Annotated in this window: 48 protein-coding genes, 2 tRNA genes, 1 rRNA gene and 1 other RNA gene (1 of these 52 running past the window's edge); 33 read left to right on the top strand and 19 right to left on the bottom strand. The window is 35.7% G+C overall.

Features of this window, described 5'->3' with window-relative positions; genetic code table 11:
* On the bottom strand, nt 1-614 hold the 5' portion of the coding sequence (locus EsVE80_RS08395) for a helix-turn-helix transcriptional regulator (protein WP_173103311.1). 1 nt of this gene lie to the left of the window's left edge; the window shows 614 of its 615 coding nt (coding positions 1-614); its start codon is at nt 612-614; the stop codon is cut by the window's left edge — 2 of its three bases fall inside, at nt 1-2.
* A gap of 190 nt (nt 615-804) precedes the next feature.
* Between EsVE80_RS08395 and ppdK the strand changes: the two genes are divergently transcribed.
* From ppdK to EsVE80_RS08380, 3 genes are all read left to right on the top strand, one after another.
* Complete coding sequence (gene ppdK / locus EsVE80_RS08390; protein WP_173103310.1) at nt 805-3,414, top strand: pyruvate, phosphate dikinase; 2,610 nt, start codon at nt 805-807, stop codon at nt 3,412-3,414.
* Between the two features lie 256 nt (nt 3,415-3,670).
* A complete protein-coding gene (locus tag EsVE80_RS08385) occupies nt 3,671-5,062 on the top strand; it encodes an L-cystine transporter (protein ID WP_173103309.1) in 1,392 nt (463 codons plus the stop codon).
* 410 nt (nt 5,063-5,472) lie between these two features.
* The gene (locus EsVE80_RS08380) at nt 5,473-6,981 is read left to right on the top strand and encodes a helix-turn-helix domain-containing protein (protein WP_173103308.1); all 1,509 of its coding nucleotides are present in this window, start codon (nt 5,473-5,475) and stop codon (nt 6,979-6,981) included.
* A 51-nt stretch (nt 6,982-7,032) separates the two neighbouring features.
* Here the strand turns inward: EsVE80_RS08380 and EsVE80_RS08375 are convergent, their stop codons facing one another.
* A complete protein-coding gene (locus EsVE80_RS08375; RefSeq protein ID WP_173103307.1) occupies nt 7,033-8,100 on the bottom strand; it encodes an endonuclease/exonuclease/phosphatase family protein in 1,068 nt (355 codons plus the stop codon).
* Between the two features lie 141 nt (nt 8,101-8,241).
* Here EsVE80_RS08375 and EsVE80_RS08370 point away from each other — a divergent pair, with 141 nt between their 5' ends.
* Both EsVE80_RS08370 and EsVE80_RS08365 read left to right on the top strand, forming a co-directional pair.
* Complete coding sequence (locus EsVE80_RS08370) at nt 8,242-8,706, top strand: GAF domain-containing protein (protein ID WP_173103306.1); 465 nt, start codon at nt 8,242-8,244, stop codon at nt 8,704-8,706.
* Nucleotides 8,707-8,953: 247 nt separating this feature from the next.
* Nucleotides 8,954-9,181: a hypothetical protein gene (locus tag EsVE80_RS08365; protein WP_173103305.1), complete on the top strand. Its 228-nt coding sequence runs from the start codon at nt 8,954-8,956 to the stop codon at nt 9,179-9,181.
* A gap of 443 nt (nt 9,182-9,624) precedes the next feature.
* Here EsVE80_RS08365 and ssrA read toward each other — a convergent pair.
* Both ssrA and EsVE80_RS08355 read right to left on the bottom strand, forming a co-directional pair.
* Nucleotides 9,625-9,988: a transfer-messenger RNA gene (gene ssrA, locus EsVE80_RS08360) on the bottom strand.
* Nucleotides 9,989-10,063: 75 nt separating this feature from the next.
* Nucleotides 10,064-10,834: a Cof-type HAD-IIB family hydrolase gene (locus EsVE80_RS08355; protein ID WP_173103304.1), complete on the bottom strand. Its 771-nt coding sequence runs from the start codon at nt 10,832-10,834 to the stop codon at nt 10,064-10,066.
* 414 nt (nt 10,835-11,248) lie between these two features.
* Here EsVE80_RS08355 and EsVE80_RS08350 point away from each other — a divergent pair, with 414 nt between their 5' ends.
* The 3 genes from EsVE80_RS08350 to EsVE80_RS08340 are packed head-to-tail and all read left to right on the top strand — an operon-like array spanning nt 11,249 to nt 13,778.
* A complete protein-coding gene (locus EsVE80_RS08350) occupies nt 11,249-11,602 on the top strand; it encodes an SdpI family protein (protein ID WP_173103303.1) in 354 nt (117 codons plus the stop codon).
* Complete coding sequence (locus EsVE80_RS08345) at nt 11,599-12,315, top strand: response regulator transcription factor (RefSeq protein ID WP_173103302.1); 717 nt, start codon at nt 11,599-11,601, stop codon at nt 12,313-12,315. The genes EsVE80_RS08350 and EsVE80_RS08345 overlap by 4 nt, the downstream gene beginning before the upstream one ends.
* The gene (locus EsVE80_RS08340) at nt 12,315-13,778 is read left to right on the top strand and encodes a sensor histidine kinase (RefSeq protein WP_173103301.1); all 1,464 of its coding nucleotides are present in this window, start codon (nt 12,315-12,317) and stop codon (nt 13,776-13,778) included. The genes EsVE80_RS08345 and EsVE80_RS08340 overlap by 1 nt, the downstream gene beginning before the upstream one ends.
* A gap of 94 nt (nt 13,779-13,872) precedes the next feature.
* Here EsVE80_RS08340 and EsVE80_RS08335 read toward each other — a convergent pair whose 3' ends face one another.
* From EsVE80_RS08335 to EsVE80_RS08325, 3 genes are all read right to left on the bottom strand, one after another.
* The gene (locus tag EsVE80_RS08335; RefSeq protein WP_173103300.1) at nt 13,873-14,361 is read right to left on the bottom strand and encodes a hypothetical protein; all 489 of its coding nucleotides are present in this window, start codon (nt 14,359-14,361) and stop codon (nt 13,873-13,875) included.
* A gap of 92 nt (nt 14,362-14,453) precedes the next feature.
* Entirely contained in the window at nt 14,454-15,179 is a 726-nt protein-coding gene (locus EsVE80_RS08330) for a hypothetical protein (RefSeq protein ID WP_173103299.1), read from the bottom strand.
* Nucleotides 15,180-15,281: 102 nt separating this feature from the next.
* The gene (locus tag EsVE80_RS08325; protein ID WP_173103298.1) at nt 15,282-17,393 is read right to left on the bottom strand and encodes an LTA synthase family protein; all 2,112 of its coding nucleotides are present in this window, start codon (nt 17,391-17,393) and stop codon (nt 15,282-15,284) included.
* Nucleotides 17,394-17,602: 209 nt separating this feature from the next.
* Here EsVE80_RS08325 and EsVE80_RS08320 point away from each other — a divergent pair, with 209 nt between their 5' ends.
* Genes EsVE80_RS08320 through ybaK form a run of 3 tightly spaced genes read left to right on the top strand, consistent with a single transcriptional unit; the run spans nt 17,603 to nt 20,075 of the window.
* Nucleotides 17,603-18,790, top strand: coding sequence for a class I SAM-dependent rRNA methyltransferase (locus tag EsVE80_RS08320; RefSeq protein WP_173103297.1), 1,188 nt, complete (start codon nt 17,603-17,605; stop codon nt 18,788-18,790).
* Nucleotides 18,791-18,827: 37 nt separating this feature from the next.
* Nucleotides 18,828-19,583 (top strand): type I 3-dehydroquinate dehydratase, encoded by a 756-nt coding sequence (gene aroD, locus EsVE80_RS08315; protein WP_173103296.1) that lies wholly within the window; start codon nt 18,828-18,830, stop codon nt 19,581-19,583.
* A gap of 6 nt (nt 19,584-19,589) precedes the next feature.
* Nucleotides 19,590-20,075 (top strand): Cys-tRNA(Pro) deacylase, encoded by a 486-nt coding sequence (gene ybaK, locus EsVE80_RS08310; protein ID WP_173103295.1) that lies wholly within the window; start codon nt 19,590-19,592, stop codon nt 20,073-20,075.
* Between the two features lie 65 nt (nt 20,076-20,140).
* Here ybaK and EsVE80_RS08305 read toward each other — a convergent pair whose 3' ends face one another.
* Nucleotides 20,141-21,403, bottom strand: a complete 1,263-nt coding sequence (locus EsVE80_RS08305) for a BaiN/RdsA family NAD(P)/FAD-dependent oxidoreductase (protein WP_173103294.1) — start codon at nt 21,401-21,403, stop codon at nt 20,141-20,143.
* A gap of 124 nt (nt 21,404-21,527) precedes the next feature.
* Between EsVE80_RS08305 and gdhA the strand changes: the two genes are divergently transcribed.
* The 3 genes from gdhA to EsVE80_RS08290 all read left to right on the top strand — a co-directional run bounded on the left by gdhA (nt 21,528) and on the right by EsVE80_RS08290 (nt 25,065).
* Complete coding sequence (gene gdhA, locus EsVE80_RS08300; protein WP_173103293.1) at nt 21,528-22,877, top strand: NADP-specific glutamate dehydrogenase; 1,350 nt, start codon at nt 21,528-21,530, stop codon at nt 22,875-22,877.
* A 117-nt stretch (nt 22,878-22,994) separates the two neighbouring features.
* Nucleotides 22,995-24,341, top strand: a complete 1,347-nt coding sequence (locus EsVE80_RS08295; protein ID WP_173103292.1) for a glucose-6-phosphate isomerase — start codon at nt 22,995-22,997, stop codon at nt 24,339-24,341.
* Nucleotides 24,342-24,687: 346 nt separating this feature from the next.
* Complete coding sequence (locus EsVE80_RS08290; RefSeq protein ID WP_173103291.1) at nt 24,688-25,065, top strand: YxeA family protein; 378 nt, start codon at nt 24,688-24,690, stop codon at nt 25,063-25,065.
* A gap of 132 nt (nt 25,066-25,197) precedes the next feature.
* On the opposite strand, the gene EsVE80_RS08285 is transcribed toward EsVE80_RS08290, so the two are convergent.
* Both EsVE80_RS08285 and EsVE80_RS08280 read right to left on the bottom strand, forming a co-directional pair.
* On the bottom strand, nt 25,198-25,467 hold the full coding sequence (locus EsVE80_RS08285) for a hypothetical protein (protein ID WP_173103290.1): 270 nt from the start codon (nt 25,465-25,467) through the stop codon (nt 25,198-25,200).
* Nucleotides 25,468-25,602: 135 nt separating this feature from the next.
* Nucleotides 25,603-26,274, bottom strand: coding sequence for an MIP/aquaporin family protein (locus EsVE80_RS08280; RefSeq protein ID WP_173103289.1), 672 nt, complete (start codon nt 26,272-26,274; stop codon nt 25,603-25,605).
* A 476-nt stretch (nt 26,275-26,750) separates the two neighbouring features.
* Between EsVE80_RS08280 and EsVE80_RS08275 the strand changes: the two genes are divergently transcribed.
* Nucleotides 26,751-26,957, top strand: a complete 207-nt coding sequence (locus EsVE80_RS08275; protein ID WP_173103288.1) for a hypothetical protein — start codon at nt 26,751-26,753, stop codon at nt 26,955-26,957.
* Between the two features lie 152 nt (nt 26,958-27,109).
* Here EsVE80_RS08275 and EsVE80_RS08270 read toward each other — a convergent pair whose 3' ends face one another.
* The gene (locus EsVE80_RS08270) at nt 27,110-28,912 is read right to left on the bottom strand and encodes a glycerophosphoryl diester phosphodiesterase membrane domain-containing protein (protein ID WP_173103287.1); all 1,803 of its coding nucleotides are present in this window, start codon (nt 28,910-28,912) and stop codon (nt 27,110-27,112) included.
* Between the two features lie 128 nt (nt 28,913-29,040).
* Nucleotides 29,041-29,637 (bottom strand): TVP38/TMEM64 family protein, encoded by a 597-nt coding sequence (locus EsVE80_RS08265; protein WP_173103286.1) that lies wholly within the window; start codon nt 29,635-29,637, stop codon nt 29,041-29,043.
* Between the two features lie 305 nt (nt 29,638-29,942).
* Here EsVE80_RS08265 and EsVE80_RS08260 point away from each other — a divergent pair, with 305 nt between their 5' ends.
* Both EsVE80_RS08260 and EsVE80_RS08255 read left to right on the top strand, forming a co-directional pair.
* Nucleotides 29,943-31,301, top strand: a complete 1,359-nt coding sequence (locus EsVE80_RS08260) for an Nramp family divalent metal transporter (protein ID WP_173103285.1) — start codon at nt 29,943-29,945, stop codon at nt 31,299-31,301.
* Between the two features lie 14 nt (nt 31,302-31,315).
* On the top strand, nt 31,316-31,750 hold the full coding sequence (locus EsVE80_RS08255; RefSeq protein WP_232061159.1) for a universal stress protein: 435 nt from the start codon (nt 31,316-31,318) through the stop codon (nt 31,748-31,750).
* A gap of 10 nt (nt 31,751-31,760) precedes the next feature.
* Here the strand turns inward: EsVE80_RS08255 and EsVE80_RS08250 are convergent, their stop codons facing one another.
* Both EsVE80_RS08250 and EsVE80_RS08245 read right to left on the bottom strand, forming a co-directional pair.
* On the bottom strand, nt 31,761-32,219 hold the full coding sequence (locus tag EsVE80_RS08250) for a threonine/serine exporter family protein (RefSeq protein WP_173104165.1): 459 nt from the start codon (nt 32,217-32,219) through the stop codon (nt 31,761-31,763).
* Entirely contained in the window at nt 32,216-32,971 is a 756-nt protein-coding gene (locus tag EsVE80_RS08245) for a threonine/serine exporter family protein (RefSeq protein WP_173103284.1), read from the bottom strand. The genes EsVE80_RS08250 and EsVE80_RS08245 overlap by 4 nt, the downstream gene beginning before the upstream one ends.
* Before the next feature lie 403 nt (nt 32,972-33,374).
* On the opposite strand from EsVE80_RS08245, the gene EsVE80_RS08240 reads away from it, so the two are divergent.
* The 4 genes from EsVE80_RS08240 (at nt 33,375) to asnB (ending at nt 37,304) form a co-directional block, all read left to right on the top strand.
* Complete coding sequence (locus EsVE80_RS08240) at nt 33,375-33,953, top strand: TetR/AcrR family transcriptional regulator (RefSeq protein ID WP_173103283.1); 579 nt, start codon at nt 33,375-33,377, stop codon at nt 33,951-33,953.
* 175 nt (nt 33,954-34,128) lie between these two features.
* Nucleotides 34,129-34,216, top strand: a tRNA-Ser gene (locus EsVE80_RS08235).
* Between the two features lie 397 nt (nt 34,217-34,613).
* The gene (locus EsVE80_RS08230; RefSeq protein ID WP_232061157.1) at nt 34,614-35,111 is read left to right on the top strand and encodes a hypothetical protein; all 498 of its coding nucleotides are present in this window, start codon (nt 34,614-34,616) and stop codon (nt 35,109-35,111) included.
* A gap of 297 nt (nt 35,112-35,408) precedes the next feature.
* The gene (gene asnB / locus EsVE80_RS08225; RefSeq protein WP_173103282.1) at nt 35,409-37,304 is read left to right on the top strand and encodes an asparagine synthase (glutamine-hydrolyzing); all 1,896 of its coding nucleotides are present in this window, start codon (nt 35,409-35,411) and stop codon (nt 37,302-37,304) included.
* Between the two features lie 189 nt (nt 37,305-37,493).
* On the opposite strand, the gene EsVE80_RS08220 is transcribed toward asnB, so the two are convergent.
* From EsVE80_RS08220 to EsVE80_RS08205, 4 genes are all read right to left on the bottom strand, one after another.
* Nucleotides 37,494-38,258 carry an ABC transporter permease gene (locus EsVE80_RS08220; RefSeq protein WP_173103281.1) on the bottom strand — a complete coding sequence of 255 codons (765 nt, stop codon included), beginning with the start codon at nt 38,256-38,258 and terminating at the stop codon, nt 37,494-37,496.
* On the bottom strand, nt 38,255-39,157 hold the full coding sequence (locus tag EsVE80_RS08215) for an ABC transporter ATP-binding protein (RefSeq protein ID WP_173103280.1): 903 nt from the start codon (nt 39,155-39,157) through the stop codon (nt 38,255-38,257). Before EsVE80_RS08215 ends, EsVE80_RS08220 begins: the two co-directional genes overlap by 4 nt.
* Entirely contained in the window at nt 39,158-39,361 is a 204-nt protein-coding gene (locus EsVE80_RS08210; RefSeq protein WP_173103279.1) for a PLD nuclease N-terminal domain-containing protein, read from the bottom strand.
* 137 nt (nt 39,362-39,498) lie between these two features.
* Nucleotides 39,499-40,302, bottom strand: coding sequence for a Cof-type HAD-IIB family hydrolase (locus EsVE80_RS08205; RefSeq protein ID WP_173103278.1), 804 nt, complete (start codon nt 40,300-40,302; stop codon nt 39,499-39,501).
* A 284-nt stretch (nt 40,303-40,586) separates the two neighbouring features.
* Here EsVE80_RS08205 and EsVE80_RS08200 point away from each other — a divergent pair, with 284 nt between their 5' ends.
* Together EsVE80_RS08200 and EsVE80_RS08195 are read left to right on the top strand one after the other, a co-directional pair.
* Nucleotides 40,587-42,026, top strand: coding sequence for an NCS2 family permease (locus EsVE80_RS08200; protein WP_173103277.1), 1,440 nt, complete (start codon nt 40,587-40,589; stop codon nt 42,024-42,026).
* Between the two features lie 204 nt (nt 42,027-42,230).
* On the top strand, nt 42,231-43,427 hold the full coding sequence (locus EsVE80_RS08195; protein WP_173103276.1) for a multidrug efflux MFS transporter: 1,197 nt from the start codon (nt 42,231-42,233) through the stop codon (nt 43,425-43,427).
* 229 nt (nt 43,428-43,656) lie between these two features.
* On the opposite strand, the gene EsVE80_RS08190 is transcribed toward EsVE80_RS08195, so the two are convergent.
* Nucleotides 43,657-43,836: a YjzD family protein gene (locus EsVE80_RS08190; protein ID WP_173103275.1), complete on the bottom strand. Its 180-nt coding sequence runs from the start codon at nt 43,834-43,836 to the stop codon at nt 43,657-43,659.
* Between the two features lie 94 nt (nt 43,837-43,930).
* Between EsVE80_RS08190 and dnaE the strand changes: the two genes are divergently transcribed.
* The 10 genes from dnaE (at nt 43,931) to EsVE80_RS08140 (ending at nt 57,659) form a co-directional block, all read left to right on the top strand.
* Nucleotides 43,931-47,242 (top strand): DNA polymerase III subunit alpha, encoded by a 3,312-nt coding sequence (dnaE, locus tag EsVE80_RS08185; protein WP_173104163.1) that lies wholly within the window; start codon nt 43,931-43,933, stop codon nt 47,240-47,242.
* A gap of 158 nt (nt 47,243-47,400) precedes the next feature.
* A complete protein-coding gene (pfkA, locus tag EsVE80_RS08180) occupies nt 47,401-48,363 on the top strand; it encodes a 6-phosphofructokinase (protein WP_173103274.1) in 963 nt (320 codons plus the stop codon).
* 69 nt (nt 48,364-48,432) lie between these two features.
* The gene (gene pyk / locus EsVE80_RS08175; protein WP_173103273.1) at nt 48,433-50,217 is read left to right on the top strand and encodes a pyruvate kinase; all 1,785 of its coding nucleotides are present in this window, start codon (nt 48,433-48,435) and stop codon (nt 50,215-50,217) included.
* Nucleotides 50,218-50,357: 140 nt separating this feature from the next.
* Nucleotides 50,358-50,918, top strand: coding sequence for a YceD family protein (locus tag EsVE80_RS08170; RefSeq protein WP_173103272.1), 561 nt, complete (start codon nt 50,358-50,360; stop codon nt 50,916-50,918).
* A gap of 59 nt (nt 50,919-50,977) precedes the next feature.
* A complete protein-coding gene (gene rpmF, locus EsVE80_RS08165; protein ID WP_010753256.1) occupies nt 50,978-51,157 on the top strand; it encodes a 50S ribosomal protein L32 in 180 nt (59 codons plus the stop codon).
* A gap of 202 nt (nt 51,158-51,359) precedes the next feature.
* Nucleotides 51,360-52,781 carry an NADP-dependent phosphogluconate dehydrogenase gene (gene gndA / locus EsVE80_RS08160; RefSeq protein WP_173103271.1) on the top strand — a complete coding sequence of 474 codons (1,422 nt, stop codon included), beginning with the start codon at nt 51,360-51,362 and terminating at the stop codon, nt 52,779-52,781.
* Nucleotides 52,782-53,046: 265 nt separating this feature from the next.
* Complete coding sequence (locus EsVE80_RS08155) at nt 53,047-53,733, top strand: response regulator transcription factor (protein WP_173103270.1); 687 nt, start codon at nt 53,047-53,049, stop codon at nt 53,731-53,733.
* Nucleotides 53,730-55,217, top strand: coding sequence for a HAMP domain-containing sensor histidine kinase (locus EsVE80_RS08150; RefSeq protein ID WP_173103269.1), 1,488 nt, complete (start codon nt 53,730-53,732; stop codon nt 55,215-55,217). The genes EsVE80_RS08155 and EsVE80_RS08150 overlap by 4 nt, the downstream gene beginning before the upstream one ends.
* Nucleotides 55,218-55,942: 725 nt before the next feature.
* Nucleotides 55,943-57,501: ribosomal RNA gene (locus tag EsVE80_RS08145) — 16S ribosomal RNA — on the top strand.
* 85 nt (nt 57,502-57,586) lie between these two features.
* Nucleotides 57,587-57,659 (top strand) — tRNA-Ala (locus EsVE80_RS08140).
* Nucleotides 57,660-57,671: the final 12 nt, after the last annotated feature.

The raw sequence follows: 57,671 nt of genomic DNA, 5'->3' as shown, positions 1-57,671 counted from the left end.
TACTCCTTTACTTTTTCAATTAGATAATCGTGAATTCGAGTTTTAGTAATTTTGCCAACAGCAATGTTAGAATTATCTTTTTTTATAACTGGTAAAGAATCAACGTGAAGCGTACGTAACTTTTCTGCTGCAGTTAAAAGAAGGTCTTCTTCAAAACAAGTGCTGATTTGAGGAAATCGTGTCATCACCACAGTAACTGGTGTTATATCAATCATTTTATTTAATGAGGCACGTAATAAATCTTTACGAGACAATAAACCGACTAATTCATGACGATCATTCACAACGTATAAAGAGCCGACATCATACATAAAAAGTGTCGTAATTGCATCATAAATCGTACTTTCTTGTGGAATATTTAAAGGTGGAATCATAATTTCTTTGACAGGAATAGTAAGTAGTTCTTTTAAAGTTTCACTTTGATTGAGTGGGCCAGCATAAACATAGCCAACTTTTGGACGTGCTTGAAGAACATCGGTCATGGTCAAAATAGAAAAATCATTTCGTAACGTAGCACGAGAGAGACCCAGTATTTCGGCAATCTTTTCTCCACTAATAGGCTGATTTTTCTTTACAATTTCAATAATGGCCAATTGGCGTTTCGATAATTCCAATTTAATCCCTCCAATCCTTGTTTGACTTGCTATCTTTTGATTCTATCACTTTTAGCCTAAATAAAACACATTATATTTATATAGTATGTCCAAAATAAATAATAGTATATCATATTTTTTATTGACAAAATATATTTACAAAGGTATAGTCGGTTTACAATGAATAGTATATCACTTTGGAGGTAATAGTATGGCTAAATTAACGTATCGTTTTCATGAAGGAAAAAAAGAATGGAAAGATCTCTTGGGCGGTAAAGGAGCAAACTTATGTGAAATGAAAAATCTTAATTTACCAGTTCCTAATGGTTTTGTTATTAGTACAGAAGCATGTCGGAATTATCTGATACAAGAAACTAAATCGTTATCGGGATCACTAGTGGAGGAGATTATATTTCAAATAAAAGAATTGGAAATGTTATCATCTAAAACTTTTGGTATAGGCGTCAATCCGCTACTGTTATCGGTTCGCAGTGGTGCAAAATATTCAATGCCAGGAATGATGGATACAATATTAAACTTAGGTTTAAATGATAAGACCGTGCATGCATTAAGTAAAATTACTGGAAATAGGGACTTTGCTTTTCAATGCTATTGTCGCTTAATTCAAATGTTTGCCGACGTTGTGTATAATGTTGCAACGACAAATTTTGGAACAATTCCTACAGAAACAAAAACTGAGGCAGAATGGAAGGTTATCATCACGAATTATCAAAAAATTTTTGCCACTATGACAGGACGAAAATTTCCGCAAGATGCTTATGAACAGTTGCTAATTGCGGTTGAAGCAGTTTTTTCCAGTTGGAATAATCAACGGGCTAAGGTGTACCGTCGTATTCACGGTATCCCAGATAATCTGGGAACTGCTGTAACTATTCAACAGATGGTTTTTGGTAATTATTCTGCAGAATCTGGAACAGGTGTAATGTTTACTCGAAATCCAGCTACCGGAGAAAAAGGTGTCTACGGAGAATACTTACTACAAGCTCAAGGCGAAGATATTGTAGCTGGAATTCGAACACCAGAATCAATAAGTGGACTACAAGAAGCAATGCCACAGGTGTACGATGAATTAACTAAAATCGCAAATCAACTAGAAAAACACTATTGTGATATGCAAGATGTTGAATTTACTATTGAAGCAGGAAAGTTATATATGTTACAAACTCGTAACGGTAAGCGAACTCCTCAAGCGGCAGTTGCAATAGCTTATGATTTAATGACAGAGGGGTTGATTAGTGAAGAAACATTGATTGCGCGTATTGACGAAGAAATGATTGGACAATTGTTGCACCCCACATTTACCGATGAAGCAAAAATAGAAACGGTGATTGTCCGTGGCTTGCCAGCTAGTCCAGGAGCTGCTGTAGGTCAGATAGCCTTTACGGCGGAAGCTGCAAAAGAAATGTCTAGGAAAGGTAAAAAGGTGATTCTAGTCCGTAATGAAACTTCCCCAGAAGATATAGAAGGTATGAGTGTGAGTGAAGCTATCGTGACTGCTCGTGGTGGAATGACTTCTCATGCAGCAGTCGTAGCAAGAGGGATGGGCGTATGTTGTGTTGTAGGCTGTGAAAATTTACAAGTCGATGAAGAAAAAGAAATGGCAAGTTTTGTCGACGGAATTTTACAAACAGGAGATTTTATTTCAGTCGATGGCAGCAGTGGGCGCATTTATTTAGGAAAGTTAACTTTAAATGAGGCTGAAACTTCTGAAGTTTTAGAAAAAATTTTGAAAATTTGTGATGATCACGCTGCAATGTCTGTTTATGGGAATGCGGAAACGCCCCGTGACATAAAAGAGGCACTTTTAAAAGGAGCAAAAGGAATTGGATTAGCTCGAACAGAGCACATGTTTTTTCAAGCGGACCGTTTAAAAATGATGCGCCAATTAATTTTAGCAGAAGGCAGTCGAGTGGATGAAGCATTAGCTTATCTTAAAGAGAAACAAAAAAACGATTTTCGTCAAATATATCAGATATTAGGTGAATTACCTTGTACAATTCGTTTACTAGATCCACCGTTACATGAATTCTTACCACAAGATAGACAAGAATTACGTGGAATTGCGCAAGAATTAAACTTAAATAGCCACTCCGTAATCGCAAAAGCGAAAAGCTTGGCAGAAGTGAATCCAATGTTAGGTCTGCGGGGGGTTCGCCTAGGAATTATACGTCCAGAAATTTATCAAATGCAAGTTGCAGCGATCATTGAAGCTGCGCTTGAAGTATCTAAGGAAGAAGAAATTACGGTAATACCACATATTATGATTCCTTTAGTTGGGACGATAAAAGAGTTTAGTATGGCAAAGGACAGTTGTGTAGAAATTATTAACGATTTATTCGAAAAAACAAAAATGCGCTTGCCGTTTGAAATTGGGACGATGATTGAAATTCCTAGGGCTTGTTTAATTGCAAATCAACTTGCACAAGTTGCTGACTTTTTCAGTTTTGGGACAAATGACTTAACGCAATTAACTTATGGCTATTCAAGAGATGACGCTCACAAGTTTTTACCAACTTACACACATCACGAAATTCTACCAAATGACCCTTTCCAACATTTGGATCAAGAAGGTGTAGGAGAATTAATGCGTATGGCTTCAGAAATGGGGAAACAAGAAAAAAAATCCTTATCAGTTGGCGTCTGCGGAGAAGTGGGAGGAGATCCAGTTTCTATCTCCTTTATTCAGACTTTGCCTGTAGATTATGTCTCTTGTTCACCCTATCGAATCCCCAATGCCCGTCTTGCCTGCGCCAAAGCTGCAATTGCAAATTCAAAAATAAAAAAGAAGATTTCAATTTGAATTTTAAGTTCCATTAGTAATTTGAACCCGTCGCTTATAAAGCGCGGGTATTTTTTAGTTTATGTTAATAAAAATTTTTTATCCAGTGACAATAATTTCTGTGTAACTTTCTGTTAAAAATCAATACGCTTTCATAAGTCGAAATGAAAGACAGATAAAGAAAACTAACTTATAATAAGTAAATCGAAATTCTTTTTTAAAAGAAGGAAGAAAAATTTTAACGTAATGTTAAAGGAATTATTTTTGGGGGTATAAGATGACTACTTTATTAATTATTGTTGTATTAGTAGTTTTTGCCGCGCTGCTTTATGTCTTTTGGCGCCAACAGCAAAAACACTTGAAATTTTCTACACGAGTTTTTGTCGCACTATTTGTCGGTATCGTTTTTGGTGGGGTATTACAATTAATTTTTAGCACAAAAGATCCCGTTGTTTCAGGGGCTTTGGAATGGATTCAAATTGTTGGAAATGGCTACGTAAGCTTATTGCAAATGCTCGTCATGCCGCTTGTATTTGTTTCAATCGTATGTGCATTTACTCGCATGAAAGAAAGTAGTAAATTAGGAAAAATCAGCTTTACCGTTTTAGCTACTTTGCTAACCACAACAGCAGTGGCAGCCTTAATTGGTTATACAAGCATCGTGTTATTCAATTTGGATGGTGCTTCTTTCACTCAAGGTGCAGCTGAATCAGCCCGGATTGCCGAATTGGCACAACGACAAACACAAGTGGAAAACTTATCAATTCCACAACAAATTTTGTCTTTTATTCCGACGAACGTTTTTGCTGATTTAGCCGGTACACGTGCTACCAGTACAATTGGTGTTGTAATTTTCTCTGCTTTTGTCGGTGTTGCTTATCTTGGTGTGAAACGAAAGGCACCAAAGGAAGCAGAATTTTTTGAAAAATTAATGGATAGTCTTTATAAAATTGTCATGCGCATCGTAACTTTGGTGTTACGTTTAACACCATATGGCGTTTTTGCTTTAATGACCAATGTGTTAGCTTCAAGTGATTTTGCTGCTATTGTTAATTTGGGTAAATTTATTTTGGCTTCTTATACCGCATTAATTGTGGTTATGCTGGTTCATTTATTGGTATTAACTTTTGTAAAAGTGAGTCCTATTACTTATTTGAAAAAAGCAATGCCAGTGCTTAGTTTTGCCTTTACATCTCGCTCATCTGCTGGTTCAATGCCATTAAATATCAAGACCCAAACAAAAGCCTTTGGAGTTGATGACGCAACTGCTAATTTTGCTGCTAGTTTTGGTATCTCTATTGGTCAAAATGGTTGTGCGGGTGTTTATCCTGCAATGTTAGCAACAATTGTCGCTCCTACTGCCGGTATTGATATTTTTAGTTTGCAATTTGTTTTAATGCTAGTAGCTGTTGTAACAATCAGTTCCTTTGGTGTTGCAGGAGTTGGGGGTGGTGCTACGTTTGCCTCTTTAATTGTTTTAGGAGCATTGAATTTACCAATTGCTATTGTTGGATTAGTGATTTCCGTAGAACCATTAATTGATATGGCTCGTACGGCTGTTAATGTTAGTGATGCAATGGTAGCTGGAATTGTTACATCAACGCGTATTAAAGAAATTGATCGTAGCGTACTGGAAGATCCAGATGCTGTCATTGATACACAAGCATAAAAAAATGGTAAGGATTATTCCTTACCATTTTTTTTTACAAATTGTTTCACAAAAAATTTGGCTGTTTTTTCTTTGAATGAATAGAACGGAGAAATATTACACTTCTTAAGAAATTAGTTTACAAAGAAAATTTTCTAGACGCACTGATGTTTCACAGTTACATAATATTTTTCCACAACTACAAAACTATAGAAAACGGATTGATCAAAAGAGTCGTTTGGGTTGAATAATTTAGCCTCATACTCCCAATTTGACCAAACTTCATTTTATTGGCTTAATGATTTACTGCAGTGAGAAATCTCATAAAAGGGGATACTTTTACTATTAGTTGATGGAATGATTGTAAAATGATTGTATTTTGCTACTCTGAATGAAGAAGATAGAAATAAAATTTCGTTAGGAGTGATTTTATGAACTTACGATCATTATTAAGTAAAAGTATGTTGCGGCATTTACGCTTATTAGAATTACTATATGAAAATCATTATGGCTTACCCACAGAAACATTAATGAAAGAATTGAAGTGTTCACTACCAGTTTTATTAAATGATATACGCCTTATCAATGCTGAACAAGATATTGCACAAATCGATAAGTACAAAGGCTTATATCAGCTTAAAATACACAAATCTGCTCCTATTCGTCGTTTATATGCTGAATTTTTACATCGTTCTTCTGAGTTCCAAATTTTTGAAGCACTCCTTTATGAACATCATGATAACATTACGGAACTAGCAGGAGCATTATATTTAAGTGTTTCCAATACACAACGTTACTTGAAGAAAATTCAAGTGTTGCTAAAAGAAATTGGAATTGAATTAAAACATCGTCCTTTGCGCTTAGAAGGGAAAGAGCGGAGTATTCGTCAGCTTTACTATCGGTACTTTTCGGAGAAAAATTATCAAATAGAAATCAAACTTCCTGGACTTACAAAAAATCAGCAAGACAGTCTTGTTGATTATGTGAAAGCTTTTCTTGTGAAAAATAATTTTCCACAAAAACATATTTTTGTTCATCGCTTGGTTTACAATTTGTACATTAGTCTGTGGCGTATGAAAAATCAACACTATTTTCCATCCATACAATTGCAAAATAAATTTCTTGAATTACCAACAGGTACGAAGGTAATACGTTGTCAACATACTGTTATGCAAACTTTTGCGATTTCCTATGAGGAGAATTGGTGCAAAGATTCTCTTTGGCTGTTATATAGTGATAGTTTAATTTTTAGTCTAGAACAACTAGACTTTGTTCGAAAAAATAATGTTCGTGCTGAAGCTCATTTTGCTATACACCAACAATTAGTTTATCAGCTTAATGCGATTTTTACGCGTCCGTTAACACAGGCAGAACAGTTACGGCTAATTTGTACTTTACAAAATTTTTCTTTTTTGTACGCTACTGCAGGAACTTGTGTGAATATACTTCGTCTAGATAAAAAAGATTTTGTTTTACAAATGTCAAAAATATATCCATTAGGAATTGCCAAAATAAAACAATTAGTAATAGAAATTACTAAGGAACATAACTTTTATTTTGAAAAAGATTTTATTATTGCTTATGTATATTGGCTCATAACATTTATTCCAAATTGGATGGAGCGCATAACTTTAAGTTACCAAAAAGTCAAAATTTTGCTACTTTCAAGTTTATCACCTACTTTGGAAAATTATTTAGCTGTTCAAATTACTCAAAAAATCTATGGTAATTTTGAAATTTTACAAGGAAATTATGAAAAAAACTTTATGAATGAGCTAGAACAATACGATTTGATTTTGACAACTGACGATTTGGCATTCTCTGATGAATTACCGGTGCTGCACATCGATTCATATTTATCAGCACAACATATTCTTTTGATACAGGAAAAAGTTAGTGAATTAACGGAAAAAATGTTTGTAGATGAAATTGCTTCTTAAAAAGAAATAAGCTTGAAATCTCATGGGATTTCAAGCTTATTTTTGTTATTCTTACTTTAATTGGAAATCTAGTGTGACAGGGTTGTGATCAGAATAGTTGAATTCCGTATTCACTACGGCAATTTTTTTAACTGTGATATTATCAGAAACAATAAAACCGTCAATTAAAGTTACGAAAGTATGCCCTTTTTTATAGGCTTCGTTTAAATTACGGGCAGACGGAATCTGCGTTTTTGCAAGATTTTCGGTTGGTATATGAAAGCCCTGTGGTAATTTATCTTTTGGAAAAGGATGGGTCCACGTTAGAGGTTCTTTAGACGTATTAAAGACTTCCGGTGCATTTCCTAAAATATCATGATTAAAATCGCCAGCAACTAAAACATAGTTACCTTTTTGGTACTCGGCTGCAAGAAAATCAGTGATTTTTTTTAATTGTGCATTTTGAACTGCTTTATTCTTAGTATAAGCTGATAAGTGGATATTAATAAGAATCAGTTCTTTTCCATTTTTTACTGGAGATTTAGTTACTGTAAAAGCGCGATCATAATCCAAAATTTTTGTAACCCCTTTATCAATTGGGAGCTGATAACGTTTTGCGTCCGATAAAGAACTTTTACTCAATGTAACTAAACCCGATTTCGTTTTTCCAATTGGTTCAAAAAAGGGATAAAAGAGATAAGGAGAGTCAAAATTGACTCCGTAGACACTGTTGTAATTGCCAAATTTTTTTTGAAGGAAATGGACTTCGTTAACATGATAAGAACGATCGCCACTTTCATCTACTTCTTGGTAAAAAATCATATCCGGATTGTGTTTTTTTACAGTGCTTGTAATACCGCCTAGGTTTTTATAAACCATCCCCTTACTATCAGCTCGTGCCTGTGTTCCGCCATCCATAAAGAAACTATAGGTAGGGGGATAAGACGCATAACCGATATTATAAGTTAAAGCACGGTAGTCTTTGTTGGTTTCCAATCGTGCTTCTTGGCGAGAATTAATACTTAAGTCTTTGTTATCTGGGATTCGATGATAACTTAAAAAGACATAGCTTAAATAGCCGATGATAACTAAAAAAAAGATACCGATAAATATTAAAATAAATTTCAACCATTTTTTCATTTTCTTACCTCCTGCTAGTTTATCCTACACAAAATTGTAAAAACTGTCACATGATTCAATTTGTTAATTTTTGGTTTTACTAACTTTAAAGAAGCATTTTAAAGCAATTTGAGGTATAATGCCCAACAAGAGGTGATATGTGTGGTTTGGACAAAAGAAGAAAAAAAAGCTGCTTATGAATTATTATTGTTACAACAAAAAGGACTACTTGAAATTGAGGATGATTTATTAGCGAATCTGGCTAATTCATCGGCTTTGTTGAAAGAAACGTTGCCAGATACGGTATTTGCTGGTTATTACCTTTTTAAAGAAAATCAGTTAATTTTAGGACCTTTTCAAGGGCGTGTATCGTGTACGCGCATTGAGTTAGGTAAAGGTGTTTGTGGGGAAAGTGCCCAAAAACGTCAAACTGTAATCGTAGGAAATGTTAAGGAATATGAAAATTACATTTCATGTGACTCTGCGGCAATGTCTGAAATTGTGGTGCCATTAATAAAAAACAATGAGTTAATTGGTGTTTTAGATTTAGACAGCAGTAAAACAAATAGTTATGATGAAATTGATCAAAAATTTTTAGAAGAGTATGCGCAACTACTAATGAAGTAAGAAAAATTGATCAAATAAATAGTGAAAGACAAAGAATAAAAGTGATTAAAATGTAACTTTAGTGTAGATAAAGCTAGACTTAGAAAATGGTTTTGCCATTTAAAAAAAGATGCTAAACAAAATGTGAATTTGACATTTTGTTTAGCATCTTTTTTATGTTTTTTGTTAAAAATACTTGGCAATAAAATTAAATAATGATATATTTATATTACAATATAATTAAAAAACGGTTATAAAAGGAGAGGCAATGAATAGAGAGAATATTAGTTTAGGTCATGTGTATGAATGTAAACCTGTAGGACTACAACGTCGTGTAATAGGAGAAGTCGTTAAAAAGTTGGAAAATTGTTTGGTACTAAGTGTTGAAAAATATGATTTGATTGATCATGATGAAATACAAGAACGTTTTGGTAAAGTAGTCGTGAAATACTCAGAAGTTTATGGGAAAGCAGAAGTAGAATGTTTCTTTAGCTAAGTTAAATTGAGGTTTTTAGGAAAAACAGGAGCCTAAAAATCAAAAGAACTTCAAAAGGTAGCGTGTAAGAGCCGCTATTTTTTGAAGTCTTTTTTTGTTCCTCTTTTTATCCAAGGTGTAAAGCATTTAGATGAATACCAATAATGTTTTATTTAAGAAAATAAAGAATAAATCCAATTAAAAGGAATAAAAAATAATTTTTCCAAATTAACCCCTCCTTTTTTGATAATTTTAACATGCCGATTAATTACATAATGATGAATTTTTTTTACAATTCGGAAAAAATTAAGACAAAAATGACAAAATATAAACAATGAAAATGTTATACATTAAAAAAATGACCTTCCTTTTTTTGCAAAAGGTAAAAACTTCTAAAAACAAAAAGAGACACAAACCTTTTAAAACAAAAGTTTGTATCTCTAGTGAAAACCACTGAAAACTATCAATGGAGACGGCGGGAGTCGAACCCGCGTCCAAACACATCGCCACCCAAAAGACTACGCTCATAGTCCACTCATTTGGAATTTGCTCAGTAAAACGCCGAGGGACAGGCTTTCTACGTTGCTAGTCTGATAATCTCTTCTAAGTTTTACAGACGGAAAAACTTAGTGTATCCCACTAAATTTGAGACCCTTACCCGAGCACATGGGCGATGCCGGGAGGATCTACGCTAACTGTTTTTAGGCAGCTAAAGCGTAAGAGTTTTCGTTTTTAGCAGTTATATTTAACTGTAACGTTTTAACGTAGCCGTAACCTACGAAGCGCCATTCGAGCTCGAACTATGCCTGTCGAATCCGTAACGTCCCCTTCATTAAAGGGTATTACAGTAAAAATAATTATAACACGAAAGCCAGACTGTGAAAAGTCTGGCAACTTTTTTTATTAAATTAACTCAAAATGTTTCAAAGCGTGGACAATTCCGCCTTCGGTATTTTTTTTTGTAATAAAATCAGCCTGTTCTTTTAATGATGCTACAGCATTTCCCATCGCAATTTTAATATCGCAAGCTTCAAAAAGAGCTAGATCATTGGGGCCGTCGCCAAACGCGTAAGAAGGAACTTTCGTTAATCCTAATTTTTCTTGCAAAATTTTAACAGCAATTCCTTTTGAGACGGTTTTTTTTACGGTATCAAGAGAAAAAGGAGTATTACGATAAAAATTCAATTGTGGAAATTTACTTGCGTAATAATTGTCATTATCTTGTCCCAAAATGAGTAGCATGTTCACGGGTTTAGTTAAATAACCATCGGGATTAACAGGTGGAACAGGGGTGTGAATAAAGTTATAGGCACCTAATAAAAATTTATTATGCTCATTACACCAGATTTCTTTTTCATTATAAAAGGAAATTGCATCGTTGTTTTCTCTAGCTGCTGAATAAACTTCTTCAATTAGATTTTTATCATATAAATCAGAAAAGATTACAGTTCCATCAACGCGAATAAAGGCACCATTCATAATAATATCGCTGTCGATATTCGCTTCTTTCATAATCGCTGCGACCTCGACTTCAGTTCGTCCAGTTGCAATTACAGGTAAGACGTTGTTTTCTTTTAACTGTGTCATAGCTACTTTAATTTCAGGACGCACTTGTGATTTATCGTCCAACAAAGTACCATCCAAATCAAAAAAAGCAATTGCTTTGTGAGTCATATGCATTTCTCCTTTTCGTATAATAATTAAAAGACGGCTAAGTAAGCTAGCTAGTTTTAGCTTTATAACAAACTAAACAATCTCTTAAATGAAATAATCGCTACTATCACTTTAGCAAAATAATTCCGCGCTTACTAGCGATTTTACTGGAAAAGTAAGAAAAGTAGCTTAAAGTAGTCAGCTTAAAAAATTATGCTATTGTCTGGGTGAAATTAAAACTTATTACTATAACACCTTTTTGTAACATTTTATTATCATCTTTTTTTAAAATACACTTGTTTAACGCGTAAGAGAATTCGGAATGTTTTTCTTAACAAAGGGTGAAAAAATATGCAAGCTTGCTTGAAGAAAATGTGAAGTTGTTGGTCTTGCTTATAAATTTCAGTTATACTATGGACAGGGAGTGAAGCAGTTGTGATTTTTTTATATGTTGGCGTTATTATGCTAGTTATTGGCTTTTGTTTCTTTTTATTTCCAGCAAAAAAGCCCAATCCAATTTATGGCTATCCATCAGTTTTAGCAAAGAAAAACAGTCAAAATTGGCAATATGCTCAGAAAACAAATGGTCTTTTCTTATTAGGGGTTGGCTTGTTTTGTTCCGTGATTGGTTTTTTTCTAAAAGAAACTGGAAACACCAATTATTTTATTGCGGAAATGTTGTTAATTCCATTACCAATTATTGGTGTTTTCGCTGGGACAGAAGAATTATTGCAGCGCTTTGATCGTCGCCAGTCAGTGGAAAATAGGAAAGGTAGGGGACAAGAATGAATGTTTTAATGATTGAAGACAATGAAGCTGTCTCAGAAATGATGCAGATGTTTTTTTTAAACGAAGGTTGGGAGGCAACTTTTAAATACGATGGTCAAGAAGGATTAGATGCCTTTTTAGCGCAACCAGGTCACTGGGATATGATTACGCTCGACTTGAATCTACCCGGCCTAGATGGAATGGCGGTGGCTCGAGAAATTCGTAAAATTTCGAAGACAGTACCGATTATTATGTTAACAGCACGTGATTCAGAAAGTGATCAAGTTATTGGTTTAGAAATGGGAGCAGATGACTATGTTACAAAACCGTTTAGTCCGTTAACATTAATTGCCCGCATGAAAGCTTTACATCGTCGTAGTGAATTAGCAGAAAAAGTCGCAGTTGAAAAAGAAGATGACGAAACCTTCGATATTGTTACCAAACACTTTAAAATGAATACAAAAACAAGAGAAGCCTATTTAGATGATACATTAATTGAGGGCTTGACACCAAAAGAGTTTGATTTGCTTTATACCTTGGCGAAAAAGCCGCGTCAAGTCTTTTCACGAGAACAATTACTAGAATTGGTTTGGGATTATCAATACTTTGGAGACGAACGAACGGTGGATGCGCATATTAAAAAGTTGCGCCAAAAAATTGAAAAAGTAGGACCACAAGTAATCCAAACTGTTTGGGGCGTAGGTTATAAGTTTGATGATTCTGGGGTGGCCTAATGCGTTACCTTTATCAGCAACTAATGGCTTTTTGGGTCGTAATTGCCGTGATTTTGTTGATTGTGGGTATTTCTTTTACGCAATTGACTAAGCGCACAATGGAAGATAACAACTATCGACAATTGTTTGGGTATGCCGAATCAGTGGCTAAAACCGCTCAAAATTATGCAGAATTACCCAATGCCAGTGCTGCAACACCAGATGATAGTCTGCATAATTCTTTGTTGTTTACTGAGTTAGCATTAAATCAACAAGATGTCAATTTTGTTTTTGTAGATAAAAGTGGCAAATCTACTTATCCTAACAATGCAAATGTTCATTTTTCTATTGCTGAAAAAGAATGGATGGCGTTAAAAGCAGGAGAACGACAGAAAAAAACTTCAGATACCAACGTGTTTGGTGAACATGAAGTTACTTCTTATGCCATGGTTCCTTTTAATTTAGAAGGTGAATTTTATGGTGCGTTAATCGTGACACAGCCGGCAAAAAATATTTCAGATAGTGTCAATGCAGTGACATTGAACCTATTTAAAGGATTTATTATTTCAAGCGTGATTGCACTAATCATCAGCTACTTTTATGCCAGCATGCAAGTAAGGCGAATTAATCGTATGAAAAAAGCGACAAAAGAAATTGCTAGTGGTAACTTTGATGTTCAGCTACCTGTCCATGATAAAGATGAATTTGATGAATTGGCAGACGACTTTAATAAGATGACAGTTTCTTTAAAAGAATCTCAAGAAGAAATCGAAAGGCAAGAAGAGCGACGGAAACAGTTCATGGCAGATGCGTCTCATGAAATGCGTACACCGCTCACAACTATTAATGGGTTGCTGGAAGGCTTGGAATACAATGCTATTCCTGAAAACCAAAAAGAAAATGCTGTTCGCCTGATGAAAAATGAAACAGAACGCTTAATTCGTTTGGTCAATGAAAATTTGGATTACGAAAAAATCAGGACGAACCAAATTTCAATCGTCGTAAAGAAATTTAATGGAACCGATGCTTTAAAAAATATTTTGACACAATTAGAGACTAAAGCTGAAGCGGCAGGGAACACGTTACATTTTGATGTTGAAGAACCCATTGAGGTATATGCTGATTATGATCGTTTTGTTCAGGTCGTTGTGAATATCATTCAAAATGCAATTCAATTTACTCAAGATGGCGATATTTATGTTAATTTGAGGAAAGGTTACTTGGAAACTATTGTAGAAATTAGTGATACCGGAATTGGAATGACAGAAGAACAGCAACGTAATATTTGGGATCGTTATTACAAGGCAGATCCTTCACGGAAAAATCGTAAATTTGGTGAATCAGGCTTAGGTTTGCCAATTGTGCAACAATTAGTTCGTTTGCATAAAGGGACAATCAAAGTAGAAAGTAAATTGAATGAAGGTACGAAATTTATCATTACTTTTCCTGATGTTGAAATTCCTGACAATAATGAAGCTGAATAAAAACAGGAGTAACTTTCTCACTAATCTTAGTGAGAAAGTTACTCCTGTTTTTGTAGGAAGTTTAAATAAATTGGGTAGAAATAACGTTTCGAAGCTATAAGGTAATCTGCTTTAAATTATCTACTAGGGTTTTGTCAGTAGTTAGAAGACAAATAACAACCTGGTCTTTTTCAATTAAATCACGAAAAAGATTAAAAAGCTGTTGACGTTCTGGAATAGTTAGGGCATTGGTGATATCTTCCAAACAAATAATTTTGTTGTTTGCAAGCAAAGCGCGAAAAAGCTGAAGTTGAATCATTTCGGTAGTCGTCAAATTAGTTAGCTCTTTAGTTAAGAGGGAATCTGTAATTTGTAATTCTTTAGCTAATGGCAAATCTGTAATTTTTTGTTTATAAATCTTATTGGGAAATCCCATCAATAAATTTTCAGTTAAAGAAAGATATGGAATAAAATTAGGCGTCAGGGTAATTTTACCAACATCTGCCGTGAAGTATTGTAATTCTCGTTGAAAAGATTGTTGAGCGTGGGTTAAAGTCGCACCATAAAAAATTTTGAAATGGTGTGATTGGCTAATTTTTTCCATAAAAACACTTCCTTTATTTTCCTATCTCTTTTAATAACTTTAAATGAATTGTATGAATTGACTCTGTACAGCAAAAATATCTTCAACTATCTTTATTCCTTTTTGATTAAACGCATTTTAGTCACGAATGCCCCCAAAGGCAAACCAATGCTGTAATTAGCCAATAACAAAATAATCGTTTGGCAGGCTGTCTTGGCAAGAATATTTAACCAGTCCCGGCTACTAATAAAAACTGACTGGATTAATAGTGGGTAGTTTTTTGGTAAGCGGACACCAAATTTTGTACCATTATTCAAATTTGCTAGATCATTTGTTCGAATCATTTGCGCTGTATGGGTATGGACAAATTCGCAAAGACGCTGTACCAATGGTTGAAAAATTAAGACAAGACAAGTTAAGCAACCAACGATTAAAAGTGCAGGTATAACGAATTCGTAAATAATTTGTAAACCAACTCGTAAATGGGATTGTCCAGAGGTAAAGAAAATCTGCCATTCCCGCTTGCGACGTGTAAAAGTATAAGTAGAAAAAAAGATGGTCAAAAATGTTAACAAACTGAATACCCCAAATACTACTAATCCGTATATGTGCTTCATTTGACTGAAGAAGAACTGTAGTGGCGTTGTCCATTGCTTGTTTTCGTTCATTGGATTACTAGCAAGCATATCTTGCAGGCTATGATAAACTGATTGAGCAGAATTAACTAAACACAATACAAAAAATATACCGACAGTCAAAAGGAGCAATACGATAAAATAAGGAAGGTATGTTTTTCGATGGTAGCGTAAACTTGCAACTGCATAATGAACTGTCCGCATCTTTATCACCTCATAAAAATTATACGAGGTGAGTTTGAATAAAGTATGAAGTTGTTTTTGCCAAAAAAAGAAGTTCCGATTAAAATCGAAACTTCTTTTTTATTATTTATGACCTTCTGCGGCATATTGTTTGTAAGTCTTACTTTGATATAAATCTTGCGTAGATTTATTACCATGTTCAGAGTAAACACTCGTAGACTTATTGCCTAATTTACTTTCTTGCTTACCTAATTGATCTAAGGCATTTTTATAATTGAATTTTTCTGGGTCTAATTCTTTTAAATTGCTACCAGTATAAAAGCGTAATAAATCACCGTTGTTAATTTGGTCAGAAGTAGCTAGTTGTTTGCCAACTTCATCTTTCCATTTTGTAACTTGTGTTTTCAGTTGTTCATCTGGAGCGGTAATTGCTTGAGCAGTAGCATTATCGTAAAGTGTTCCTCCGTAATAGGTATATTTGTCAGTAACAAAATCACCATCGCGGAAAGCTACAAGTTGTTCGTGTTGTTTTGAAAGTAAGTCTTGTCCTAATTGAATATAGTCTTTCGTATCGACACCGAGTAAGTGTAACAAAGTTGGTAAGGCATCGACTTGACCACCATAAGTATGGTTAATACCACCTTTTGATTGACCAGGAATATGAATCATATAGGGTACACGTTGCATTTGCGCATCGTCGTAGCCTGACCACGTTTCTTTATCTTTACCTAATAGTTCAGCTAAGTTTTTATTTCGAGAAGTTGAAATACCATAGTGATCACCATATAAGACAATCACAGAGTTATCGTATAAACCACTTGCTTTTAGATAGTTAAAGAATTCTTCTACCGCACGATCCAAGTAGTTTGCAGTAGCAAAGTAGCCATTAATTGTTTCGTCATTTGTATCTGCCATTGGAAACCCAGCTTCATCATTTGTAAATTGTGAATAAGGGAAATGGTTTGAAACAGCTATAAATTTTGAGTAAAACGGTTGTTGCAACTGCTCTAAATATTTAACAGATTGTTCAAAAAATGGTTTGTCATGCAAGCCATATTGGAATGAGTTGCTATCATTTACATCATAGTAAGAAGCATCAAAGAAATTCTGATAGCCCCATCGTTTATAAGTTTCGTTTCGGTTCCAGAAAGTTCCCGCATTACCGTGAAAAACAGCACTTGAGTAACCCAATGTTTGGTTTAGAATATTGGGTGCGGATTGGAACGTATTTTTCCCACCTAATTGGGTCATCAAGGCTCCTTGATTTAAACCAAATAGTGAATTATCCATCAATGTTTCGGCATCAGAAGTTTTCCCAGCTTTGACTTGATGGAAGAAATTATCAAAGCTAAAGGTACTCTTGCTGTGATACAAACTGTTGATAAATGGCATTACTTCATGTTCTTTACCTTCTTCATCTTTCAGTTTATAGTCAATTAAAAATTGTTGGGTACTTTCTAAATGAATATAAATAACGTTCTTTCCTTTAGCCATCCCAAAGTAGTCACTGTTTGGCGCTGCATAATGACTTTTGACATAATTTTCTGCTTCTTTCATGTCATTGGCACTCGCTTGAGCTCGAACTTGAGAAGCTTGATACGTTTGAACACCGTCATAAACGGTAAAAGCGTTAATCCCTAAATACTTTACTAAGTAATCACGGGAAAATGTTCGTGTTAATAATTCTGGTCGGTCAACTTCAGCTAAGAATAAGTTGCCAGAAAAAATCATCACCGACAAGGTAGAAATAGCAAATGCCATCCGTGCACGAACAGGACGAATATCCATTTTAATCTTTTTAGTAAATAGCAAGGCAACAAGTACCAAGATATCAACAAAGTAAAGTAAATCATAAGGGCGGAACAAGCGAATTGCACTTTCACCTAAACCACTAGCAACTTTACCAGCGCCAAGCATCGTGTTAATCGTGATAAAATCGGTGAATTCACGGTAGTATGAAACGTTAGCAAAGAGCAATAACGACATCAAGAGGTAAATCACGATCATGGTTATATAAGAAGCTTTTGTGCGTCTGACATATAATGCAATAGACAACAAGAATAAAGTTGTTGCAATTGGATTAATGAATAAAATGATGTATTGACGCATACTTTCAATACCTAAATTGAAATCAACAAAATAGGCAAAAATGTTTTTGGCCCAAAAAAGAACGGCTAATAATGTAAAGAAGCCCAACCGTTTATTTAAGAATGCGGGAGTTTTAATATTTTTCACTGTTTTATCCTTCCTTTTCCAAGTCTGCTTTTGCAAGCTGTAATGAAAAAATGAAAATATACACTGTTTACATTTTACTAATCCGATTTTTTTCTGTCAATTGAAATTACGATAAGGTCAATTAATTAAGTAATTCTTTAACTTCATAAAGCACAGACAAATGCTGTTATTTTTGCTATACTTTTTTTGAAAGAAGAGCAGGTGAAAGTATGAAAATTCAAATGAACAAGTTTGGCGTTAAAAAATTACGTCAACACTATCCATTAATTCAAGCAGACGATATTGCGGTTGATTTAACGATCAAATCCGATTGGGTAGATTTTGTCGATCAAAAAGGAAATTTTTTAGCCAAGGGATATCTTGGTAAACAAAATAAAGGCATTGGTTGGGTGCTAGCTTGGCAGGATGAAACAATAAATCAGGCTTTTTATGCCCGGATATTTGCTAAAGCCAAGGCATTGCGTCAAACATTTTTCAATGATGAAACAACAACGGCTTTTCGTATTTTTAATGGTGAGGCAGATGGGTTGGGTGGACTTACGATTGAGTGGTATGACCATTATGCTGTTTTTTCTTGGTACAATGATACTTTGTATAAAGAAAAAAATAAGATTGTAGCTGCTTTTAAAGAAATCTATCCTGAAGTTTTGGGTGCTTATGAGAAGATCCGCTTTGCTGGTGAACTACCAGAATCACTGCATATATATGGTAAAGAGGCTCCTGAGCCTTTAATTGTAAAAGAAAATTCTGTTAATTTTGCTATATATTTAAATGAAGGACTAATGACAGGAATCTTTTTAGATCAGCGACAAGTGCGGGGGCTTTTGGTTGATGGCTTAGCAGCAGGAAAAACAGTCTTGAATATGTTTAGTTATACAGGGGCATTTTCTGTAGCGGCGGCTATGGGTGGCGCTCTTAGTACTACGAGCGTGGATTTAGCAAAGCGCAGTTTATCAAAAACGCGCGAACAGTTTGAAGTAAACGGTCTTGATTTAGCAACTCAAAAAATACATGTTATGGATGTTTTTAACTATTTTTCCTATGCGTTAAAAAAAGGGTTGAAATATGATGTCATTGTATTAGATCCGCCGAGTTTTGCGCGTAATAAAAAGCAAGTCTTTAAAGTAAAAAACCATTATGGTCAATTGATTGCCGAAAGTTTACCAATTTTAACCGAAGAAGGAATCATTATCGCATCTGCCAATACAGCAAATGTTACGTTAGATAAATTTCAACAGATGATCGAAAATGAGTTTGTAGCTGCCAAGGTTGATTACAAATTATTAGACACCAAACGTTTGCCTACTGATTTTCATGTGAGCCAAATATTTCCAGAAGGCAATTATTTAAAAGTTTTGATTTATCAAGTGAAACAATCAAGCAAATTTAAGTTATAGCGGATAATGAAATTGAATCTTAAAAGGGGCGAAAATAATGCAAGTTACGCTAAAAAATGTAACCTTTGGTAAGGGCACACCGAAAATTTGTGTGCCGCTTACGGGTCAAGATAGTCAAACACTCTTAACGCAAGCACAATTAGCAGCAGATTCTGTTTGTGATGTGGTAGAATGGCGCGTCGATTATTTTGCTGATTTTTCAAATCAAAACGCTGTATTGGAAGTATTATCTCATCTTCGAACAGCGTTAAAAGAAAAAATTCTCTTGTTTACTTTTCGGACATTAAATGAAGGTGGCAAAGCTGATTTATCGTTGCGGGATTATCACTCTCTTTATATTGCTGCAGCAGAAAGTGGCTTGGTTGATATTGTTGATGTCGAGTTAGAGCGGGCTGAATTTTTAGGTCGAGGTTTTTTGAGTCAGTTAAAAAAACAAAAAACAGCGCTACTTTTAAGTAGTCATAATTTTGATAAAACGCCGGCAGATGGTGAACTAGTTATGAAATTGGGCGTAATGCGACAATTTGACGCTGATTTTGGAAAAATTGCCGTAATGCCACATTCTTTAAAAGATGTACTACAAATCATGGGTCTTTCTCAAAAAATGCAAGGTTTGGCTAGTGTACCTCTTATTTTAATTGCTATGGGTGATTTGGGAAAGATTACACGGATAGCTGGTGAGTTAATGGGATCCGTAATGACTTTTGCAGCGTTAGAAGAAAGTTCTGCTCCTGGGCAAATCGATATTACTGAGATGTCCCGAATTTTAGCAGCTCTGTCATTAGAGGAGTGAGTGGTTGTGGTAAAAAAGAAAGTTGTTAAAACGAACGCTATTCGCTTAGTTGAGCAAAAAAAAATGGCCTATCGTGAATATTCTTATGAGTGGAGTGAAAATCATGTGGGTGCCGAAGAGGTAGCAACAAAACTTGGTCAAAATCCCGCTCAGGTTTTTAAGACACTGGTAGCAATCGGTAATAAAACAGGTGTAATTGTCGCTGTAATCCCGGGTAATCATGAATTGGATTTGAAGAAATTGGCTAAAGCTAGCGGCAATAAAAAAGTTGAAATGTTACATTTAAAGGATTTAGAACAAACAACAGGTTACATTCGCGGCGGTTGTTCCCCAATTGGTATGAAAAAATTATTTCCATCCTATATTGATCAAACAGCTGAATTATTCGATACTATTATAATTTCAGCGGGAAAACGCGGATTGCAACTGGAAATGGCACCGATTGATTTGTCGACTTTGGTGCGAGGAGAATTTGTTGATTTAATCGAATAAGTAAGAAACACGATGCTTTTTAAGTTCTGCTGTTAACAAGCTTAGCATCGTGTTTTTTTTATTAGTTAATATTTTTGCCAGCTGGCAACTTCTGCCGCATTTTTCCCAGCTACATGTCCTGTGCATAAAGCAGTTGTAATGTTATAGCCACCTGTATAACCATTAACGTCCAATACTTCACCTGCAAAAAATAGCCCTTGGCAAAGTTTACTTTCTAAAGTTTTAGGTATAACTTCTTTTAAGTTTACACCACCACCCGTGACAAAGGCACGCTCAAGGGCAAAGGTACGAATAATTGGAATCTCGAAATTTTTGACAAGAAAAACTAATTTTTCCAATTGTTCAAGGGAAACCTTGTCAGCTGTAATATCAGTTAGAGTTAATTGCTCAAGATAAAACTGTAATAATCGTTCTGGCAACCATTGTGCTAAGGCATTCTTTAAGTTCTTTTTCGTTTGTACGCGCAGCGTTAAATCAGCTAATAGCTCTGTTTTTGTTTGTTTAGGGAAACAATCTAATAAAACTTGGACAAAGGGACTGCCTTTGCGAAGTTCTTGGTTTATTGCATACGAGCAGCGTAAGGCAGCTGGACCTGACAAACCAAAATGTGTAAAAAGCAAATCCATCGTGTGTGAAGTGACAACTTTGCCTTTTGCTAAAACACTTAGTTTAACATCTTGTAATGCTAAGCCTTGCAAAGTTTTTTCTTGAATGAATTTAGCTTCTGAAATCAAGGGGGCTTCAGTTGGAAAAAGTGGTGTAACACTGTGACCACAAGATTTTGCCATTTTATAACCATCGCCGGTAGAACCGGTTCCTGGGTATGTTTTACCACCAGTTGTAATAATGACACAAGACGCTTCAAATTCTTCTTTTTCACAACGGATACCGTAAACCTTTGCTTCATCATGGATCAACTTTGTAACAGTTGTATTGGGTAAAACAGTGACGTTCCGGCGTTTTAATTCTTCGTATAAGGCATCGACAATCGTTTTAGCGCGATCCGTGACAGGAAAAATACGCCCGTGATCTTCTTCTTTTAACGCTACATTGCGACGACTAAAAAATTCCATAATATCGTTATTATTCCACTGGGAGAACGTACTATATAAGAATTTTCCATTACCAGGAATGTGTGCAATTAAATCATCAATAGGACGATTGTTTGTCACATTACAGCGACCGCCACCAGTTAAAAGCATTTTTTTACCGAGGCGCTTGTTTTTTTCTACTAATAAAACATCCACTTCATTTTCGGCTGCAGCAATAGCGGCCATCATACCAGCAGGTCCTGCTCCTATCACGATTACATCATATTTTTTTTTCATGATTTCACCTCTTGGTGCAGTGTAGCACAATTTAGTAGTTTGTTCTATTATCAAATAATTCTGACGATAAAGATGTTTTTTGGTAAAATAAAAACGTAACAAATATTTTACTTGGAGGAAAATTATGACAAACGCAAAAGAATATATTCAACAAGTCCAACAAAGTCTCCACGAAAAAGACCATGATCAAACAGAGTTTCTACAAGCTGTGGATGAATTTTTCTCAAGCATTGCGCCTTTTTTAGCCGAACATAGCGAGTACCAAAAACATAATTTACTGCAATTGATTACCTTGCCAGAACGCGTAATTCAATTTCGTGTGCCTTGGCAAGATGACAATGGAAATTGGCAAGTAAATCGTGGCTATCGAATTCAGTTCAATTCGGCTTTAGGACCATATAAAGGTGGCTTGCGTTTTCATCCAAGTGTGAATTTAAGTATTCTAAAATTTTTAGCTTTCGAACAAATTTTCAAAAATAGTTTGACAGATTTACCCATTGGCGGTGGAAAAGGCGGCGCTGATTTTGATCCTAAAGGTAAATCCGATAATGAAATCATGCGCTTTTGTCAAAGTTTCATGACAGAACTTGCTAAGCATGTGGGTCCAAACACCGATGTTCCCGCGGGAGATATCGGCGTGGGTGGTAGAGAAATTGGCTATCTTTTTGGTCAATATAAACGTTTGAGACAATACGATGCTGGAGTTTTAACTGGAAAGCCTTTGGAATTTTGGGGTAGTAAAGTAAGGACTGAAGCAACAGGTTATGGCGTTGTTTATTACGTTAAACATTTATTAGAAGATAAGAAAGATAATTTTAAAGATAAAACAGTTGTCATTTCAGGTAGTGGTAATGTGGCCATTTATGCCATTGAAAAGTTAATCGAATTAGGCGCAAAAGCTGTGACTGCCTCTGATTCTAATGGCTATGTTTATGATCCTGAAGGAATTGACTTGGATGTATTAAAAGAGGTAAAAGAAGTTCAACGAGAACGTCTAACGGCTTATGCAAAGAAACGCCCGAATGCGCAATATTTTGATGGAGAATCAGTTTGGAATAGTGAAATTCAAGCAGATATTGCCTTGCCATGTGCTACTCAAAATGAAATTGATATTAAAAAAGCAAAATTAATGGTAGCTAATGGTGTGAAGGTAGTCGCAGAAGGAGCAAACATGCCGTGTACGATGGAAGCTGCCCAATATTTTATTGAGCACAATATTTTTTATTGTCCTGGAAAAGCAGCAAATGCTGGGGGAGTGGCTGTATCAGCTTTGGAAATGGCACAAAACTCGCAACGCCAACAATGGAGTAAAGACGAAGTAGACAAACAATTGGATGATATTATGTTAAATATCTATCATAATTGCCGTGACACAGCTGAACGTTATGGACAAAAGGACAACTTTATGATGGGCGCCAATATTGCAGGGTTTGCTAAAGTTGCAAAAGCCATGTTAGCCCAAGGACTTGTCTAAAGCTTGCAAACAGGTTGAGTTACTGCGGTTTTCTTACAGTAAGTTACTTGAAAAAAAACCATAAAAAACGTAAAGTAATACATGTATTAAATTTATCCATTTCAAGGAGGAGCTTAAATGTCACATATTAAATTTGACTATTCAAACGTGGCACCATTTGTAAATGAACATGAATTAGGCTACATGCAAAGTCAAGTCACTGCTGCCCATGAAGCATTACGTAACGGCACCGGTGCAGGTAGTGATTTTATCGGTTGGGTTAATTTACCAACAGAATATGACAAAGAAGAATTTGCTCGTATTAAAAAAGCAGCAGAAAAAATTAAATCGGATTCAGAAGTATTAGTCGTTATCGGGATTGGTGGATCATATTTAGGTGCGCGTGCTGCCATCGATTTTTTGAATCACTCATTTTACAATTACATGAATGCTAATGATAAATCGGCTCCGCAAATTTTCTTTGCCGGTAATTCAATTTCTTCAACTTACTTGGCGGATTTAATTGAAGTTATTGGTGATCGTGATTTTTCTGTTAACGTTATCTCAAAATCTGGAACAACAACAGAACCCGCTATTGCGTTCCGTGTTTTCAAAGAATTATTGATTAATAAATATGGTCAAGAAGAAGCAAATAAACGCATTTACGCTACAACAGATAAAGAAAAAGGTGCAGTTAAAGTTGAAGCGGATGCTGAAGGTTGGGAATCTTTTGTCATTCCTGATGATGTTGGCGGACGTTTTTCTGTTCTGACTGCTGTTGGTTTATTACCAATTGCTGCTAGTGGCGCAGATATCGATGCTTTAATGCAAGGAGCAGCAGATGCATCTAAAGATTACACTTCTGATAAGTTAGAAGAAAATGAAGCTTATCAGTATGCAGCTATGCGCAACATTTTGTATCGTAAAGGTAAAGTAACAGAATTACTAATTAACTACGAACCAGGTATGCAATATTTCTCTGAATGGTGGAAACAATTATTTGGCGAATCTGAAGGGAAAGATCAAAAAGGCATCTATCCATCCAGTGCTAACTTCTCAACTGACTTGCATTCACTGGGTCAATATATCCAAGAAGGCCGACGTAATATTTTTGAAACGGTTGTTAAAGTTGAAAAACCACGCAAATCAGTGAAAATTCCAGTGACAAAAGAAGACTTAGACGGATTAGGTTACTTGCAAGGTAAGGAAGTTGACTTTGTAAATACAAAAGCCTTTGAAGGTGTCTTGCTAGCTCATACAGATGGTGATGTTCCTAACTTACTAGTGAAAATTCCTGAAATGGATGCATATACATTGGGTTATTTGATGTATTTCTTTGAAATTGCCGTTGGTATTTCTGGTTACTTAAATGGGGTCAATCCATTTGACCAACCCGGAGTAGAAGCATACAAAAAAAATATGTTCGCACTCCTTGGTAAACCAGGCTTTGAAGAATTATCAAAAGAATTGAACGAACGTCTATAAATATCGACAAAAAAGGCGACTGCAAAGAGGCAGTCGCCTTTTTTTGTTTTACTACAAGTGAAGTTGGTTGTTACTAGAAAGAACGTGGACGGCAGGAATCGAACCTGCCTCTCAAATAGAGATAACTCATCGTCATAAGCTATCTTAGAGCAAAGCACCAAAACTCGCCCACTAAAAAGTATGAACTAAAGATACCTATGTGGTCTTAATTTTTCCTTAAAGCTTACAAAGTTATCCCAAAGGTGACAATTGTGTTAGGGAAATTAAGTCTAAAGTACGATACTTCTGCTGGTCACTCTCGTTATGATAGAGGCATCAAGAAAATCAATTAAAGGAGTTGCAATAGATGTTAAAACGATTAATTAAAGGTGTATTAGGCGTTGCCGTGATTTTAGGCGTACTAATTGGAGGTGCAACTGTATTTTCAGATGATGCTTCCGGGGAATTTGCTCAAATAGTTGATTGCGTGAATCCTTTTGTAAAAGAGGGGAATATCTACGTAAAAACTACGCAACCAAAAGAAGTAAACAGTTATGGGACAGCTCTTTATCGTCAAGTTGCCGCAGATGAAAAGGGAAACAAACGAACCATTGAATTCTCAGGGCTTTCTGAATTAAAAAAGGGCCATTACTTGAAGTTAGAAAATAAAGGGGCTTTTGTTAAAACCTATAAAGAAGTACAAAAGGATGATATTCCACAAGCTGCCCTGGCTGTGATTGAGTAGTGTAGACCGAGATAACAAAAGATAAATGAGATTGTTTTAGATAATCATGAAATTATATTTATCCGTATCTAAAAAGCACCCAAATCCACGATAATAGATTTGGGTGCCTTAGTTTACAAAGTGTGTTTCACGTTATTCTGGTGTTCCAATAACTTTGATATAATCGTCAACGTTTTTAATTTGCATATGTTTAATAACCAGTTGATTGCGTTGGTTACGTTTACCAGTAACTTTTAGTGTGTATTTATCATTAGGTAATCGAAAAATATAGTTGGAAAGGTAGCGGTCTTTAATAATACCTTCTGTAATTTCCCCGTCTTTGGCTAGCTTAATTAAGGATAGGCGCATAGGTTGTTCTTGTAAAAGGACAGTTTTTACTAATAGCCCTTCAAATTCTTCCATTTTTTTCACCTCATCTAAGTGTTCTTTAGTCATTATAAAGGTTTTTGAGTAATCTTGCATGAAAGAAGTTTAAATTAAACGTATGAAAAAACAGCTCTAAAAACCAGAGCTGTTTTTTTCATCTTAAACAAGAGGTTAAATTTCTTCTTCACTACCTAGAAACCGTGTAACAAAGGCGGCCAATACGCCACCGACGATTGGTGCACATAAATAAACCCAATAATGACTCAAAGCTGTACCTCCAGCAAAAATTGCAGGTCCAAAACTACGAGCTGGATTTAGAGATCCGCCAGTTAAATTTAAAGCAACAATAATTAATAATGCCAATACAAGACCAATGGCAAAAGAGGCTAGTGCACCACTACCATATTTTTTACTAGTAGCCATAATAATAACAAAAATAAATAAAAAGGTAATCAGTGTTTCAAAACCAAATGCCATACCTGCGCTAATTTCGCTAAAGTCTGTCTGACCATATGACCCAGCAGGAACTTTCAACGCTTTGCCGAAGACACCGACAAAAAATGAAGCAATGATAGCACCAATAAACTGGCTGATGATAAAAAAGATAGAATCTTTCCATGTAATACGTTTGTTAATAGCCATCGCAACGGTAACAGCGGGATTAAATAAGCCGTTTGACAAGGCCCCATGACCAACTGCCAAATCCATAATTGTAACGGTTAATCCAAATGCCAAACCAATTGCAAGTGGATCTGCTTTTCCAACCACAACAGTGGCTGTTCCGACAAAAACCAACATGAAAGTACCAATAAATTCACCAAAACATTTTCTGAATAAAGTCATTTTTTCATCTCCTTTCTCTATCATTAATTATAGTGATAAAGCGGCATGCTGTAAAAAGATAGGTGTTGATTTTACCTAGTGGAGTTAGGGTACAAATTTAAGTGATATTTATACCGAAAAATCTTTTTATAAATATTGTTATTTTTTTAATTTCCGTTTTCTAATTTAATTTTTGAAAAATGAATTCTTTTTTTGTTGTATTCTATTTTAATATCATTTCATATTGTAATTGGTATTGTTTTGTTTTTTTGTTTGGGCGATAAAATGAATAGTAACAACATACGCTTTATAATGGTAGTTTTTTGTATTTTGAGAACTAATTATTTACCGTAGAATAGTTTTAATCTTATTTTTTTGTTAATGGTATATACATAAATGATAAATGTTTAAAAATTAAAAAAATACACAAAAAGCGTTTTCAAATTTAATTTTTTCTGTTATGATATATCTGAAATTGATAAAAGGAGGTGTTATTAATGGAAATAGAAATTGGGAAAACATACATATGCAAACCAGTGGGATTGACAAGTGAGGTTGCAGGTTTTGTCGAACATACATACACGAACACAGTCTTGATTTCAGTTTTAGAATGTGAACGTAGTGATCGACCAAAGGTAATTGAAGCGCAAAATCGTTTGTTGGTGCGTTATGAAGATATCCGAACTGTTGCTGTTGTAGCCTAATAAATGACAACTTTTTAGCATAGACTAAAAAAAACAGGAATTGTCATTTTTAAAGTAGATAGAGCACTGTTGCTGTATTTACTACTTGAAAAACCGGACAAAATAAAAGTCAGTCTGACCTTTATTTTGTCCGGTTTTCTTTTTTTTCACGCTTAGCCAACGCCAATAACAAAGTTTAATAGTTTATCAGAATAGGTGACTTTGTTTTGGGCATCTTTGATGGTTTGATTGAGCTTTCCCATTTGGTCGGTAATAATACCATCTACTTCATAAAAAATCATTCGACTCATATCATCACTACTATTGGGCGTCCAAACGAAAACTTTTTTACCATCTTCTTCTGCGGAAGTAATGAAGTTGTGGTTAATAGTCGAGTACTCCATTGTTAAAAAATCAGCTTTTGTAATTGGCGGACCAACAACATTAAAAGGCAAAATATAACCAACAGTAAGATGGGGCGCTTGCGTTTTCAGCGCTTCGACAATGGAAAAAGATAAACTTTGTACCATGTGACCATTTGCTTGGATTTCCTCTTGATATTTTTGTAAAAATGTGTGAATAATTGGTGCTGTATTTTTTTGCTGAGTCTTAATTTCTACTAGTAATTTTTGATTCAAGTGTTTTGCTTGGGCTAAATAAGAATCAAAAGTGGGAATTTTTGCTGTTTGATTATGCTCGTGTAGCGTTACATTTTGAATTTCAGCAAGTGTCATTTTCTCAGGACTTTGGTTAACATTACCTAAATTTTTCAAATTGAAGTCATGGATAACAACAAATTGTTTATCGGTGGTCATTTGCACGTCCATTTCAATATAATCAGGATGCTGAGTTTGACTTGTTTTTTCTAAAGCAGCAAGGCTATTTTGAACACCATTATTATTGTTAACGCCACGATGTGAAATAGTGATCGGAATTTTAGTAATTTCTTGATCGAGATAATCCATATTGTATAAACTTACACCAACTCCAAAAAAAACAGCAATTAAAATTAGAAGTGTATTTTTGAGACCTTCAAAGCGAGGATTAGGTAATGCTTCTTGGTAAAACCAATTGGGTATTTCTGGTAAGAATCCTTCATCATTCATAAAGTCAATGATAATATAAAAAATTCCAACTGTTGATAAAACTAAATTGACGAGTAAAAAAAATTGGAGTAAAGTCATGGCAAAAACAGCGCTGATTAAAGCATGGTCAGGGGAAAATTGTTCAATGAAAGCCTGTATGCCTACGACTAGGGTAAAACTGAGACCAGTTAGTAATAAAATTGCGCCACCGATAAATACAAAGCGTCCTATAATAGCGAGAAAACGCCGCTTTGTGATCACTAAACTTTCTTTAAACGCATCTTTAAACGGACGATCACGTAAAATCATTTCCGGTAACGCGAAAATTAAACGAATACCAATATACATTAAAATCAGATAACACAAAATAAAACCCGTAATAATCAACAAACGGTTTGTAAAGATGAAATCCATGATAAAAGCGGGAATTTTAATTCGAGCTAATAAGTCAGAGTTAAAACTTAAACCACCTATTGGTAAAATTAGTAAAAAGTAAAAAAGAAAAAATAAAAAAATGCTAGGGCGTAATTTTTTTAGCTGAATCGTCGTCATCCGCAGTAGCTGCTTTAAGGAAACGGGTTGCTTTTTTTCAATGAAATAAACACTCAAAAGTAAGAAGGTAAATTCAAAGAAAACAAGTAATAAAATAAGTAGTAAAATAAGCACTAGTAAGCAAGTTACTACTGGATGCTGCATAGCAATTTCAGCTAAATTATCATAGGACAAATAATGGATTTGGCCTTGTTTTAAAATAAATTTAGTGGAACTGCTTAAAAGTGGAATAATTACAAATAAAATAAAACCGTGCATTAAGAGAACGTCACGGAAATAAACGTTTGTTTTTACTAAAAAATCCCAAGTGTTTTTTAAGGACTCTTTTAAATACTTCATCTTCATCACCTGTTTCTATTGTAGCGGAAAAATAACTTTCAACAAAGAGATAGGGTGGTTCAACGTGGAAGAGGGCATAAAAATATCCCACACAAGTTAAGTTGTGTGGGATATTTTAGTTTGTTTTTTTAACCAATTAGTCCCGTCAAAAAGGAGCCGCCGTAGATTAAAGCCATACTATATAAGAAGATGGATAGTGGTTTTGCCAGCAAAATAATCCAAACGTATTTTTTTACAGAAATATTGGTAAGACCAGCCATTAGACAAAGCGCATCATCTGGTGCGACTGGTAAGAAAATGGCTAAAGCAAATAATTTTTCAAATCGACTTTGGTTATCTAACCAGCCAATATATTTATTGTAAGTTTTATCGCTAATCATACTCAAAATGAAAGGTTTGCCGTAGCGACGTCCCAAAAGAAAAATAATGATTGAACCAATACAAATGCCAACATAATTATAAACAAAACCAGCGAAAGGCCCAAAAATCAATACACCAGCAGCACTAGAAATACCGCCGGGGATGATGGGAATTACTACTTGCAAAATTTGTAATGAAATAAAGATGATAGGACCTAAAATAATCGAGTCACCGACTAATCCTCTTAGTGCATTGATGTCTTTAAAGACACCAAGATCGATAAAATATATTGTTAAAGCAATAGAAACTAAAATGCCAACAATAGAAATTGTATTAATAATTTTGCGAGAAAGAGCGATACTCATGGTCTCATCTCCTTTGTTTGATATACTATTATTATACAAGGCTTTGTTTGATTTGCCCTGTGTTTTGTCTGGCAAAGAACAAACAAAATTGTAAGTTTAGCAATTAACATTAACCAATTGTATTATAAGGAGTTTTAGTGGAAAAAGCTATCCTACCAAAGGCTGATTTATAAAAAATGAAGATTATTTATTGCTTTTTAAATATCTTTCTAGTTTACAGTAAAAAAAAATAGGTGTACACTCAATTTGTCAAAAGTTTCGGCTAACCTAAAAAATAATTGAGTTGACTAGAAAAGAGTGATGAGATGAATCAAAAAAAAGAAAAATTAATTGAATATGCAAACGGTCCAAGTCTGGAGGAAATCAATAATACGGTTGATGTTCCTAAAAATGCTAGTTTTTTTCGCACACTACTTGCTTATAGTGGACCGGGCGCTTTAGTAGCGGTAGGTTATATGGATCCAGGTAACTGGATTACGTCAATTGCAGGAGGGGCCGAATATAAATATGCTTTATTAAGTGTTATTTTATTATCGAGTCTAATTGCTATGCTTTTACAAAGTATGGCTGCAAAATTAGGTATTGTAACAGGACGTGACTTAGCGCAAGCGACAAGAGAGCATACCTCAAAAAAAACAGGCTTTGTTTTGTGGATTATTACCGAACTTGCAATTATGGCGACCGATATTGCCGAAGTAATCGGTGGTGCGGTAGCGTTACAATTATTATTTGGTTTACCTTTAATCGTTGGGGTTTTAATTACTACACTAGATGTGTTGTTATTGTTGTTACTTACAAAATTAGGATTTCGCAAAATTGAAGCAATCGTGGCGGTCTTAATCACAGTTATATTTATGGTTTTTGCTTATGAAGTTGCTTTAGCCCAACCGCAATTAGGAGAAGTATTACGTGGCTTTATTCCTGATCCTAAAATTGCATCGGATAAATCTATGCTTTTATTGGCGTTAGGAATTGTCGGTGCGACAGTAATGCCACATAATTTGTATTTACATTCGTCAATTTCACAAGCTCGTAAATTTGATCGCAATGACGATGAAGAAAAAGCACGTGCAATTAAGTTTACTACCTGGGATTCTAATATTCAGTTAACTGTTGCCTTTGTAGTGAACTGCTTATTATTAATCTTAGGAGGGGCATTGTTTTATGGAACAAACAGTGATCTAGGAAAGTTCGTCGACTTGTATGATGCTTTAAAAAATCCTGATATTGTCGGCAATATTGCAAGTCCGCTTTTAAGTACGCTTTTTGCCGTAGCATTGCTTGCTTCTGGTCAGAACTCGACCATTACTGGAACACTTTCTGGTCAAATCGTAATGGAAGGGTTTATTAATTTAAAAATGCCATTGTGGATGCGTCGTGTGGTGACACGTTTACTTGCCATTGTACCGGTTATTATTTGTGTCATTATATACGGTGGTAGAGAGTCGGCAGTTGAAGATTTATTGCTTTATACCCAAGTATTTTTGAGTATTGCTTTACCGATTTCAATTATTCCATTAACAATCTACACGAGTGATAAAAAAATTATGGGCCGTTTTGCCAATCCGACATGGATGAAAATTTTGGCGTGGATTATTGCTATTGTTTTGACATTATTAAATTTATTCTTAATTTATGGAACATTGACAGGTGCCAATGGTTAGGAAGGTGAAAAAAGGTGAAGAAGAGTTTTACGCATATTTTAGTAGCAGTAGATGATTCCGATGATTCAAAAAAAGCTTTTGAATATGCTTTAACCTATGCAATTGAGCAACAAGCAGAATTAACAATTACAACAATTTTTGAAATTAATCGCTTAAATGTTTATGAATATTTGACACCAGAAACACTTGCACTTCATAAACAAAAAACGATTGCAATTGCTGAAAACTATCGTAAACGAGCGCTTTCTCAAGGGGTAAAAAAGGTCGCTATTGTCGTTGATGAAGGAACCCCAGCAACGGTTATTTTAGAAAAAGTTTTACCGGCAGTAAAACCAGATTTACTAATTTGCGGTTCCAAAAGTAAACCGAATCAAGCGCCGTTTGTTTTGGGAAGCCAAGCTGCATTATTAGCCAAAGGAGCAAGTTGCTCAGTGTTAATTATTCGCTAAAAAAAGCATCTCACTTTTGAGATGCTTTTTTTATATGAGTATTAAATTTGAAAACAAGCGTTTCTACTAGGGAGGTAATCATAAAACCCGCTGCAATTGCGCCGGCAGTCATAATAACTATCTTTAGATTATTCCAAGATTTTGCAGAATCACCTAATACCAACTCGCGAATTGCCTGATAAGCGGGGCCGCCAGGAACTAGTGGAACCAAACTGGGGATATTGAAAATAATCATGGGCATTTTAAGGCGTCTAGAAAAAAAGATACTCAAGCAGCCGATTGCTATGGCTGCAACAAAATTAGAAAAACCCAGTCCATGGGCATTTTGTCGCAATAGCCAATAGACCATCCATCCAATTGCACCGGTTAAACCGGTTGCTAACAATGAGCGCTTCGGGATATTTGTGATAATTCCAAAAGCAACAGTACTGATAAAACTAAATAAAAAATGAATAGCATACATGGTTATGCTATACCTCCTCCAAATAAAAGCAGTGTTGTGGCGATTCCAACACCAATTGCTGCGGCTACAAATATTGCCTCAATTCCGCGAGCAATTCCGCTTAACAAATCACCAGATAAAATATCACGGAAGGAATTGGTAATAGCGACACCCGGAACCAAAGGCATTACCGCCCCAATGATGATATGATCAATATTATTAGCTAAACTAAGTTTCACGCTAAAAATAGCAAATGTGCCAATTACAAATGCAGCGACAAACATATCTAGAAATCGCATTTGTAACCATTTTTTGATGTAAATTCCAGCGATAAAGCCGATACAGCCAATTAAAAATGTTGGGATGAAATCTTGCCAAATACCACCAAAAATATACATAAGTGTACAACTAACTAAACCGGCTGCAAGGGTTTGCCACATTAAGGAAAAACTCGGTGTGTCACAGTTTACGCGTTTTAGTCGCTCGTTTAGTTCAGTTAAAGAAATATTTTTTGCCGCAAATTCTCGTGAAAGCTGATTAACGGCTACAATTTTTTCTAGATTAATGGAACGTTCATGAACTTCTTCTAGTTGAGAAAAAGAAGAATTGCGAACGCTCATAAAAAGACCAGTTGCTGTGACATAACTGACAGTATTAGAAATACCTGCATTTTCTGCAATGCGATTCATTGTATCTTCTACACGATATACTTCAGAACCATTCTCCATCATAATACGTCCAGCCATCAGGCAGGTGCTTAAAATAAGTTCTTCTTTCATTGGGTTACCTCATTTATAAAGTTGCTTCTATTCTATCATTTCAGCGCTTGAATTGCTTTTAAATTTTATTTGAAAATAATTTTTTCTTTTTATATTTAAAAACATTCATAATGATTGTCTGAAAATTGGCAAAGATGTATATTGGCTTAAAATAAATTAATATAGATTTAATAAAAATAACAGTTGTAATAAGATGTAGAATGCCTTATCCTGTTTTTAAGATATTTTATGTTATAAATTTATTGCAAACAGTTGGTTAATTTTAGATCTTTTGTTATCGTACGAAATTTTCTATCTCAGATAGATAACTATTTTTGAGGTATATCATTTCCCAAAAATTCTATTTTTGTTTACAATAAGTTTATGAATGATAAATGTTATTATAAAGGAGAGGTGACTTTCTATGCGTCGTAAGGTTTACACAAAAGATCAAATATTGAAAGCCGCTTATGAAGTTATTTCAAAAGATGGCTTCAGTAAGTTTACAGCCCGTAACATTGCCAAAAAAATGGGGATTTCTACCCAGCCAATTTATTTAGAGTTTAAAAATATGCAAGATTTAAAAAATACGTTGGTTGAAACAGTTATGCGAGATTTACAAGAGAATGTATTTCCAATTACGCATACTGGAAATCAAATTGTTGATTTGGGCTTGAATTACATTAACTTTGCTCAAGAGAATCGAAATTTGTACGTGGCTTTGTTTGTCGATGAATATGGTGGCGGGAAAATGATGCACGAGTTTTCCTATGAATATTTCAAAAATATGATTTCAACTTGTCCTGAATATGCTGACCTGTCTGATGAGTATATTAAGGCGTTACATGACGGTACTTGGATTACAGTGACCGGGATTGCTTCTTTGATGTCTTCAGGGATTATCCATCCTTCGCAAGAACAAATTGCAGAATTAATTCAATCCGCAGTGGATGGCATTTTAAAAATGGAGGCTCCAGAAAAAATTTTTAATGGAAAAGGCTAGTTTATTAAATTCCATCTGGTATTAGCGTGTCTTAGCTGCATACTATACGATTTTTTTTCAAATTGAAAACATTTTTGAAAGATACGCACACACTGCAGTTGATTCGCGCTTTTTATCAGATACATCTTAATTGACTTTTTTTCAATTTTGATGAAAATAGAAGAAGTAGTCAAACGGAGAGTTGGCAGAGTGGTAATGCACCGGACTCGAAATCCGGCGAGCCGGCTTATACCGGTGCACGGGTTCAAATCCCGTACTCTCCTTATCGCAAGTATAATATTTTCAATTTTTAAGATGGAAAAGAGTATTTAAAAAGATTGTTTGAAATACGCTGGTTTGCGGATACGCATTTTTAAATGTTTTATTTCGATAAAAGAGGTGCCAATCATAAAGAGGTTGGTACCTCTTTTTATCTTTGGTTAATTTTTAGTCTCTAAAAAGAGACGATTTAAAAATCATATTTAAATTTTGTTAGAATGGAAGTTTTTTTATAAAATATATTCTTTAAAAAATTTTTTTGTGAATTTATCTGTTTATTTTGAAAAAAATAATTTAATTAAAACTGTTTCTTTTTGTAGTAGATTAAAAAAATGTTAGAATAAAAACGAAAAGTTAAAACGGGCTGTTTAGTACTTAATAGAGTTGTTAGGAGGCGTTATAATGAATCAAAAAAATCAATTACAAACCGATTTAACAAAAGATGATTTACGCTATTTTACCGCTTTTGTCAATGTTCCATTGTCGCAAACAGAAGACTCAGATTTTCAACAATTCAAAGATGCGATTGCAAAAAAACAAGTTAATATTGAAGTGACAGGTAAGTTAGCTTTTATGTTGTTAATTAGTATCGTACCTTTATTTCCATTTATCAGGTCCTCAAAAATGATTGCCTCCGTATTGGCTGCAGGTGATGATGGCAATAGTGCTGAGTTAATGATGAAATTGGCTAAACGCAACAATGACGCACATCGCATTGCAAAAGAAATGTACACAAGTTTGGCTTTAGTGGGAAATGCAGTGATACGGTTAAGTGGACGCACGATAAATATTTTAGCGCATGATTATAACGTGACTTATAGTGGTGACGTAAGACAACGAGATTTCAAATTTATTTTCGAGGCAAAAACGCTTCCTTCTGAAATTTCAAATGATAAATAATAAAAAATTAAAACAAAAGATTTAAATGATCAGTGACGCTTTTTATGCCGAAAGTATTTTTACAATATAGTAGGCAATGAGAAGTAGTGCCACAGAGCCATTTAAATCTTTTTTTGTTGGTTAAAGAAAGGAAAATAATGAAGAAGAGACAATAAATTTTGTAAAATATTAAGAGAAAGTAAAAAAAATTTTTTGATAAAAGGCCATTTAGCAAATTCAGTCGTAGGATGCTTAATTTTATGTTATGATAAGTCCTGATTTGTAGAAAATGAAATTTTAATAATAGGACGTGAAAATATGTGTGGCATTGTCGGCTTTGTGAACAGCAAGGATCAAAAACAAGAAATTATTGAAGATATGATGGATCGCATCGTCCACCGTGGTCCTAATAGTTCTGGTAAATATACAGACAAAAATGTGGCATTGGGTTTTCGTCGGTTGTCAATTATTGACTTAGAAGGTGGCTCACAGCCTATTTATAATGAAGACCGTAGCAAAGTAATTATCTTTAATGGAGAAATTTATAATTTTCAACCTTTAAGAGAGCAATTAATTGCTGCTGGACATATTTTTTCGACACATGCAGATACAGAAGTATTATTGCATGGTTATGAAGAATGGGGCGCCGAACTTTTACAAAAAGTGCGCGGGATGTTTGCTTTTGCTATTTGGGATATTGAAAAGCAAGAATTGTTTGGTGCTCGTGATCATTTTGGTATTAAACCGTATTATTATACGCAAATGAATGGTACGTTCATGTTTGGTTCAGAAATCAAGAGCTTTTTACCACATCCAGATTTTGACAAAGAGCTAAATACAGCTGCTTTGAAACCGTATATGACATTTCAATACTCACCATTAAATGGCGAAACATTCTTTAAAAATGTTTTTCGTTTACCTGAAGGACATTACTTTACGTATAAAGATGGAAAACTAACAATTAAAGAATATTGGGATGCTGATTTTACAAAAAAAGATGCTTACTCAAAAGATGAATGGATAGAAGAAATTGATAAAACAGTCGAAGCTTCGATTGCTGCTCACCGTATAGCGGATGTCGAAGTAGGTGCTTTTTTATCTAGCGGTGTTGATTCAAGTTATGTAACTTCTGTATTGCGACCAGATCATTCTTTTTCAATTGGATTTGATGATAAGACGTATAATGAAGCAATTGAAGCGCGGAAGCTAACCAAAATGTTGGATTTGAATAATACGGCTGCGGTTATTGATGGCGATATGTCTTTTAAGGCTTTTCCGCTTATTCAATATCATTTGGATGAGCCAGACTCTAATCCATCTTGTGTTCCCCTTTATTTCTTGGCGAACTTAGCGTCACAATCTGTACGAGTGGTACAATCAGGGGAAGGTGCGGATGAATTATTTGCCGGTTACCAAACATATGGCTTCCATACCAATTCTAAAATGGTCCGTGTTTTTGCCCAAGGATTGAAGAAACTGCCAAAAGGTATGCGCTACTCCATTGGCCGTAAATTTGGTCACATGAAAAATTTCCATGGTCGTATTCATTTATATGAAGCAACTGCGCCAGCGCGCGAATTCTTTATCGGTCACGCCAAAGTCTTTGATGAACAAGAAGCTGCAAGTTATTTGAAACCAGAATTTCAAACTGCACCGTCTGTTAAAGAGATCATGAATCCGCACTTTGATCAAACAGAAGGTATTGAAAGTGAAGTCAACAAAATGCAATACGTGGATGTTCACCAATGGATGCCAAAAGATATTTTATTAAAAGCAGATAAACTTTCTATGGCAAGTTCTCTTGAATTACGAGTACCATTATTGGATATTGAAGTGATGAAATTAGCACAACGAATTCCAGCAAAATATCTTATGAATCAAAACAACACCAAAGACGTTTTCCGTCAAGCGGCAAATCGTCATTTACCAGAAGAATGGGCAAATCGTGAAAAATTAGGATTTCCAGTACCAATTAAAGCGTGGTTAAAAGAAGATCACGGTTATGAAGAAGTGAAAGCATTGTTTACTGCAGATTTTGCTAAACAATTCTTTGACCAAGAAAAAATCATGAAATTGCTAAATGACCACCATGAAGGTAAAGCAGAAGTACAGCGTAAAATTTGGACCATTTTTACTTTCTTAACTTGGTATAAAGTTTACTTTATTGATGAAGAAATTCCTAAAGCTGAAGCAATTACTTATGAAACGCTCTAATAAAAAAACAAACGCAAGACCAGTAGAAAAAGGTCTTGCGTTTGTTTTTTTGAAATATCTTTTAAAATTTTACTATCGCTAATAAGTTCTTGATTGTTCTACTTTCACAAATTAGGTTAGCCTTGTTTCTTCCAAGCTACGCCAACCCCTTAGGTGCAAAAGCGAAAGCCTTATTTTTTTTGTAAAAAACTAAAGACGCCGCTTTTTAAAAATCATCAAGCTTAGTATAAAAAAAGAAAAGATAAGAAAAATAGCCAGTGCAACGGCAGGCCAATATGTGGTAAAATCACTTTTACCTGTTAGCCAATTTATAGAGTTGCTACCTAAAGTAAAAGGATTGTAATGCGTTATCTTTTTGAAAATGCCAAGCAAATTACTGATTAAATAAAAGATAGCTATAATTAAAAGACTTGCTCCTGTATTTTTGGCTAAAGTGGAAGCGAAAATAGTAGCGGCTAAAAAAATAATACCATATAACCAAAAACCAAAAAGTGGGAGTAAAAGATGTGGGCTTTTGTCATCATTGAAATAATAAGCTGTGTAGCTGGCATTAATCAAAAAGGATGTGAAAAGGGTAAAAGACCAAATAAAAAAGAGATATAATCCTTTGCTCATTACCACAGCATAACGCGATAAACCTTTTGTAATAAAGGGAATGAGAGTGCCTTTTTCTACTTCAGTACTGATGATACCAACTGATAATAAGACGATTGCCAGTAAGAGAAATTGCGGCAAGTTTTTATAATATTGTGTCCAACTGTCACTAGATGTAGGTGTTGGTAAGGTAATAGCCATTTCTTTTGGCAGTATGGAAGTCAAAATATTTGGCATAATTTTAGCTAAAAATGGCGATAAAATCCCAACAGAAAATGCAATAATGAATAAGATTGGAATTTTTTTTGTGCGCCAATTCGCAAAGATTTCTTTAGTAAGAAAAAGTTGAATTTGCCTCATTTTTTCACCGCCTTTAAAAATATATCTTCTAACGTTGGTTCAACAAGTTTGAATTCTAACGGTACCAAGTTTAGTGTGGCAAGTCTTTTGATAATTTGTAAGCCTATATTGGTTGGCTCTTCACTGGGTAGAATTAACTTTTTCTCTACTTGCTGCCAAGTAAGGGGATTTTGGTTCAAAAAAAGAGCCGTATCATTTGGATTTTCAAAGTGTAACTCATAATGATGAGGTTGAGAGTTTTTAATTTCTGCTAGTGAACCTGTTAAGTGAATTTTTCCGTCATTTAATATGGCTACATAATCACATATCGCTTCCACGTCGGTCAAAATATGAGAAGAGAATAAAACGGTAGTTTCGTTTTTTAAACTTGCTAAGATTTGCAATACTTCTTTGCGTCCGGATGGATCTAGTGCAGAAGTTGGTTCGTCACAAATTAATAATTGTGGCTCATTCAAGAGAGCTTGAGCTAAACCTAAGCGTTGTTTCATTCCCCGTGAGAATTTCCCGATTTTTTGTGTGGTTTGTAACCCAACTTTTGATAATAGTGCAGGGATTTGAAGCGTTTGTTGACTTTTTGTCATACCGCTCGTACGACCGCATAAGGTTAAATATTCTTTTGCAGTCAGATAGTCATAAAATGTGGGTACATCCGGAAGGTAGCCGACTTTCTGGTTGGTTTTGGTATTACCGTATTTTACTGTTTGTCCTGCAATTGTAACAGAACCGCTATCAGCGGCTAAAAGTCCTAAAATAATCTTCATGGTAGTTGTTTTTCCGGCACCATTTTCACCAACGAAACCAAAAATACTGCCTCTTGGGATTGTTAAATTCAAATCATCAAGAACAAGGTGATTACCAAATTGTTTGGTTATATTTTGCAAGGTTAACATGGCGGTCATTCAATCTTCTCCTTTACCAAAAGCAAAATAAATAATCGGTCCCATAAAAGAAAATACCGCACAAATAATAATCCAAATAATCTGATTACCAAATTTGTAATGGGGATGTTTTAATACGTCGACAATTGCGTAAATGGCTAGACCTATTTGTAAAATAATAAGCGGTATTAAAATCGGCAAATATTCGTGGCTATTCAATTGCATGAGAATCACTCCTAATTAGATTACATTATTTTAGTTGTATTGTTTGTATTAATTATTATAATACAAAAATATAGAAATACAAACAAAAAGGTTTGGAGTATTCATTACTAGAACTCCAAACCTTTTTGTTTAAAAAATTAAATAGCAAGATATTTTTCCAAATAATCGGCTAAACCATCTTCGTCATTAGTTTTAGTTGTAATATCGTTGCTTACTGCTTTTGCGTCAGGCGTCGCATTTTTCATTGCGACCCCCCAGCCTGCGTAATCAAGCATCTCTAAATCGTTGTGTTCGTCGCCAAAAGCGATGATATCTTTACGGTCGATTGCCATTGCGTTAGCGATAATTTCAACACCGCGAGCCTTTTGAATTCCTTTAGCTACGATTTCTAAAATTGCATTCGGTCCACCCCAAGTTCTTACGTCGATGTAGTCAGAAAATTGAGCCTTTAAAGTATCTGAAACAGTTTCTGCTAACTCTGTTTTAGTCTGAATTAACATTGAAGTTGGGTTTGTTTTTAAATTTTGCAATAAGTTATCATTGGTTGGTTTTTGATTATCAAACAGATACTCACTGCCAAAATCTAAACGATCAACATAGAAAGTGTCACGATTTTCAGCTGCGACAAAATCTAATTGTAAATCATTTTTTTGTTTTAAAATTTCAAAAACAATATCGCGACTAAAAAGAGTTTCGGACTCAGCAGCCCATTGTGTATAAGGAACGTGGACTAAAGCCCCGTTAAAATTAACCATTGGTGTATTTAACGCAAGTTGGTGATAAAATTTTTCACTAATGCGAAATGGCCGGCCGGTGGCGATACTGACAATATGGCCAGATGCCAGCGCTTTTTTTAAAACAGCTTCAGTCTTAGGGCTAATTTGGGATTGAGCGTTTAATGTTGTACCATCTAAGTCGATGGCAATCAATTTTTTATTCATATATATTTCTCCCCTCGTATAAAAGATACGCTGTTTTAGTTTAACATATTTCATATTTTTCACAAGCTGACTGGTTTGTTCAAAAGATACCTTTAAAAAAACTTACCGAAGTAGAAATACCAAAACAATTCATTTCTTTAACGAAAACACGAACATTAAATAGTTTTCGTCACTGAATATCTCGAAAAAATGTTGTTTTATTTTTATTTGAAAAGTATAATCAGTCTTTGTTGGATGACAAATCCGAAATATGCCCTTATTCTTTTGTAGGAGTGAAAATTTTAATGGAAAAGTTTTTTAAATTGAAGGAAAGCAATACAACTGTTTCAACCGAATTTGTCGCAGGTTTAACAACTTTCTTCGCGATGAGCTATATTTTGTTTGTGAACCCGACTATTTTGTCAGCATCGGGGATGCCATTTCAAGCAGTATTTCTTGCGACGATAATTGCATCAGTAATCGGAACTTTAGTAATGGGGCTTTTTGCCAATGTCCCGTATGCACAAGCACCTGGGATGGGGTTGAACGCCTTTTTCACTTTCACAGTTGTTTTTGGTTTAGGTTATACATGGCAACAAGCACTAGCAATGGTTTTTATTTGTGGTTTGATTAATATTTTTATTACCATTACGAAAATTCGTAAAATGATTATCCATGCAATTCCAGAAAGTATGCAACATGCTATTGGTGGGGGAATTGGAATTTTTGTTGCGTATGTTGGCTTGAAAAATGCGAACCTTTTGAGCTTTAGCGCAGATTCTGCCACAATTACAAGCAGCGTTGTAAAAGGAGATAAGGCAGTTAGCGTTACGATGAATGGTGGGATTGTTCCAGCTTTAGCTAACTTTAATAACGCACCGGTCTTATTAGCTGTTATTGGTTTAGTAGTAACGACCATTTTAGTTGTACGTAATGTTCGTGGTGCTATTTTAATTGGAATCGTGACGACGACGGTTTTAGGGATTTTTATGGGTGTCGTAGATCTTGGTGCAATTGATTGGAAGGCCAATTCTTTAAGCAGTTCTATTAATGAATTAAAAACAACATTTGGAGCAGCTTTTGGAAGCGAAGGCATGCAATCGTTGTTTCGGGATGCTAGTAAAATTCCGCAAGTTTTAATGACAATTATAGCATTTAGTTTATCAGATACTTTTGATACGATTGGGACGTTTATTGGAACTGGTCGTAGAACTGGAATTTTTTCCAAAGCAGATGAGGAGGCTTTAGAAGATAGCCGCGGTTTTAATACAAAAATGGATAAAGCCTTGTTTGCAGATGCGATTGCAACCTCAATTGGTGCAATTTTTGGCACGTCCAATACGACAACTTATGTTGAGTCTGCAGCTGGGATTGGTGCTGGTGGACGGACTGGTTTAACATCTGTGGTAGTTGCGGGATTGTTTGCAATCAGCAGTTTCTTTTCACCGTTAATTTCTATTGTACCAGCGCAAGCGACAGCACCAGCATTAATTTTAGTTGGGGTTATGATGATGGCTTCTTTCAAAGATATTGAGTGGACAGATTTAGAAGAAGCAGTACCAGCTTTCTTTGCTGCAATTTTTATGGGTTTTTGTTATAGCATTTCGTATGGAATCGCAGCCGGATTTATCTTTTATACAATTGTGAAAGTGATTAAAGGAAAATTCGACGAAATTTCACCAATTCTTTGGATTGTGGATATTTTATTTATTTTAAACTTCATTATTTTAGCTGTAATTTCTTAAGATTAAAGAAGAATTTATTTATCAATATGTATCTAGTGATAACGTCGATAAGGTGTTATCACTAGATTTTTTTATTGTCCAATAGTCTCTTGCCTTATTTAAAGAAATAAAAACTTTATTAGAAGTGTTTTTTCAATTTGTTTTTGCTTTCCAATTCACCTCTTTTACAAAATAGGCTATAGTAGTAATGAAAGAAGGTTGACTATGAAGTTAGATTGGAAACGAAATTTGTTCATATCGTGGATTGGATGCTTTTTTACCGGTGCCAGTTTTAGTTTGGTAATGCCTTTTATTCCCCTTTATATTGAACAGCTAGGAACACCTAAAAATCAAGTTGAGTTATTTGCAGGTTTAGCTATTTCGGTTACAGCTTTTGCTTCTGCCATCGTAGCACCGATATGGGGGAATTTAGCTGATCGCAAGGGTCGCCGCTTAATGATGATTCGTGCAGCAGTAGGGATGACGTTTACGATGGGGTCGCTGGCCTTTGTACCGAATGTATATTGGTTGTTGATTATGCGTTTTATGACAGGTATTTTGTCAGGTTATATTCCCAATGCAACTGCCTTAATCGCCTCTCAAGCACCGAGAGAAAAAAGCGGGTGGGCATTAGGAACCTTAGCTACTGGGGCTGTCGCTGGGAATTTAATCGGCCCATCAATGGGAGGCGCTTTGGCTCAATGGTTTGGTATGGAGAACGTTTTTATTATTACTGGAACTGTTTTAGCAATTACGACTATTTTAACGATTTTCTTTGTTAAAGAAGATTTTGTTCCAATTGAAAAAACTGATTTGTTATCTGTTAAGCAGATATTTAGTCGGATTTCTAACGTACAAGTATTAATTGGTTTGTTTATTACTTCGTTAATTTTACAAGTCGGCGTAACAAGTATTAGTCCAATCTTGACGCTTTATATTCGTCAATTAAGCGGGGATAGTAGTAATATCTTATTCGTCAGCGGCTTAATTGTCTCGATTGCCGGTGTTTCGGCAATCATTTCCTCTCCTACGTTAGGAAAGTTAGGAGATAAAATTGGAAATCAAAAAATTCTGCTCTTTGGTTTAGTGCTTTCTTTTGTCTGTTTTATTCCCATGGGATTTGTAAAAACACCTTTTCAATTAGGTGCGCTGCGTTTTATCCTTGGGTTTTCAACAGGTGCATTAATGCCTTCTATTAATACGTTGATTTCAAAAATCACGCCACCAGAAGGGGTAAGTCGTATTTATAGCTACAATCAAATGTTTACCAATTTTGGACAAGTATTAGGTCCCATGGTAGGTTCAACAGTTGCCCATGCAATGGGGTATCGAGCTGTATTTTTTGTTACAAGCGGTTTTGTTTTCTTAAATATTTGCTTATCGACATTTAATTTCCGCAAAGTTTTAAATGAAAGACTTTAGTATCATAAAAAAACCCGTTACAATGTCTTGTAGCGGGTTTAAGTTTGACTGTAAGAAGGACCAATAGTGTTGCTTTATTTTTAATCAAAAGAGCTTTAGCAATTTTTTTAGCTTTAATTTTTATTTTGAATCAAGTGTAAATTATTAGACTATACAAAAGAAAAACAAAAAAAGACTGCAACACGTTGCAATCTTTTTGAGTTAAGTTGTGTAGTGTCACAACTGTGCTTTATGCGTGTTTCTTTTTGGGCGTAGCCACTTCGGCAATTAGGATAATGATAACTCCTACGATTAAGGAAATGATTGAGCTAAGTTTAAAATCGTAAGTGCCGCTGTTTAAAGCACTACCTAGGTAGCAAACGACTTGACCTAAGATATACGTCCAAAACAAAGTAACCAAATATTTCATAGCAGACACCTCTTCTCTTGCTCATTTATCGATTACAGTTTACCATATTTTTCTTGAATGTAAAGTTTTCAAGTGTTTACAAAAAGGAGGGCATATCGTGCTGCCGCAATTATATACCGTGACCGCTTATTCTTTATTACAAAGTACAATTGAAATCAATCGGCTCGTACAGACAGCTAAAAAAAGAGGTTACGATACATTAGGAATATGTGATCGTAATGTTTTAGTTGGTGCAGTCGGCTTTTATAATGCTTGCCAGGACGTTGGCTTGAAATCAGTAATAGGGTTGCACTTGGATTACTATTCGCCTGTTCAAGCAGGTGAAAATGAGATTCTGTTATTTGCCAAAAATTTTGCTGGTTACCAACAATTGATGGCTCTAAGTAGTCAAAAAGAAATCAATAGTCAAGTTGATTTGGCTGACTTTGCACCATTGGATAATCTGTACGGTGTATTGCCACTGGGAAATGAAGTAGACTACTTTTTGGCAAAAGATAGGATTAAAGCAGAAAGTCGTCTGAAGTTTTTGCAAGATTTATTTCCAAAAGGGCATTTTTTCTATGGGGTTTTACCTCAAAAACAATTATCTGAGGAAATAGTAAATTTATATTATCAAAACGGTGTAGAACCTTTTGCAATTAATAAGGTAAGTACAATTGACCCTGGTGAAAAAGCCGCCATTGCAGTAATGCGACATTTAAAAAATGGTACGCAAATGCAAAACATTGACGAGTTGGAACAAGGGAGTGGGGAATATTTAATTAACGCTTCCCAAGTAACGGATTATTTTTACAACACGCAACCACATGCGATTGAAAATGCACAAAAAGTGGCATCGATTTGTAGCGAATTTGAATTGCCATTGCACCAAAAACTTCTACCACATTATCCTGTGCCAGAAAATATAACTGCTGCTGAATTTTTGCGACAGTTGTGTAACACACAACTAAAACAGCGGGTTAGAAATATCACAGCAGCGTATAAACAACGTTTGGATTATGAACTAGATATTATTCATCAAATGGGCTTTGATGATTATTTTCTAATCGTTTGGGATGTAATGGATTTTGCGCATCGCAATAATATCGTGACCGGTGCAGGCCGTGGATCTGCAGCTGGTTCGTTGGTTGCTTTTGTATTAGCAATCACAGATGTCGATCCTATTGAATATGAATTGCTTTTTGAACGTTTTTTAAATCCAGAACGTTATACGATGCCAGATATTGATCTTGATATACCGGATAACCGTAGAGAAGAAGTGCTGCATTACGTAAAAGAAAAATATGGAACCTACCAAGTAGCCCAAATCGCTACTTTTGGTACCATGGCAGCCAAGATGGTTTTACGAGATGTTGCACGAGTTTTTGGATTATCCCAAAGTGAAGCCAATCGTTGGAGTAAGGCGATTCCGAACACTTTAAAGATTACTTTGAAAAAAGCGTACGAAGAATCGAGTAATTTGCGTGATCTAGTTACTTTGAATGAACGTAATCGTCAACTTTTTGAAGTCGCCTTGATACTAGAAGGTTTACCTCGACATGTATCGACGCATGCCGCTGGTGTAGTAATTAGTGATAAAAACCTATTACAATTAATTCCGCTGCAATCCGGTGCAAATGATATCTTATTAACGCAATTTACGATGAACGATGTGGAGACTGTTGGATTATTAAAAATGGATTTTTTAGGCTTACGCAATCTTTCCATTATTGACGATACACTAAAGGGAATCAAAAAAGTGACAGGAAATATACTTTCTCAAAAAGATATTCCTTTAACTGATGCAAAGACACTACAGCTTTTTCAAGCGGGAAATACCTCAGGAGTATTTCAATTTGAGTCCGCTGGTATAAAAAATGTTTTACGCCGCTTGGGGCCGGAAAACATCGAAGAAATAGCCGCTGTCAATGCATTGTATCGACCAGGTCCAATGCAAAACATTGATCACTTTATTAAGCGGAAAAAAGGTCAAGAAAAAGTAACTTATCTAGATGACAGCTTGGTGCCAATTCTAAAAAATACCTATGGCATTATGGTTTATCAAGAACAGGTGATGCAAGTAGCTGCTAAAATGGCAGGTTTCAGTTTAGGACAAGCAGATATTTTGCGTCGGGCAATCAGTAAAAAGAAAAAAGATGTTTTAGATGAAGAAAGGCGCCATTTTGTTTCTGGAGCTGTAGAAATGGGACATACTAAAACAAAAGCTAATGAAGTATACGATTATATTGAACGATTTGCAGATTATGGTTTTAATCGTTCCCATGCTTTTGCTTATTCTTTTGTTGGATTTCAAATGGGCTTTTTGAAAGTGCATTATCCCGCCCCGTTTTTTGCCGCATTACTTCATTCGGTTCGCAATAATACTGCGAAAGTTAAAGAATATTTAACGGAAGCAAAAAAACAAGGCATTAAAATCTTGCCGCCTACTATTAATGCCAGTGGATTTAGTTTTTACTTGGTGAATAATCATGAAATTCGTTTTGGTTTAAGTAGTGTTAAAGGTACCCGACGCGATTTTATTGCAGCGATTATTGCTGAGCGAAAGGAAAATGGACCTTTTCTTTCACTAGATAACTTTTTGTATCGCCTACCCGCAAAGTGGTTGAAATTAGATTTGATCCAGCCTTTGGTTGAAATAGGAGCTTTTGACGAGATTGAAAAAAATCGAAGGCAACTCGCAATAGAATTGGAGAGCAAAATTCAAAATATCGAATATAGTGGCGGGAGTATGGATCTATTAGATATCATGACGTTAAAAACAAATGAAGTTAGCGATTATACTTTGACTGAACGTTTGAATATAGAAGAACAGTATTTAGGTGTTTATGTGTCAGGTCACCCGACTGAAAGTTATGCAAGTTTAAAAGCGATGCATCAGGTGCAGTTAATTAGTGAATTATTACCTAGACAAAACACTCATCTTCTTTTATATGTTAGAAGAATTCGTGAGATCCGTACAAAAAAAGGTGAGCAGATGGCTTTTGTAGAGGCTAACGATCCCACTGGTGAAATTTCGTTAACCATATTTCCGGATAATTACCGCCATGTACGCCAAACGTTTGCAGTAGATGATGTCATTTACGTTGAAGGAAAGACGGAAATCAGCACATATAATCAGGAGATGCAAGTTATTGTCGATCAACTTGTGTTAGCTGAAAAAATTAAAAATACAAGAAAGATCACAACATGCTATATTCGTCTAACTGGTATAGCTGATACAGACAAGCAGTTAGCAGCCTTATATACTTTAATTAAACAAGCACCTGGAGCAAGTAAAATAATTCTTTTTTATGAAAGTACGGGTACTAAAAAAATACTAGCTGAAAAATATCAAATTGCAGATAGTCCCGTTATAATGCAAGACTTGAAAAATATTTTTGGGGAAAATAACGTAGTTTTCAAATGACTTTCAGTAAATTTTACTTTCCGCTTTCAATTTTTTCAATTTTCTGCTCGTATCCCAAGACATTTCTATCTTTTAATGTTAAAATGGACAACGTGGTTAATGCCAAAATGGTATTATTTAGGGTGACCTAAAAATATTTTAATGAGGTGAAAATGTAGATGAAACGCATCGGAATTTTAACCAGTGGCGGTGACGCACCTGGTATGAATGCAGCAGTCCGTGCAGTAGTCCGTAAAGCAATCTTCGATGGTATTGAAGTATACGGAATCAATTATGGCTATGCAGGTTTAGTTGCTGGTGATATTCGCCGTTTAGATGTTGCGGATGTTGGCGATAAAATCCAACGTGGCGGGACTTTTCTTTATTCAGCCCGCTATCCAGAATTTGCTACTAAAGAAGGACAATTAAAAGGTATTGAACAATTAAAAAAATTCGGTATTGAAGGATTAGTGGTTATCGGTGGCGATGGTTCCTATCATGGCGCGATGGCCTTAACTCGTCATGGCTTTCCAGCTGTGGGAATTCCTGGAACAATTGATAATGATATTCCAGGTACAGATTTTACAATTGGTTTTGACACAGCAATTAATACCGTCTTAGAATCAATTGACCGCATTCGTGATACAGCGACTTCTCATGTACGTACTTTTGTTATTGAAGTAATGGGGCGTGGCGCAGGCGATATTGCATTATGGTCAGGTGTTGCCGGCGGTGCTGATGAAATCATCATCCCAGAACACGAATTTGATATGGCAGCAGTAGCAAAACGGATTCAAGATGGCCGCGACCGCGGTAAAAAGCATTGTTTAATCGTTTTGGCAGAAGGTGTTATGGGCGGGAATGAATTTGCTGATAAACTTTCTGAATATGGTGATTTCCATACTCGTGTTTCCATTTTAGGTCACGTTGTACGGGGGGGTTCTCCAAGCGCTCGTGATCGTGTTCTAGCAAGTAAATTTGGTGCGTATGCTGTAGAATTGCTTGAACAAGGAAAAGGCGGTTTATGTATCGGTATTGAAGACAATAAAGTTGTTGCTGCTGATATTATCGATACGCTTGAAAATAATAAACACAAACCTGATTTAAGTTTATATGATTTAAACAAACAGTTATCATTCTAATTGACAGCTACTAAAAGTTAATAAAACAGCTCGTGCTGTTTTAAATAAAGGAATAGGAGCGTTTAAGTAATGAAGAAAACCAAAATCGTTAGTACCTTAGGACCAGCAAGTAATAGTGTGGAGATTATTTCACAATTAATCGAATCTGGAGCTAATGTTTTCCGTTTTAATTTCTCTCATGGCGATCATGAAGAACAATTAGGCCGGATGAATATGGTAAGAGAAGCAGTTAAGAAAACTGGTAAAGATGTTGCAATCTTATTAGATACAAAAGGTGCAGAAATCCGGACAACTGTTCAAGATACAACTGAAGCAGATTTCGGCCGTGCTGGTTACATCCAATTTAACGTTGGAGATACGACACGTATCGCAATGGATCCAGAATTAAAAGGAACAAAAGAAAAAATTGCTGTAACTTATCCAGGCTTGTTCGATGACGTTCACGTTGGTGGTCACATTTTATTCGATGATGGTTTAATCGACATGGAAATCACTGAAAAAGACGAAGCAAACCGCGAATTAGTTGTTGTAGTAAAAAATGCTGGTATGTTAGGTTCAAGAAAAGGTGTGAACGCTCCTGGCGTTTCAATTAGCTTACCTGGTATTACTGAAAAAGATGCAGACGATATTCGCTTTGGTTTAGATAACGATATTGATTTTATCGCTGCTTCATTTGTCCGTAAAGCTCAAGATGTTCTTGAAATTCGTGAAATTTTAGAAGAAAAGAACATGACACATGTTCAAATTTTCCCTAAAATTGAATCACAAGAAGGTATCGATAATATCGATGAAATCATTAAAGTTTCAGACGGTATTATGGTAGCTCGTGGTGACATGGGTGTTGAAATTGCGCCAGAATTGGTACCAATGGTGCAAAAACGCATTATCCAAAAATGTAATGCTGCAGGAAAATCAGTTATTACTGCAACTCAAATGTTAGAATCTATGCAACAAAATCCTCGTCCAACTCGTGCAGAAGCTTCTGACGTTGCTAATGCTGTGTTTGACGGTACAGATGCTACGATGCTTTCTGGTGAATCTGCTAATGGTGACTATCCAGTTCAAGCTGTAGCTACAATGGCTCGTATTGACATTGAAGCTGAAAAAGCTTTATCAGAATTAGGGACATTCCAAATTAATGAATTTGATAAAACAGATGTTACTGAAACAATCGGTTTGTCTGTTGCTCGTGCAGCGAAAAACTTAGGTGTTAAAACAATTGTTGCTGCAACTGAGTCAGGCTATACAGCAAAAATGATTTCTAAGTACCGTCCTGATGCAGACATTTTAGCTGTTACTTTTGACGAACGGACAAAACGCGGTTTAATGCTTAACTGGGGTGTATTCCCAACAGTTGCGCAAAAACCAACAACAACTGATGAAATGTTTGATTTAGCTGCTAAAAAAGCAGTGGAATTAGGGTTTGCTAAAGAAGGCGAATTAATTTTAATCACTGCTGGTGTACCAGTTGGCGAACGTGGTACAACAAACGTTATGAAAATCCAATTAATTGGCTCTAAATTATTAGATGCACAAGGTGTTGGTGAAAGAACCGTTGTTGCAAACGCAGTTGTTGCCAAATCAGCTGAAGAAGCAAATTCTCGTGCGAAAGAAGGAATGGTCTTAGTTGTACCAACAACTGACAAAGATTACATGCCTGCATTTGAAAAAGCTGCTGCTGTTATCGTTGAAGAAGGCGGCTTAACTTCTCACGCTGCAGTTGTGGGTATTGCAAAAGATATTCCGGTTATCGTAGGAGCTGCTGATGCAACTACAACAATTCAAGATGGTGAATTAGTTACTGTTGACCCTCGTCGTGGGATTGTATACCGTGGTGAAACAACAGCTATCTAAAAGAACTATTTAGTTTTTATTACTAGAACGAAGTAGTCTAGACTACTTCGTTCTATTTTTTGAAAAGGTGTCAAGAAAATTTCATTGACAAGCTAAAATACTCCCTGTATAATAGCTTTTGTTGCTTAGAGGTGATAAAAATGAAGTGGTCTTTATTGGAATTAAACAAATACCATGAAACGCCGTTAACTTTTTTTGAGACATTGGATTTGAAAAAAGAATTAATGAGACGGGACAATCAAATACTAGATATCACTCCCATTGAAGTAAGTGGGCTTGTTACTGTATCAAAAAGTGATTATCTTATTCATTATACATTGAAGGCAACGTTGACGCTTCCTTCATCAAGAAGTCTAGAACCAGTTGATTTACCACTGGATTTAGTTGTTGACGAAGTTTTTATGACGCCTGAGCAGTTGCAAATGCGGACTGAACTGATTTCAGAAGAAGAAGTCTTACTTATAGAAGGACAGACAATCGACTTGGATGAATCAGTAGCTGACAATATCTTGTTAGCAATTCCGTTGCAGGTTTTAACAAAAGAAGAGGAAAATTCTAATCAAATGCCTGCTGGGCAAGATTGGGAAGTCATTTCTGAAGAAGATTATCTGCAACAAAAAGAAACAGCCGCGCCCAAAATTGATCCTCGTCTTGCGAAATTATCAGAACTGTTGGATACAACAGAAGATGGTAATAAGTAAGATTGGAATAAATAGCAATCTTTTATAGCTTGCTTTTCATAAACAAGGAGGTGTAACAAATGGCAGTACCAGCTCGTAAAACATCTAAAGCTAAGAAAAACAAACGTCGTACTCATTACAAATTGACTATCAACGGTTTGAACGAATGTCCAAACTGTGGTGAATTGAAAAAAAGCCACCACGTATGTGCCAACTGCGGTTACTACGATGGCAAGGACGTAACGACTAAAGAAGCATAATTCATTTTTTTCAGAAAATGAATGAAGAAAACCTGCAAAGCTAACCATGGAGCTTTGTGGGTTTTTATTTTGTTCTTTTTAAAATACGTTCTCTACAATTTAATATTTCGATATCCTTGATAATTTGTAACCTCCTTTAGTTTGAAAGCAAAGGTTTTTACGTTATAATAGAAAAGATTAAAGCTACTAGGAGGAACTCAAAATGACAAAACAGCAAATTGGTGTTGTCGGCATGGCCGTCATGGGGAAAAACTTAGCCCTAAATATTGAAAGCCGTGGTTATTCAGTAGCGTTGTTCAACCGAACAGCTGCGAAGACAGAAGAGGTAGTAAGAGAACATCCAGATAAGAAATTTAAAGCAACGTATACAATTGCAGATTTTGTTGCAGCAATTGAAAAACCCCGTCGCATCTTACTGATGGTTAAAGCAGGTGCTGCAACAGATGCCACAATTAAAGAATTGTTACCGCATTTGGATAAAGGAGACATTTTAATTGATGGCGGAAACACTTTCTTTAAAGATACGATACGTCGAAATGAAGAATTGGCTAACTCGGGTATCAATTTTATCGGTACAGGTGTCTCAGGTGGTGAAGAAGGAGCCTTAAAAGGTCCTTCTATTATGCCGGGCGGACAAAAAGAAGCGTATGAATTAGTAGCACCTATCTTAGAACAAATTTCTGCTAAAGCAGAAGATGGTGCACCTTGTGTTACTTACATTGGAGCAAACGGTGCAGGACATTACGTGAAGATGGTTCACAACGGAATTGAATATGGTGATATGCAATTAATCGCTGAATCCTACGATTTAATGAAAAATGTGTTAGGTCTGTCCGTTGATGAAATGGCTGACATTTTCAAAGAATGGAATGAAGGCGAACTTGATAGCTATTTAATTGAAATTACCGCTGACATTCTAACGAGAAAAGATGATCTTGGCACAGGCAAACCAATTGTTGACGTAATTTTAGATGCTGCTGGTAATAAAGGTACAGGGAAATGGACAAGTCAAAGTGCATTGGATCTAGGTGTGCCACTACCGTTAATTACGGAGTCTGTGTTTGCTCGGTATATTTCTGCTTACAAAGAAGAACGCGTGGCGGCAAGTAAAGTACTACCGGCTCCAGCTCAATTTAACTATGAGGGCGACAAAAAAGAATTGATCGAAAAAATTCGCGAGGCTTTATATTTTAGTAAAATTATGAGCTATGCGCAAGGTTTCGCCCAATTGCGTACGGCTTCAAAAGAATACGATTGGGATTTACCATTTGGTGAGATTGCAAAAATTTGGCGTGCGGGGTGTATTATTCGTGCTCGTTTCTTACAAAAAATCACTGATGCTTACGATCATAAACCTGATTTAGAAAATTTGTTATTAGATGATTACTTTTTAGAAATTACTAAAAAATATCAACAAGCTGTACGAGAAGTTGTCGCTTTAGCTGTACAAGCAGGAGTTCCTGTACCTACTTTCTCTTCAGCAATCGCTTATTTTGATTCTTATCGTTCTGAACGCTTACCGGCAAACATTATCCAAGCACAACGGGATTATTTTGGTGCGCATACCTATGAACGGACAGATAAAGAAGGAATTTATCACTATAGTTGGTATCATGAAGAATAAGTAAAAAACAATGAAAATTTGAGTAATTCTAATTTGTTTATGGCAAAGACAGTGAGTGTTTTGAAAATACTCACTGTCTTTTCTTATTGTGAAGGATTAAAAGTGCTATTGGGGGCGACTTCTGCCGATTATTTGTATACTAATAAGATTTTTAGATACCTCTTTTTTCTTTCATCATTTCATGGTAAAATAGCTATAGTATTTTAATAAAAAAACAATTATTTTTTATTGCAAAAAAATATAAAGAAAAGGGATCTAAAACCAAATGAGTAATATTTTAATTATTGAAGATGAAAAGAATTTAGCTCGTTTCGTTGAACTAGAGTTGACCCATGAAGGATATCATACTGAAGTTCATTACAACGGACGAACTGGTTTAGACGCAGCACTAAATAACGATTGGGATGCAATTTTATTAGACTTAATGCTACCAGAATTAAATGGTTTGGAAGTTTGCCGTCGTGTGCGTCAAGCGAAGAACACGCCCATAATCATGATGACAGCAAGAGATTCTGTCATTGATCGTGTATCAGGGTTAGATCATGGTGCCGACGACTATATTGTAAAACCATTTGCGATTGAAGAATTACTAGCTCGTTTACGGGCTTTACTTCGCCGTATTGATATTGAAGGAGATAAAAATGTTGCGAAACAAACCACAATTACTTATCGTGATTTAGTTATCGAGAAGGAAAATCGCGTGGTCCGTCGTGGTAACGAAGTAATTGAATTAACAAAAAGAGAATATGAATTGCTATTAACTTTAATGGAGAACGTGAATGTTGTTTTAGCTCGTGATGTTTTATTAAATAAAGTTTGGGGCTATGAAACAGAAGTTGAAACAAATGTAGTAGATGTATACATTCGTTACTTACGAAATAAAATTGATGTTCCTGGTGAAGAAAGCTATATTCAAACCGTTCGCGGAACTGGTTATGTGATGCGCTCGTGATCAAAAAAAATAAATCGACTAACAAAGAACTGAAAGGCCCATCTTTAACAATTAAGTGGGCCTTTGCAAGTTCTTTCTTTATATTTATCGTTTTTACTATTTTTGCAGTTATTACGTATAAATCTTCTATTAATTTAATTGTTGCCAAAGAGCGGCGCAATGTAGAAGAAGTTATTTCAGAAGTTACTTCTCGTTTAGCAAATGGGCAAGATGAATTGACAACGCAAAGTGCTTACTTTGCAATTGCCAAATTATCTGACGAAGATCCCACTCCGGATGCTATATCTTATTTAGATGATGATATTTTGCAACTTGATCGCTTTGTCTCAGAATTAGGACAACCCGAATTAAACTTGTATGTCTATAATTTAAAAAAAGAACCTATCTTAAAAACTCATAAAAATAATTTTGAATTGGTTCAAACTAAACGTAAAGAACCAACAATTATTACGATAAAAGGGGCTACCGGCTTTTTATCTATTCATCCGATTTTTTCAAAAGTAACAAGGGAAAAAATCGGTTATGCCCAAACTTTTTATGAATTGTCTTCCTTTTATGAAATTCGTAGTAAGCTATTATTAACGTTAATTATTTTAGAAGTGGTTTCTTTAATATTGTCTAGTTTTTTAGGTTTCTTTTTATCAACGTACTTCTTAAAACCGCTTAAGGTTCTACGAGATACAATGGATATTATTCGCAAAGATCCCGAATCAGACGCTTATATGCCTAAAATTGATACGGATGATGAACTAGCAGATTTAGCTGATATTTTCAATGATATGTTAGAGCGAATGCGAATGTATATCGAACAGCAAAAACAATTTGTTGAAGATGTCTCACATGAATTACGAACACCAGTAGCGGTTATAGAAGGACATTTGAGTATGTTGCAACGTTGGGGAAAAAATGATCCTGAAATTTTAGATGAGGCTTTGCTTGCAAGCCAACAAGAGATTAGTCGGATGAAAAGTTTGGTTCAGGAGATGCTAGACTTGTCTCGTGCCGAGCAAGTTGAACTTCACTATGCAAATGAAGTGACGCAAGCAAAAGAAGTGACTTACCAAGTTTTTAACAACTTCAAGATGCTGTATCCAGAATTTACTTTTACAATCGATGATGATTTAGTCAAAGAAGAGACGCTAGCTATTTATCGGAATCATTTTGAACAAATCATTATTATTATTTTAGATAATGCTGTGAAGTATTCTACTGATCGTAAAGAAGTGCATTTGAAAATTGAAAAAAGTAATGCTTTCTTTGAAATAGATATTCAAGACTTTGGCGAAGGTATCTCTTCTACGGATTTAGAAAAAATTTTCCATCGTTTTTATCGTGTACATAAAGCACGTGCTCGCACTAAAGGAGGGAACGGTTTAGGACTTTCTATTGCTAAACAGCTGATTGACAGTTATAAAGGTGAAATTGTAGTTGATAGTGTAATGGGAGAGGGAACTATTTTTAAAATATATATTCCGATTAAATGAAATTGCGTCAATAAATGAACTTGCCGGCAATACCTAACTATGTGGATTAAAGATGCATTGTTGTGAATAAAACACATCTGCGTAGTTGGGTATTTTCGTTTTGAGAGAGTAGAGAATTTGTCCGAATAATATAGGTGTGGATTATGTTAATGTACGTCATTTATTCTATGGAAATGCTTTATAAATATAATTATATAAATAAAATTCGTCCGTGAGAAAAACTGGAATTTATTATTGTTTTTTGTTGCTTTTTATACCCATAATTGCTATATTATTACTTGTCCTGAATGAGTTAACTGACGTGAGAAAATTAAAAATTTTTACTTGACGTTGTGATTTGGACGTGATATTCTAATAAAGCTGTTGATGTTTTGTTGTTATTTACAACTAAAAAAAACAGATTAAAAAAGTTGTTGACATCTTATTTATTGGGTGTTAAACTTACAAAGTCGCTGTTATTAAAAAGCGCATTTCTGAAATATCGTTTCAAAAAGTTTTTAAAACTTTTTGAAAAAATCAGTTGACAAGAATTAAGTTAGCTGATAAGATATAAGAGTTGCTGAAGCATTTTTAAAAGCAACGAAGTAGACCTTTGAAAACTGAACAAAGCAAGCAAACGAACCAATGTGTAGGGCGCTTCTTTTAGAGAAGCAAACAACATGCAAGCAATAGCTAGCAGAATCAATTTTATTTGAGCTTAACAGTCATTTGACTGTTCAAACACTTTTTATGAGAGTTTGATCCTGGCTCAGGACGAACGCTGGCGGCGTGCCTAATACATGCAAGTCGAACGCTTCTTTTTCCACCGGAGCTTGCTCCACCGGAAAAAGAGGAGTGGCGAACGGGTGAGTAACACGTGGGTAACCTGCCCTCAAGCGGGGGATAACACTTGGAAACAGGTGCTAATACCGCATAACAATCATAAACACATGTTTGTGATTTGAAAGGCGCTTTTGCGTCACTTGAGGATGGACCCGCGGTGCATTAGCTAGTTGGTGAGGTAACGGCTCACCAAGGCCACGATGCATAGCCGACCTGAGAGGGTGATCGGCCACACTGGGACTGAGACACGGCCCAGACTCCTACGGGAGGCAGCAGTAGGGAATCTTCGGCAATGGACGAAAGTCTGACCGAGCAACGCCGCGTGAGTGAAGAAGGTTTTCGGATCGTAAAACTCTGTTGTTAGAGAAGAACAAGGATGAGAGTAAAATGTTCATCCCTTGACGGTATCTAACCAGAAAGCCACGGCTAACTACGTGCCAGCAGCCGCGGTAATACGTAGGTGGCAAGCGTTGTCCGGATTTATTGGGCGTAAAGCGAGCGCAGGCGGTTTCTTAAGTCTGATGTGAAAGCCCCCGGCTCAACCGGGGAGGGTCATTGGAAACTGGGAGACTTGAGTGCAGAAGAGGAGAGTGGAATTCCATGTGTAGCGGTGAAATGCGTAGATATATGGAGGAACACCAGTGGCGAAGGCGGCTCTCTGGTCTGTAACTGACGCTGAGGCTCGAAAGCGTGGGGAGCAAACAGGATTAGATACCCTGGTAGTCCACGCCGTAAACGATGAGTGCTAAGTGTTGGAGGGTTTCCGCCCTTCAGTGCTGCAGCAAACGCATTAAGCACTCCGCCTGGGGAGTACGACCGCAAGGTTGAAACTCAAAGGAATTGACGGGGGCCCGCACAAGCGGTGGAGCATGTGGTTTAATTCGAAGCAACGCGAAGAACCTTACCAGGTCTTGACATCCTTTGACCACTCTAGAGATAGAGCTTCCCCTTCGGGGGCAAAGTGACAGGTGGTGCATGGTTGTCGTCAGCTCGTGTCGTGAGATGTTGGGTTAAGTCCCGCAACGAGCGCAACCCTTATTGTTAGTTGCCATCATTTAGTTGGGCACTCTAGCGAGACTGCCGGTGACAAACCGGAGGAAGGTGGGGATGACGTCAAATCATCATGCCCCTTATGACCTGGGCTACACACGTGCTACAATGGGAAGTACAACGAGTTGCGAAGTCGCGAGGCTAAGCTAATCTCTTAAAGCTTCTCTCAGTTCGGATTGTAGGCTGCAACTCGCCTACATGAAGCCGGAATCGCTAGTAATCGCGGATCAGCACGCCGCGGTGAATACGTTCCCGGGCCTTGTACACACCGCCCGTCACACCACGAGAGTTTGTAACACCCGAAGTCGGTGAGGTAACCTTTTGGAGCCAGCCGCCTAAGGTGGGATAGATGATTGGGGTGAAGTCGTAACAAGGTAGCCGTATCGGAAGGTGCGGCTGGATCACCTCCTTTCTAAGGAATATTACGGAAACTACACAGTTTGTCACTTGTCTTTGTTCAGTTTTGAGAGGTTTACTCTCAATTAAAAAAGTAGTACGGGGCCTTAGCTCAGCTGGGAGAGCGCCTGCTTTGCACGCAGGAGGTCAGCGGTTCGATCCCGCTAGGCTCCATTGACAACAATG

This window comes from Enterococcus saigonensis (assembly GCF_011397115.1).
In the GTDB taxonomy this organism is placed as follows: Bacteria; Bacillota; Bacilli; order Lactobacillales; family Enterococcaceae; genus Enterococcus_C; species Enterococcus_C saigonensis.
The sequence above is the reverse complement of the archived record's forward strand: the minus strand, read 5'-3'. Positions and strand labels throughout refer to the sequence as shown.

Excerpts from the sequence above, each read along its gene's own strand:
- gdhA (WP_173103293.1), top strand. The coding sequence starts at position 21,528 with ATGACAAACGCAAAAGAATATATTCAACAAGTCCAACAAAGTCTCCAC.
- EsVE80_RS08295 (WP_173103292.1), top strand. The coding sequence starts at position 22,995 with ATGTCACATATTAAATTTGACTATTCAAACGTGGCACCATTTGTAAAT.
- EsVE80_RS08340 (WP_173103301.1), top strand. The coding sequence starts at position 12,315 with ATGCGTTACCTTTATCAGCAACTAATGGCTTTTTGGGTCGTAATTGCC.
- gndA (WP_173103271.1), top strand. The coding sequence starts at position 51,360 with ATGACAAAACAGCAAATTGGTGTTGTCGGCATGGCCGTCATGGGGAAA.
- pyk (WP_173103273.1), top strand. The coding sequence starts at position 48,433 with ATGAAGAAAACCAAAATCGTTAGTACCTTAGGACCAGCAAGTAATAGT.
- EsVE80_RS08230 (WP_232061157.1), top strand. The coding sequence starts at position 34,614 with ATGAATCAAAAAAATCAATTACAAACCGATTTAACAAAAGATGATTTA.
- EsVE80_RS08220 (WP_173103281.1), bottom strand. The coding sequence starts at position 38,258 with ATGAGGCAAATTCAACTTTTTCTTACTAAAGAAATCTTTGCGAATTGG.
- EsVE80_RS08200 (WP_173103277.1), top strand. The coding sequence starts at position 40,587 with ATGGAAAAGTTTTTTAAATTGAAGGAAAGCAATACAACTGTTTCAACC.
- asnB (WP_173103282.1), top strand. The coding sequence starts at position 35,409 with ATGTGTGGCATTGTCGGCTTTGTGAACAGCAAGGATCAAAAACAAGAA.
- EsVE80_RS08205 (WP_173103278.1), bottom strand. The coding sequence starts at position 40,302 with ATGAATAAAAAATTGATTGCCATCGACTTAGATGGTACAACATTAAAC.
- EsVE80_RS08215 (WP_173103280.1), bottom strand. The coding sequence starts at position 39,157 with ATGACCGCCATGTTAACCTTGCAAAATATAACCAAACAATTTGGTAAT.
- EsVE80_RS08345 (WP_173103302.1), top strand. The coding sequence starts at position 11,599 with ATGAATGTTTTAATGATTGAAGACAATGAAGCTGTCTCAGAAATGATG.
- EsVE80_RS08270 (WP_173103287.1), bottom strand. The coding sequence starts at position 28,912 with ATGAAGTATTTAAAAGAGTCCTTAAAAAACACTTGGGATTTTTTAGTA.
- EsVE80_RS08190 (WP_173103275.1), bottom strand. The coding sequence starts at position 43,836 with ATGAAATATTTGGTTACTTTGTTTTGGACGTATATCTTAGGTCAAGTC.
- pfkA (WP_173103274.1), top strand. The coding sequence starts at position 47,401 with ATGAAACGCATCGGAATTTTAACCAGTGGCGGTGACGCACCTGGTATG.
- aroD (WP_173103296.1), top strand. The coding sequence starts at position 18,828 with ATGCAAGTTACGCTAAAAAATGTAACCTTTGGTAAGGGCACACCGAAA.
- EsVE80_RS08260 (WP_173103285.1), top strand. The coding sequence starts at position 29,943 with ATGAATCAAAAAAAAGAAAAATTAATTGAATATGCAAACGGTCCAAGT.
- rpmF (WP_010753256.1), top strand. The coding sequence starts at position 50,978 with ATGGCAGTACCAGCTCGTAAAACATCTAAAGCTAAGAAAAACAAACGT.
- EsVE80_RS08305 (WP_173103294.1), bottom strand. The coding sequence starts at position 21,403 with ATGAAAAAAAAATATGATGTAATCGTGATAGGAGCAGGACCTGCTGGT.
- EsVE80_RS08355 (WP_173103304.1), bottom strand. The coding sequence starts at position 10,834 with ATGACTCACAAAGCAATTGCTTTTTTTGATTTGGATGGTACTTTGTTG.
- EsVE80_RS08380 (WP_173103308.1), top strand. The coding sequence starts at position 5,473 with ATGAACTTACGATCATTATTAAGTAAAAGTATGTTGCGGCATTTACGC.
- EsVE80_RS08210 (WP_173103279.1), bottom strand. The coding sequence starts at position 39,361 with ATGCAATTGAATAGCCACGAATATTTGCCGATTTTAATACCGCTTATT.
- EsVE80_RS08335 (WP_173103300.1), bottom strand. The coding sequence starts at position 14,361 with ATGGAAAAAATTAGCCAATCACACCATTTCAAAATTTTTTATGGTGCG.
- EsVE80_RS08290 (WP_173103291.1), top strand. The coding sequence starts at position 24,688 with ATGTTAAAACGATTAATTAAAGGTGTATTAGGCGTTGCCGTGATTTTA.
- EsVE80_RS08365 (WP_173103305.1), top strand. The coding sequence starts at position 8,954 with ATGAATAGAGAGAATATTAGTTTAGGTCATGTGTATGAATGTAAACCT.
- EsVE80_RS08320 (WP_173103297.1), top strand. The coding sequence starts at position 17,603 with ATGAAAATTCAAATGAACAAGTTTGGCGTTAAAAAATTACGTCAACAC.
- EsVE80_RS08265 (WP_173103286.1), bottom strand. The coding sequence starts at position 29,637 with ATGAGTATCGCTCTTTCTCGCAAAATTATTAATACAATTTCTATTGTT.
- EsVE80_RS08155 (WP_173103270.1), top strand. The coding sequence starts at position 53,047 with ATGAGTAATATTTTAATTATTGAAGATGAAAAGAATTTAGCTCGTTTC.
- EsVE80_RS08330 (WP_173103299.1), bottom strand. The coding sequence starts at position 15,179 with ATGCGGACAGTTCATTATGCAGTTGCAAGTTTACGCTACCATCGAAAA.
- EsVE80_RS08275 (WP_173103288.1), top strand. The coding sequence starts at position 26,751 with ATGGAAATAGAAATTGGGAAAACATACATATGCAAACCAGTGGGATTG.
- EsVE80_RS08245 (WP_173103284.1), bottom strand. The coding sequence starts at position 32,971 with ATGAAAGAAGAACTTATTTTAAGCACCTGCCTGATGGCTGGACGTATT.
- EsVE80_RS08280 (WP_173103289.1), bottom strand. The coding sequence starts at position 26,274 with ATGACTTTATTCAGAAAATGTTTTGGTGAATTTATTGGTACTTTCATG.
- EsVE80_RS08375 (WP_173103307.1), bottom strand. The coding sequence starts at position 8,100 with ATGAAAAAATGGTTGAAATTTATTTTAATATTTATCGGTATCTTTTTT.
- EsVE80_RS08170 (WP_173103272.1), top strand. The coding sequence starts at position 50,358 with ATGAAGTGGTCTTTATTGGAATTAAACAAATACCATGAAACGCCGTTA.
- EsVE80_RS08385 (WP_173103309.1), top strand. The coding sequence starts at position 3,671 with ATGACTACTTTATTAATTATTGTTGTATTAGTAGTTTTTGCCGCGCTG.
- EsVE80_RS08240 (WP_173103283.1), top strand. The coding sequence starts at position 33,375 with ATGCGTCGTAAGGTTTACACAAAAGATCAAATATTGAAAGCCGCTTAT.
- EsVE80_RS08285 (WP_173103290.1), bottom strand. The coding sequence starts at position 25,467 with ATGGAAGAATTTGAAGGGCTATTAGTAAAAACTGTCCTTTTACAAGAA.
- ppdK (WP_173103310.1), top strand. The coding sequence starts at position 805 with ATGGCTAAATTAACGTATCGTTTTCATGAAGGAAAAAAAGAATGGAAA.
- EsVE80_RS08195 (WP_173103276.1), top strand. The coding sequence starts at position 42,231 with ATGAAGTTAGATTGGAAACGAAATTTGTTCATATCGTGGATTGGATGC.